This window comes from Streptomyces sp. F63, assembly GCF_018070345.1.
GTDB lineage: Bacteria > Actinomycetota > Actinomycetes > Streptomycetales > Streptomycetaceae > Streptomyces.
Genome location: NZ_JAGPXX010000004.1, coordinates 173,015 through 229,466, shown reverse-complemented (window position 1 = coordinate 229,466; position 56,452 = coordinate 173,015). Strand labels below are relative to the sequence as shown.

General features: G+C 75.6%; 50 protein-coding genes and 5 tRNA genes (2 of these 55 cut by a window edge). 33 read left to right on the top strand and 22 right to left on the bottom strand.

Features of this window, described 5'->3' with window-relative positions:
- Positions 1 to 1,498, top strand: partial view of a SpoIIE family protein phosphatase gene (locus KBZ10_RS30470; RefSeq protein ID WP_374223316.1) — the 3' portion only. It extends 146 nt beyond the left edge of the window; 1,498 of the gene's 1,644 nt are visible here — the last part of the coding sequence; its start codon lies beyond the left edge, outside the window; it ends in the stop codon at positions 1,496 to 1,498.
- 73 nt (positions 1,499 to 1,571) lie between these two features.
- Here KBZ10_RS30470 and KBZ10_RS06990 read toward each other — a convergent pair whose 3' ends face one another.
- Complete coding sequence (locus KBZ10_RS06990; protein WP_210986611.1) at positions 1,572 to 1,727, bottom strand: hypothetical protein; 156 nt, start codon at positions 1,725 to 1,727, stop codon at positions 1,572 to 1,574.
- 526 nt (positions 1,728 to 2,253) lie between these two features.
- Here KBZ10_RS06990 and KBZ10_RS06985 point away from each other — a divergent pair.
- Positions 2,254 to 3,594: a transcriptional regulator gene (locus KBZ10_RS06985; RefSeq protein WP_210986610.1), complete on the top strand. Its 1,341-nt coding sequence runs from the start codon at positions 2,254 to 2,256 to the stop codon at positions 3,592 to 3,594.
- A 57-nt stretch (positions 3,595 to 3,651) separates the two neighbouring features.
- On the top strand, positions 3,652 to 4,185 hold the full coding sequence (locus KBZ10_RS06980; protein ID WP_210986609.1) for an NUDIX hydrolase: 534 nt from the start codon (positions 3,652 to 3,654) through the stop codon (positions 4,183 to 4,185).
- A gap of 620 nt (positions 4,186 to 4,805) precedes the next feature.
- Here KBZ10_RS06980 and KBZ10_RS06975 read toward each other — a convergent pair.
- The gene (locus tag KBZ10_RS06975; protein ID WP_210986709.1) at positions 4,806 to 5,666 is read right to left on the bottom strand and encodes a 3-hydroxybutyryl-CoA dehydrogenase; all 861 of its coding nucleotides are present in this window, start codon (positions 5,664 to 5,666) and stop codon (positions 4,806 to 4,808) included.
- 187 nt (positions 5,667 to 5,853) lie between these two features.
- Here KBZ10_RS06975 and KBZ10_RS06970 point away from each other — a divergent pair, with 187 nt between their 5' ends.
- Positions 5,854 to 7,104: a glycoside hydrolase family 10 protein gene (locus KBZ10_RS06970; protein ID WP_210986708.1), complete on the top strand. Its 1,251-nt coding sequence runs from the start codon at positions 5,854 to 5,856 to the stop codon at positions 7,102 to 7,104.
- A gap of 152 nt (positions 7,105 to 7,256) precedes the next feature.
- Here KBZ10_RS06970 and KBZ10_RS29195 read toward each other — a convergent pair whose 3' ends face one another.
- Entirely contained in the window at positions 7,257 to 8,693 is a 1,437-nt protein-coding gene (locus KBZ10_RS29195; RefSeq protein WP_210986608.1) for a DUF1918 domain-containing protein, read from the bottom strand.
- Here KBZ10_RS29195 and KBZ10_RS06960 point away from each other — a divergent pair.
- The 3 genes from KBZ10_RS06960 (at position 8,692) to lepB (ending at position 13,562) form a co-directional block, all read left to right on the top strand.
- A complete protein-coding gene (locus tag KBZ10_RS06960; RefSeq protein WP_210986607.1) occupies positions 8,692 to 10,191 on the top strand; it encodes a PLP-dependent aminotransferase family protein in 1,500 nt (499 codons plus the stop codon). The two genes, KBZ10_RS29195 and KBZ10_RS06960, sit on opposite strands and share 2 nt — an antisense overlap.
- 169 nt (positions 10,192 to 10,360) lie before the next feature.
- Positions 10,361 to 12,616: a SpoIIE family protein phosphatase gene (locus tag KBZ10_RS06955; protein ID WP_210986606.1), complete on the top strand. Its 2,256-nt coding sequence runs from the start codon at positions 10,361 to 10,363 to the stop codon at positions 12,614 to 12,616.
- Between the two features lie 277 nt (positions 12,617 to 12,893).
- A complete protein-coding gene (gene lepB / locus KBZ10_RS06950; RefSeq protein ID WP_210986605.1) occupies positions 12,894 to 13,562 on the top strand; it encodes a signal peptidase I in 669 nt (222 codons plus the stop codon).
- A 66-nt stretch (positions 13,563 to 13,628) separates the two neighbouring features.
- Here lepB and KBZ10_RS06945 read toward each other — a convergent pair whose 3' ends face one another.
- From KBZ10_RS06945 to KBZ10_RS06935, 3 genes are all read right to left on the bottom strand, one after another.
- Positions 13,629 to 14,882 (bottom strand): RNA polymerase sigma factor, encoded by a 1,254-nt coding sequence (locus KBZ10_RS06945; protein ID WP_210986604.1) that lies wholly within the window; start codon positions 14,880 to 14,882, stop codon positions 13,629 to 13,631.
- A 58-nt stretch (positions 14,883 to 14,940) separates the two neighbouring features.
- A complete protein-coding gene (locus KBZ10_RS06940) occupies positions 14,941 to 15,297 on the bottom strand; it encodes a YciI family protein (RefSeq protein WP_210986603.1) in 357 nt (118 codons plus the stop codon).
- Between the two features lie 487 nt (positions 15,298 to 15,784).
- Positions 15,785 to 16,627, bottom strand: a complete 843-nt coding sequence (locus KBZ10_RS06935; protein WP_210986707.1) for a LysR substrate-binding domain-containing protein — start codon at positions 16,625 to 16,627, stop codon at positions 15,785 to 15,787.
- A gap of 72 nt (positions 16,628 to 16,699) precedes the next feature.
- On the opposite strand from KBZ10_RS06935, the gene KBZ10_RS06930 reads away from it, so the two are divergent.
- Together KBZ10_RS06930 and KBZ10_RS06925 are read left to right on the top strand one after the other, a co-directional pair.
- Positions 16,700 to 17,110: a DUF5997 family protein gene (locus KBZ10_RS06930; protein ID WP_210986602.1), complete on the top strand. Its 411-nt coding sequence runs from the start codon at positions 16,700 to 16,702 to the stop codon at positions 17,108 to 17,110.
- A 181-nt stretch (positions 17,111 to 17,291) separates the two neighbouring features.
- Entirely contained in the window at positions 17,292 to 17,804 is a 513-nt protein-coding gene (locus tag KBZ10_RS06925) for a hypothetical protein (RefSeq protein ID WP_210986601.1), read from the top strand.
- 59 nt (positions 17,805 to 17,863) lie between these two features.
- Here KBZ10_RS06925 and KBZ10_RS06920 read toward each other — a convergent pair whose 3' ends face one another.
- Positions 17,864 to 18,871 (bottom strand): helix-turn-helix transcriptional regulator, encoded by a 1,008-nt coding sequence (locus KBZ10_RS06920; RefSeq protein WP_210986600.1) that lies wholly within the window; start codon positions 18,869 to 18,871, stop codon positions 17,864 to 17,866.
- Positions 18,872 to 19,148: 277 nt separating this feature from the next.
- On the opposite strand from KBZ10_RS06920, the gene argC reads away from it, so the two are divergent.
- The 5 genes from argC (at position 19,149) to KBZ10_RS06895 (ending at position 24,099) form a co-directional block, all read left to right on the top strand.
- A complete protein-coding gene (argC, locus tag KBZ10_RS06915) occupies positions 19,149 to 20,177 on the top strand; it encodes an N-acetyl-gamma-glutamyl-phosphate reductase (protein WP_210986599.1) in 1,029 nt (342 codons plus the stop codon).
- 70 nt (positions 20,178 to 20,247) lie between these two features.
- Positions 20,248 to 21,408 carry a bifunctional glutamate N-acetyltransferase/amino-acid acetyltransferase ArgJ gene (gene argJ, locus KBZ10_RS06910; protein ID WP_210986598.1) on the top strand — a complete coding sequence of 387 codons (1,161 nt, stop codon included), beginning with the start codon at positions 20,248 to 20,250 and terminating at the stop codon, positions 21,406 to 21,408.
- Positions 21,405 to 22,310, top strand: a complete 906-nt coding sequence (argB, locus tag KBZ10_RS06905) for an acetylglutamate kinase (RefSeq protein WP_210986597.1) — start codon at positions 21,405 to 21,407, stop codon at positions 22,308 to 22,310. The genes argJ and argB overlap by 4 nt, the downstream gene beginning before the upstream one ends.
- A complete protein-coding gene (locus tag KBZ10_RS06900) occupies positions 22,307 to 23,557 on the top strand; it encodes an acetylornithine transaminase (RefSeq protein ID WP_307847244.1) in 1,251 nt (416 codons plus the stop codon). The genes argB and KBZ10_RS06900 overlap by 4 nt, the downstream gene beginning before the upstream one ends.
- Before the next feature lie 5 nt (positions 23,558 to 23,562).
- A complete protein-coding gene (locus KBZ10_RS06895; RefSeq protein WP_210986596.1) occupies positions 23,563 to 24,099 on the top strand; it encodes an arginine repressor in 537 nt (178 codons plus the stop codon).
- A gap of 60 nt (positions 24,100 to 24,159) precedes the next feature.
- On the opposite strand, the gene KBZ10_RS06890 is transcribed toward KBZ10_RS06895, so the two are convergent.
- From KBZ10_RS06890 to KBZ10_RS06870, 5 genes are all read right to left on the bottom strand, one after another.
- Positions 24,160 to 24,381 carry a DUF397 domain-containing protein gene (locus KBZ10_RS06890; protein WP_210986595.1) on the bottom strand — a complete coding sequence of 74 codons (222 nt, stop codon included), beginning with the start codon at positions 24,379 to 24,381 and terminating at the stop codon, positions 24,160 to 24,162.
- Between the two features lie 216 nt (positions 24,382 to 24,597).
- Positions 24,598 to 25,329, bottom strand: coding sequence for an FAD:protein FMN transferase (locus KBZ10_RS06885; RefSeq protein ID WP_210986705.1), 732 nt, complete (start codon positions 25,327 to 25,329; stop codon positions 24,598 to 24,600).
- A gap of 31 nt (positions 25,330 to 25,360) precedes the next feature.
- On the bottom strand, positions 25,361 to 25,963 hold the full coding sequence (locus tag KBZ10_RS06880; protein ID WP_210986594.1) for an FMN-binding protein: 603 nt from the start codon (positions 25,961 to 25,963) through the stop codon (positions 25,361 to 25,363).
- Positions 25,964 to 26,006: 43 nt separating this feature from the next.
- Entirely contained in the window at positions 26,007 to 27,407 is a 1,401-nt protein-coding gene (locus KBZ10_RS06875) for a ferric reductase-like transmembrane domain-containing protein (RefSeq protein ID WP_374223320.1), read from the bottom strand.
- Between the two features lie 324 nt (positions 27,408 to 27,731).
- Entirely contained in the window at positions 27,732 to 27,998 is a 267-nt protein-coding gene (locus tag KBZ10_RS06870) for a hypothetical protein (RefSeq protein WP_210986593.1), read from the bottom strand.
- 53 nt (positions 27,999 to 28,051) lie between these two features.
- Between KBZ10_RS06870 and KBZ10_RS06865 the strand changes: the two genes are divergently transcribed.
- The gene (locus KBZ10_RS06865; RefSeq protein ID WP_210986592.1) at positions 28,052 to 29,248 is read left to right on the top strand and encodes an argininosuccinate synthase; all 1,197 of its coding nucleotides are present in this window, start codon (positions 28,052 to 28,054) and stop codon (positions 29,246 to 29,248) included.
- Between the two features lie 185 nt (positions 29,249 to 29,433).
- On the top strand, positions 29,434 to 30,921 hold the full coding sequence (argH, locus tag KBZ10_RS06860) for an argininosuccinate lyase (RefSeq protein WP_210986591.1): 1,488 nt from the start codon (positions 29,434 to 29,436) through the stop codon (positions 30,919 to 30,921).
- 93 nt (positions 30,922 to 31,014) lie between these two features.
- Here argH and KBZ10_RS06855 read toward each other — a convergent pair whose 3' ends face one another.
- Positions 31,015 to 31,782, bottom strand: a complete 768-nt coding sequence (locus KBZ10_RS06855; protein WP_210986590.1) for a hypothetical protein — start codon at positions 31,780 to 31,782, stop codon at positions 31,015 to 31,017.
- Between the two features lie 351 nt (positions 31,783 to 32,133).
- Here KBZ10_RS06855 and KBZ10_RS06850 point away from each other — a divergent pair, with 351 nt between their 5' ends.
- Positions 32,134 to 32,475, top strand: a complete 342-nt coding sequence (locus KBZ10_RS06850; RefSeq protein ID WP_210986589.1) for a hypothetical protein — start codon at positions 32,134 to 32,136, stop codon at positions 32,473 to 32,475.
- Between the two features lie 97 nt (positions 32,476 to 32,572).
- On the opposite strand, the gene KBZ10_RS06845 is transcribed toward KBZ10_RS06850, so the two are convergent.
- Positions 32,573 to 33,241, bottom strand: coding sequence for a 1-acyl-sn-glycerol-3-phosphate acyltransferase (locus KBZ10_RS06845; RefSeq protein WP_210986588.1), 669 nt, complete (start codon positions 33,239 to 33,241; stop codon positions 32,573 to 32,575).
- A 248-nt stretch (positions 33,242 to 33,489) separates the two neighbouring features.
- Here KBZ10_RS06845 and KBZ10_RS06840 point away from each other — a divergent pair, with 248 nt between their 5' ends.
- The 3 genes from KBZ10_RS06840 (at position 33,490) to KBZ10_RS06830 (ending at position 35,994) form a co-directional block, all read left to right on the top strand.
- Positions 33,490 to 34,659, top strand: a complete 1,170-nt coding sequence (locus KBZ10_RS06840; RefSeq protein WP_210986587.1) for a glycerophosphodiester phosphodiesterase — start codon at positions 33,490 to 33,492, stop codon at positions 34,657 to 34,659.
- 162 nt (positions 34,660 to 34,821) lie between these two features.
- Positions 34,822 to 35,376 carry a sigma-70 family RNA polymerase sigma factor gene (locus KBZ10_RS06835; protein WP_210986586.1) on the top strand — a complete coding sequence of 185 codons (555 nt, stop codon included), beginning with the start codon at positions 34,822 to 34,824 and terminating at the stop codon, positions 35,374 to 35,376.
- Between the two features lie 12 nt (positions 35,377 to 35,388).
- Positions 35,389 to 35,994, top strand: a complete 606-nt coding sequence (locus KBZ10_RS06830) for a GNAT family N-acetyltransferase (protein ID WP_210986585.1) — start codon at positions 35,389 to 35,391, stop codon at positions 35,992 to 35,994.
- A gap of 80 nt (positions 35,995 to 36,074) precedes the next feature.
- Here the strand turns inward: KBZ10_RS06830 and KBZ10_RS06825 are convergent, their stop codons facing one another.
- The gene (locus tag KBZ10_RS06825; protein WP_210986703.1) at positions 36,075 to 36,461 is read right to left on the bottom strand and encodes a hypothetical protein; all 387 of its coding nucleotides are present in this window, start codon (positions 36,459 to 36,461) and stop codon (positions 36,075 to 36,077) included.
- Between the two features lie 148 nt (positions 36,462 to 36,609).
- Positions 36,610 to 36,981, bottom strand: a complete 372-nt coding sequence (locus KBZ10_RS06820) for a hypothetical protein (protein WP_210986584.1) — start codon at positions 36,979 to 36,981, stop codon at positions 36,610 to 36,612.
- Between the two features lie 584 nt (positions 36,982 to 37,565).
- On the opposite strand from KBZ10_RS06820, the gene KBZ10_RS06815 reads away from it, so the two are divergent.
- From KBZ10_RS06815 to KBZ10_RS06790, 6 genes are all read left to right on the top strand, one after another.
- Complete coding sequence (locus KBZ10_RS06815) at positions 37,566 to 38,294, top strand: MetQ/NlpA family ABC transporter substrate-binding protein (protein ID WP_210986583.1); 729 nt, start codon at positions 37,566 to 37,568, stop codon at positions 38,292 to 38,294.
- A 174-nt stretch (positions 38,295 to 38,468) separates the two neighbouring features.
- Positions 38,469 to 39,104 (top strand): GNAT family N-acetyltransferase, encoded by a 636-nt coding sequence (locus KBZ10_RS06810; protein WP_210986582.1) that lies wholly within the window; start codon positions 38,469 to 38,471, stop codon positions 39,102 to 39,104.
- Between the two features lie 138 nt (positions 39,105 to 39,242).
- Positions 39,243 to 40,472, top strand: a complete 1,230-nt coding sequence (cbiE, locus tag KBZ10_RS06805) for a precorrin-6y C5,15-methyltransferase (decarboxylating) subunit CbiE (protein WP_210986581.1) — start codon at positions 39,243 to 39,245, stop codon at positions 40,470 to 40,472.
- Between the two features lie 257 nt (positions 40,473 to 40,729).
- A complete protein-coding gene (gene cobT / locus KBZ10_RS06800; RefSeq protein WP_210986580.1) occupies positions 40,730 to 45,538 on the top strand; it encodes a nicotinate-nucleotide--dimethylbenzimidazole phosphoribosyltransferase in 4,809 nt (1,602 codons plus the stop codon).
- Positions 45,539 to 46,120: 582 nt separating this feature from the next.
- Entirely contained in the window at positions 46,121 to 47,422 is a 1,302-nt protein-coding gene (gene cobA / locus KBZ10_RS06795) for a uroporphyrinogen-III C-methyltransferase (protein ID WP_247701922.1), read from the top strand.
- Between the two features lie 231 nt (positions 47,423 to 47,653).
- Positions 47,654 to 48,472: an RNA methyltransferase gene (locus KBZ10_RS06790; RefSeq protein WP_210986579.1), complete on the top strand. Its 819-nt coding sequence runs from the start codon at positions 47,654 to 47,656 to the stop codon at positions 48,470 to 48,472.
- 25 nt (positions 48,473 to 48,497) lie between these two features.
- Here KBZ10_RS06790 and KBZ10_RS06785 read toward each other — a convergent pair whose 3' ends face one another.
- Entirely contained in the window at positions 48,498 to 49,835 is a 1,338-nt protein-coding gene (locus KBZ10_RS06785) for a serine/threonine-protein kinase (protein ID WP_210986578.1), read from the bottom strand.
- A gap of 205 nt (positions 49,836 to 50,040) precedes the next feature.
- Between KBZ10_RS06785 and KBZ10_RS06780 the strand changes: the two genes are divergently transcribed.
- The 4 genes from KBZ10_RS06780 (at position 50,041) to KBZ10_RS06765 (ending at position 52,988) form a co-directional block, all read left to right on the top strand.
- Positions 50,041 to 50,280 carry a hypothetical protein gene (locus KBZ10_RS06780; protein ID WP_030542042.1) on the top strand — a complete coding sequence of 80 codons (240 nt, stop codon included), beginning with the start codon at positions 50,041 to 50,043 and terminating at the stop codon, positions 50,278 to 50,280.
- A 224-nt stretch (positions 50,281 to 50,504) separates the two neighbouring features.
- A complete protein-coding gene (locus KBZ10_RS06775; protein WP_210986577.1) occupies positions 50,505 to 50,738 on the top strand; it encodes a hypothetical protein in 234 nt (77 codons plus the stop codon).
- A gap of 777 nt (positions 50,739 to 51,515) precedes the next feature.
- Positions 51,516 to 52,631 carry a phosphotransferase family protein gene (locus tag KBZ10_RS06770; protein WP_210986576.1) on the top strand — a complete coding sequence of 372 codons (1,116 nt, stop codon included), beginning with the start codon at positions 51,516 to 51,518 and terminating at the stop codon, positions 52,629 to 52,631.
- Between the two features lie 63 nt (positions 52,632 to 52,694).
- Positions 52,695 to 52,988 (top strand): zf-TFIIB domain-containing protein, encoded by a 294-nt coding sequence (locus tag KBZ10_RS06765; protein WP_210986575.1) that lies wholly within the window; start codon positions 52,695 to 52,697, stop codon positions 52,986 to 52,988.
- A 135-nt stretch (positions 52,989 to 53,123) separates the two neighbouring features.
- Here KBZ10_RS06765 and KBZ10_RS06760 read toward each other — a convergent pair.
- The 5 genes from KBZ10_RS06760 to KBZ10_RS06740 all read right to left on the bottom strand — a co-directional run bounded on the left by KBZ10_RS06760 (position 53,124) and on the right by KBZ10_RS06740 (position 53,593).
- A tRNA-Val gene (locus KBZ10_RS06760) sits at positions 53,124 to 53,195 on the bottom strand.
- 11 nt (positions 53,196 to 53,206) lie between these two features.
- Positions 53,207 to 53,278, bottom strand: a tRNA-Val gene (locus tag KBZ10_RS06755).
- A 65-nt stretch (positions 53,279 to 53,343) separates the two neighbouring features.
- A tRNA-Val gene (locus KBZ10_RS06750) sits at positions 53,344 to 53,418 on the bottom strand.
- Between the two features lies 1 nt (position 53,419).
- Positions 53,420 to 53,490 (bottom strand) — tRNA-Cys (locus KBZ10_RS06745).
- A 30-nt stretch (positions 53,491 to 53,520) separates the two neighbouring features.
- Positions 53,521 to 53,593: transfer RNA gene (locus KBZ10_RS06740), tRNA-Gly, on the bottom strand.
- A gap of 175 nt (positions 53,594 to 53,768) precedes the next feature.
- Here KBZ10_RS06740 and KBZ10_RS06735 point away from each other — a divergent pair.
- The 3 genes from KBZ10_RS06735 to KBZ10_RS06725 form a co-directional block, all read left to right on the top strand.
- Entirely contained in the window at positions 53,769 to 54,878 is a 1,110-nt protein-coding gene (locus tag KBZ10_RS06735; protein WP_210986574.1) for a chorismate-binding protein, read from the top strand.
- Positions 54,875 to 55,699, top strand: a complete 825-nt coding sequence (locus KBZ10_RS06730; protein ID WP_210986573.1) for an aminotransferase class IV — start codon at positions 54,875 to 54,877, stop codon at positions 55,697 to 55,699. The genes KBZ10_RS06735 and KBZ10_RS06730 overlap by 4 nt, the downstream gene beginning before the upstream one ends.
- Before the next feature lie 420 nt (positions 55,700 to 56,119).
- Positions 56,120 to 56,452: the beginning of a GNAT family N-acetyltransferase gene (locus tag KBZ10_RS06725; protein WP_210986572.1), read on the top strand. 507 nt of this gene lie beyond the right edge of the window; the window shows 333 of its 840 coding nt (coding positions 1–333); its start codon is at positions 56,120 to 56,122; the stop codon falls past the right edge of the window.

The following is a 56,452-nucleotide window of genomic DNA, read 5'->3' as shown; positions in this document are numbered from 1 at the left end:
GCTCGCGGCGGCGCCCGCTCTCGCCTGTGCGGGCAGCGGCCGCCGGTGCTGCGTCCTCGTCAGCGGGGCCGGGGCCCTGCTCGTTCTCCTGCTGCTCGGCATTCCGGGCGGCGGTCCGGCGGCGGGTCTCCGTACCGGCGTCTCCTGCGCCGTCGTCACGGCGCTCGTGGCCGCCTGCCTGTCGACGGGCCGCGGGCAGCGGCTGCTCCGGGAGCTGGAGCGCACCCGCGCGGTCGCCGTCGCCGCCCAGCAGGTGCTGCTCCGCCCGCTGCCCGCCGCGGTCGGGGGTTTCACCACCGCGGTGCGGCATCTCTCCGCGACCCGCGGCGCCTCGGTCGGCGGTGATCTGTACGAGGCACTGGACACCCCGTACGGCCTGCGGATCGTCGTGGGCGATGTCCGCGGCCACGGCCTGGCCGCGATCGGCACCGTCGCCGCCGTCCTCGGCTGCTTCCGGGAGGCGGCCCACGAGGAGCGGGATCTGGCCGGAGTGCTGCGCCGGCTGGAGCGCGCCCTGGGCCGGCATCTGGGGGAGGGGCCGGGCGAGGAGGGCCGGGAACCGCCCGGGCGGGACCCGTTCGCCGAGGAGTTCGTCACTGTCCTGCTGCTGGAACTGCGTCCGGGCGAGGAACTGTCGGTCCTCAACTGCGGCCATCCCTGGCCCTACCGGTTGCGGACGGCGGCCGCGTGCGGTGACGGACCCGGTGCCGCGGGGGAGGGGGACAACGGGACCGGCGAGGGTCCCGAGCCGGATGCGTGCCCCGAAGGAGCCGAAACGGGGTGCAGTAACAAGCCCATGGCTCCCACCGGGACGGAGCGAGCCGCAACCGCTGCCCCCGCGGAAGGGGCCCGCTCCCCGGTGCCCGACGGGGATCCCGGCCGCCCGCTGCCCACGGGGAAGCGCGCGGGCCCGGACGCCGGGCCGGAACCGGGGTCCCCGGACGGCCCGGCGTCCGCCCGGAAGCCCGGAGGCCCGTTCCGCGCGGGGACATCCGCACCCGTGGCGGCCGCCGGGGAACCCGGGGGCGCGGACGCGGACGCGGATGCGTCCCGGCCCGGCCCTTCTGCGTCCCGGCCGGAGGGCTTCGCGTCCCGGCCGGGTGAGTCCCGGGTGCAGCCGCTCAGCGACGCCGACCCCCTGCCGCCGCTCGGCGCCTTCCCGTTGCCCGAGCGGCTCCCGGTGCGCCTGCTGCCACCGCTCGGGACGGAGGAGCTGCTGCTGCTGCACACCGACGGGACGGAGGAGGCCCGCGACGCCGCGGGGCGTTTCTTCCCGCTGGCGGGCGCCCTGGAGGCCGCCGTGACGACCGGTGCGGTCGGCACACCGGAAGAACTCGTCGACCGCGTGCAGACGGCGCTGCTGGGGCACACCGGCGGCCGGCTGGCGGACGATGTGGCGCTGCTCGCGGTACGGCCCGGCATGCCGCACGTCCCGGCCGGCCGGACCGCACCGGCGACGACCGGCGGCACCGTCTCCCCTCCGTCCCCGGCCGGCTGACGAGTGGGGGTATCGCCGGGATACGGGCCGAAGGGGCCAGGAGTTGCTCTTGAAGCTTTGACGGGCGCCGGGATCACTCGGCGCTGCCGGTGTCCTCGGCGAGGATGCGGTAGACGGTGGCGACCGAGGGGCGCTTGCCCGGGTTCTCGCCCGGGGCGATGACGAGTCTGCGGGCGGTCTCGGGGACGGGGACGCCGTTGGCTCGCAGGCTGCGGGCGTAGGCGGCCATGTCGTCGTCGACGACCTCGGGGCGTCCGTCGATCCCCGGCCCCGTCTCCCCCGCGCGGCCGGGGCCGCGGTCGGCGGCGTTCTTCGCCTCCAGCTCGGCGCGGAGCCGGGGGACGGGCGTGAAGCGCGGGTGTGGTACTTGAGGGCGACCTTGCCGCCGCGGGCGCGGCCGGTGCTTCCGGCCGGCACCTCACACATGGGGCAGTCGAACTGTTCGACTGCGGCGCGGACCGGGGCCGGGGCCCGACCGCGGCCGCGGGGGCCGGCACCCGGCCCCGTCCCGAACCGGTTCCCGGGCTGTCCGTGCAGGATCGTGTGCGCGGGGGACCGCCCGCCCCGCCCCCGCCGTTCCGCCCCGGCCGGGTACCGGCGGGGACCGGCGGGGACCGCCGGGGACCGGCGGGGACCGCCGGGGACCTCCGGTACGGGAGCCCGGCCCGGCGCCCGTACCGGAGGTGGCCGGTTCCCGCCCGGCCCTGTCGCCGCTCCTCTACGCTGTGTTCACCCCGAGCGCACCGGGAGGGGCGATGGAGCCCAACACCCTGCTCGACGCCGTCCTCGGCGAGGCGGGCATTTCGCATGCCGGGCTGGCCGCGCACGTCAACGAGGCCGGGCGGGCCCGGGGCCTGACGCTGCGTTACGAGCACACCGCCGTCGCCCGCTGGCTGAAGGGCCAGCGCCCGCGCGGCCAGGTGCCGGACCTCATCTGCGAGGTGCTGGGCGAGCGGGTGCGGCGTGCGCTCACCCTCGACGACATCGGCTTCGGCCCGCCCGGTGCCGGCCACGCGCCGCACGGCACGCCGCTCGCCGGCTTCGTCGACCGGGCCACGGCCCTGTGGCGGTCCGACGAGCAGCAGCGCCCGCATGTGGTGGGCGCCCCGGCGGTGACCGGGACCCCCGCCGTGATGCCCGTCTGGGAGTGGGAGAACCCGCCCGAGGACGCGGACGTCTCACGCCACGGGCCGGTGCGGGTGGGGCTCGCGGACATCGAGATGCTGCGCACCGCCCGCGCCCACTACGAGCAGATGTACCGCAGGGCGGGCGGGGTGGCGACGAGATCCCGGATCGTGGGCTTCCTCAACGCCGAGACGGCGCCGCTGCTGCGCGGCGGCTACACCGACGCCACCGGCCGGCTGCTGCACCGTGCCGTCGGCGGGCTGGTGGCCGTGGCGGGTATCTGCGCGTACGACTCGGACGCGTACGGGCTGGCGCAGCGCTACTTCCACCAGGCGCTGCGGCTGGCCAAGGCCAGCGGTGACCGGGGGCTGGGTGCCTACACGATCGCGCTGCTCGTCAACCAGTCCCTGCACACGGGGGAGTTCCGGCAGGCGGTGGCCTTCGCCGAGACGGCGCTGCGCGCGGCGGGGCCGCACATCACGCCGGCGCTCTCCGCGGACCTGTACGCGATGCAGGCCAAGGCGTACGCGAAGCTGGGGGACGGGCGGTCGGCCCTGGCCTGCATCCGGCGGGCGGAGCGGGCGGCGGAGAGCATCCGGCGGGGGCAGGAACCGGCCGAGACCGGCTATGTGCAGCCGGGGCTGGTCAATGTGCAGGTGGCCGAGGCGCTGCTGAGCCTCGGTGACCTGGGGGCCGCGTACGAGCACGCGGTGGCGGCGGTCGGCAGTCCCGCGCACGACCGCGGGCGGGTGCACCGGCTGGCGCTGTTCACGCAGATCGAGCTGTGCCGGGGTGACGCCGATCGGGCCGCGGCCACGGTGGTGGAAATGACCGAGCGGGTGCGGGGCATGGAGTCGCGGCGGCTCCGGGACCGGCTCCGCGCCGTACGGGAAGACCTCGTGGCGAGCAGGTGTGCCGCGAGCGCCGAGGCCGCCGAACTGATCGACCGGACTCTGCGCGTACCGCTCTGAGGCCCCGGGGGAGGGGTCCGCTGTGTCGGCTGGACGGGGGCGGAAGGTGGCGGATTCGTGCGATGGAAGAACGCCGGCGAACGCACCGTGTACGAGAACCGCTGGTTCCGGGTGAACCTCGCCGATGTCGAACTCCCCGACGGGCGCCGTCTCGACCATTACGTGATCCGGCTCCGGCCGGTCGCCGCCGCCACCGTCGTCAATGAGGCCAATGAGGTGCTGCTGCTGTGGCGGCACCGTTTCATCACCGGGACGTACGGCTGGGAGCTGGCGGCCGGTGTCGTCGAGGACCGTGAGGACTGCGCGCTCGCGGCGGCCCGGGAGATGGAGGAGGAGACGGGGTGGCGGCCCGGCCGGCTGCGGCATCTGCTGTCGGTGGAGCCGTCCAACGGGCTGACGGACGCCCGGCATCACATCTACTGGACGGACGAGGCCGAGTACGTCGGGCAGCCGGCCGACGCCTTCGAGTCGGACCGGAGGGAGTGGGTGCCGCTGAAGCTGGTGCCGGACATGGTGGCGCGCGGCGAGGTGCCCGCGGCGAACATGGCGGCGGCTCTGCTGATGCTCCATCACCTCCGGTGCGGTGGGTGAGCTCCGTCCGCGCGGCCGGCCCGGTGGTGCCGGTAGTGGCCCTCGGCACCGTCCTCCCGGGATACGGAGGCGTGCGGACGGACTGGCGGCCGGACTGGCGGACGGGCGGGCCGGCGGACGGCCGGAACGGGGGCCGGAGGACGGCGTGCGGCCGGAGGGCCCCCGGGACCGCCGGGGCAGCCGCGCAGGGGGAGCGTCCGTGCGCCGGGTGTGCACCGCGGGTCCGCCGGTGCGGGAGGGGCCGGTCCGGGCGGCTGTGGACCGTGGTGCGGGGGCGCACACCCCGTGTGAAGCGCGCACCCTCACCGCGCCCGCGCACACGCTCCCCGGCGCGGCGTGCACCGTGATGGAGTCGGGGGTGTGTCCGGAGCCACCCGGTTACCGGGACGCGGGGCTTCCCCCCTGTTCCCGCGTCCCGCCGCCGCCCCGTTCGCCCGTCCCGGCGAGCGGGGCGGCGGGCTGTCCGGGGTGCGGGGCGGCCGGCCGGGGCGGGTGGTGCGTGGCCGCGGCGGGTCTCCGCCCCGGTGCCCTGGGCCGCGGTCCCCGCGCGTGCGCGGCGGGGCCGGGCGCGGGGGCCCCGGGGCGGCGCCTTCCCCGGCGGGCGGGTCCTGCTGCCCCGCTCACGCGTAGTCGTAGAACCCGGAGGCCGTCTTGCGGCCGAGGCGGCCGGCGTCGACCATGCGCTGGAGCAGCGGGGGAGCGGCGTAGAGCGGCTCCTTGTACTCCTCGTACATCGAGTACGCGACCGAGGCGACGGTGTCCAGGCCGATGAGGTCGGCCAGTTTCAGCGGGCCCATGGGGTGGGCGCAGCCCATTTCCATGCCGTTGTCGATGTCCTCGCGGCTGGCGATGCCCGACTCGAACATCCGGATCGCGGAGAGCAGATACGGGATCAGCAGGGCGTTGACGACGAAGCCGGAGCGGTCCTGGGCGCGGATGGCGTGCTTGCCGAGGACGGCGGTGACGATCTCCTCGGTGCGCTTGATCGTCTCGTCGCCGGTGGTCAGCGCGGGGATCAGCTCGACGAGGCGCTGCACCGGGGCCGGGTTGAAGAAGTGGATGCCGATGACCTGGTCGGGGCGGGAGGTGGCGACGGCCAGTTTGACCAGGGGGATGGAGGAGGTGTTGGAGGCGAGGATCGCGTCCGGCCGGGTCACGACCTGGTCGAGGACCTGGAAGATCTCGGTCTTGACCTGCTCGTTCTCCACGACGGCCTCGACGACGAGGTCGCGGTCGGCGAATGCGCCGAGGTCGGTGGTGAAGCTCAGCCGGTCCAGCGTGGCGTCCCGCTCCTCCTGGGTGATCTTGCCGCGGCCGGCGGCCCGGTCCAGGGAGGTGGTGAGCCGGGTGCGGCCCAGTTCCAGGGCTTCCCCGGTGGTCTCGGCGACCATGACGTCCAGGCCGGCGCGGGCGCAGACCTCCGCGATCCCCGCGCCCATCTGCCCGCAGCCCACCACTCCGACGCGTTCGATGTCGGTCACATCGTGCCTTTCGCTGATCTTCATCGGACGGCCGGCCTCCGGGGTCTCCGGCGGCGGGCCCGGCCCAGACGTTACCCGCCGTCCCGGTGTGGCGTGGGCGCCGGGGCGGAATGCTGGCCCCGGACCCCGTGCTGACACCGGGGCGGAGCCGGAGAGAGGACACGCACAGGTGCGAGGCCGGGAACGGATGAGCCGGCGGCGCTTCGCCGCCGTGGCGGCGGGCAGCCTGTCCCTGCTGGTGTCGGGTGACGCCCTGGGCACGGAGGCCCGGTGGCGCGCGGAGGGCGCCGGGGGAAGCGGGGGCCGGGCCGTGCCGGAGACCAGGGGGATGTGGGTGGCGTCCGTGTCCAACCGGGACTGGCCGTCGCGGCCGGGGCTGCCGGCCGCCGAGCAGCGGGCCGAGCTGGCCGCGGTGCTCGACCTGGCCGTGCGGCGGCGGCTCAACACCGTCATCCTGCAGGTCCGGCCGACCGCCGACGCGCTGTGGCCGTCCCGGTACGAGCCGTGGTCGGAGTATCTCACCGGTGTGCAGGGCCGGGACCCGGGCTGGGACCCGCTGGCCTTCGCGGTGCGCGAGGCCCACCGCCGGGGGCTGGCGCTGCACGCCTGGTTCAACCCGTACCGGATCGCCAACCACGCCGAGCCGGAGCGGCTGGCGGAGAGCCATCCGGCCCGCCGGAACCCGGGGTGGGTGGTGCCCTACGGCGGCAAGCTGTACTACAACCCGGGGCTGCCGGAAGTGCGCCGCTTCGTGCAGGACGCGATGCTGGACGCCGTGCGGCGCTACGCCGTCGACGCCGTGCACTGGGACGACTACTTCTATCCGTATCCGGTCGCCGGGGAGCACTTCGACGACGACGCCGCCTACGCGGCGCACGGCGGCGGCTTCCCCGACCGGGCGGCCTGGCGGCGGGACAACACCGACCGGCTGGTGCGGGAGACGGCGGCCCGGATCGAGCGGCTCCGGCCGGGGACGCGGTTCGGCATCAGTCCGTTCGGAGTCTGGCGCAACCGCTCCTCGGACCCGGCCGGCTCCGACACGAACGCCGGGGTGCAGACCTACGACGACCTGTACGCCGACACCCGCAGGTGGGTCCGGGAACGCTGGATCGACCACGTCGTCCCCCAGGTGTACTGGCATCTGGGCTTCGAGGCGGCCGACTACGCCACGCTGGTGCGGTGGTGGGCGGAGACGGTCCGGGGGACGGGCGTCGCGCTGCACGTCGGCGAGGCGCTCTACAAGGCCGGGGACCCGGCGCAGCCCGCGGCGTGGCAGGATCCGGCGGAGCTCTCCCGGCATCTGGCCTTCGCCCGGGACATTCCGGAGGTGGCCGGGCATGTGTTCCTCTCCGCCCGGGAGGTCGCGGCCGACCGCATCGGCGCGATGGACCGGGTCGTCGACGACCACTATCCGGCGGCGGAGCCGCTGTGGCGCTGAGCCTCGTAAACGCGCCCCGTCCGGGCGGAGGGCGGGGGCACGGCCGTGCCCCGGTACGCGGCCCGGCGGGTGAGCCGTCCGCGTAGCCGGGGCACCGGCGCCGGCACGCAGCCGCCGCGCCGGACCGGCGCGGGGCGGTCCCGGTCACCGCATCAGGCGGGTTCGGTGCCGCGCCGTTCGTGCTGGACGACGCTGTCCGGGCCGGGCGACATCAGTGCCTCGTGCCCGTCGTCGAACCGCACCCGGTACGGGGGTTCGCCGTGCGTTCCCAGGACTTCGATGATCTGTGCGGTCCTGTCGTGCTGGCCGACGCTTCTGCCGTGCATCACCAGCGTGTCGCCCACTTTGGCTTCCATCTCGGGTCCTCCCGGTTCGCGAGGGCGATGGCGCCGCGGTGTCCGCGGGTCGTCTTCGAGTCTAGGACCGGACGGGGCCGATGGCCCCTGCACGGACAGGCTCCCCGCGGACCCCCGCCGGCCCGCCCGCCGTCCCGCCCGCTGGGTGACGGCGATGCAGGCGAGGACGGCGGTCGCGGTGAGCGGCGCCGCGGGCTCCGGCTCCTCGCCGAGGAACAGCACCGCCCACAGGAGGGTCAGCAGCGGCTGCGCGAGCTGGAGCTGCCCGGCGCGGGCGACGCCGATGGCCGCCATCGCGCGATACCAGACGACCATCCCCAGGAACTGGGAGCAGGCGAGCCAGAGGAGGCCGCCGATCGCGGGCCCGGCCGGCGCGAAGGGCTCCCGTGCCAGCGCGGCCGCGAGCCCCGGCAGGGCGAGGGGCAGGCAGGCGACGAGCGCCCAGGCGATCACCTGCCAGCCGGGCATCAGCCGCGCCAGCCGCCCGCCCTCCGTGTAGCCGGCGGCGCACACCAGCAGGGAGGCGCCGAGCAGGAGGTCCCCGGAGCCGGGCCCGCCGCCGCCGCGGGTCAGGGCGAAGGCGGTGACGGCCGTCGCCCCGGCCAGTGCCGCGCCCCAGAAGGCCGGGGAGTGCCGGGTCCGGGTTCGTACGGCCGCGAACACGGCGGTGGTGAGCGGCAGCAGACCGATGACCACGGCGGCGTGCGAGGCCGTCGACGTCCGCAGCGCCAGTGTGGTGAGCAGGGGGAAGCCGATGACGACTCCGGCGGCGACGGTGAGCAGCCCCGGCCAGTGGCGGCGTTCGGGCACGGGGACGCGCAGGGCCAGCAGGCAGCCGCCCGCGGTCAGGGCCGCGAGGAGGGCGCGGGCGGCGGTGACGGTCCACGGGCCCATGCCCTCCAGGGCCCAGAGGGTGGCCGGAAAGGTGAACGAGAAGGCGGCGACGCCGAGCGCGGCGAGGGCGGTCCCGGCGTGAGCGGAGGAGGGACGTCCGGCCCGGTGCCCGGCGCCGGCGCCGACTCCGGATCCGTCCCTGCGGCCGGGGCCGTCCGCGGGGCCCGGCGCGGGGCTCGTCACCGGGCGGGAGCGCGGTGGCGGGCCGGTGCTCCCGCCGCTGTCCGGGGTGCGGTCGCGGGAGGCGGGTCCGGAGGGGGGTCCGGAGGCGGGTCCGGAGGGGGGACCGGGCCGCAGCGCTATCCCCTGGCCGTCAGTAGCGCTATCGTTGTCTCTCATGTATGAGCGTAGCAGTGTCGGCGAACTCGCGGATACGCTCCGATCCGAGATTCAGCGCTACTCGCCCGGAGAGAAACTGCCGTCCAGCCGGGCCCTGGTCGAGCGCTACCGGGTGAGTCCGGTGACGGTGTCGCGGGCCCTGTCCGCGCTCGCCGCCGAGGGACTGGTCGTCACCCGTCCCGGTGCCGGCGCCTTCCGGGCCCGGCCCACCCCTCCCGCGTCCCGGCCCGCCGACACCTCCTGGCAGGAGGTCGCCCTGAGCGCCGAACCGGCCGGCACCGCCCCCGGCGAGCCGCTGCCGCGCGCGGTGGACGCCTCCGGGCTGCTGGCCACCCTGGCCGCGCCCCCGTCCGGCGTCGTCGAGTTCAACGGCGGCTATCCGCACCCCTCGCTCCAGCCCGAACGCGCGCTCGCCGCCGCCCTCTCCCGCGCCGGCCGGCGCCCCGGTGCCTGGGGGCGGCCGCCGATGGAGGGGCTGCCCGAGCTGCGCGCGTGGTTCGCCCGGGACATCGGCGGGCCCGGCGGGGCGCTCGCCCCGTCCGACGTCCTGATCACCGCGGGCGGGCAGAGCGCCCTGACCACCGCGCTCCGCGCGCTCGCGCCCCCCGGCGCCGCCGTCCTCGTGGAGTCGCCCACCTACCCGGGGCTGCTGGCGGTCGCCCGGGCGGCGGGGCTGCGGCCCGTCCCGGTGCCGGCCGACACCGGCGGCGTCCGTACGGAACTGCTGACCGATGCCTTCCGGGCCACCGGCGCCCGGGTCTTCGTCTGCCAGCCGCTCTTCCAGAATCCGACCGGCGCGGTGCTCGCCCCCGACCGCCGTGCCGGGGTGCTGCGGGCGGCCCGGGAGGCCGGGGCGTTCGTCGTCGAGGACGACTACGCCCGCGGGCTCGCCCACGAGGACGCCGGTCCGCTGCCGCCGCCGCTGGCCGCCGACGACCCGGACGGCGTCGTCGTCCACATCCGCTCCCTCACCAAGACCGCCTCGCCCAGCCTGCGGGTGGCCGCCCTGGCGGCCCGGGGCCCGGTGATGCGGCGGCTGCGCGCCATCCAGGTCGTCGACAGCTTCTTCGTGCCGCGCCCGCTCCAGGAGGCGGCGCTGGAACTCGTCGGATCGCCCGCCTGGCGCCGCCACCTCCGCGGTATCGCGGCAGCGCTCCGGAGCCGGCGGGAGGCGCTCGCCACCGCTCTGGCCCGGGAGCTGCCGGAGGCCCGGCCGGTGCTCCTCCCCTCGGGAGGCGGCCATCTCTGGCTGCGGCTGGAGCCGGGCCTGGACGACGAGACGGTGGCCGCGGAGGCGTTCCGGGCCGGTGTCGCCGTGGCCCCGGGGCGGCCGTACTTCGCCGCCGAACCGCCCGCGGCGCACCTCCGGGTCGCCTACGCCGCGGTGGCGGGCACCGGCGAGATCGCCGAGGGGGCGCGACGGCTGCGTGCGGCCTTCGCGAGCGTGCGGGCGGCGGGCGGTGCCGATGCCCCTGCCGCCGCCGCGCTCTCCGGCTGACCCGCCGCCCGGACCCCCGCTCCGGCGCGGATCCGGCGGCCACGGGGTGCCGGACCGGCGCGCCGGCCACCCGCCCGCGAAAACCGGGGCCGTCCTTGATGCGGTTCCGGCCATTGTGGCGGACCATGGGCTCAGGGACCGGGGTGCGACGGAAGGCAAGGGGGCGCATGTGACGGTGGAGCCGGAACTGGTGCCCTCACCGGTCGACCCCTCCTGGGCCGACGTGGTGATCGGCCTGCTGAGCCGCACCAGCGCGTCCGGCCTGCTCACCCTGGCCAAGGAGGCCGCCCTCGCCGCCGTCGGCTCACGGGCCGGCGCCGTCTACATCCGGCAGGACGACGGGCGGCTGCGGCTGGCCACCACCACCGGATACGGCGAGTACATCGTGGAGCGGTACGGCTCCGTCGACCCCGAGGCCGATCTGCCGGTCGCCGAGGCCGCCCGGGAATGCCGTCTGGTGTGGCGGCCCACCCGCGAGTACAGCGGGCTGGGCGCCGACGCGGCCCGTTTCCCGAGCCCCAGCGCCTATGCCTCGGTGCCGCTGATGATCGAGGACCGGTGCCTGGCCGTCCTCTCCCTTCAGCTCGATCGCGGCGAACCGCTCTCGCAGAGCGAGGAACGCACCCTCAGCCTCATCGCCGCCGTCGCCGCGCAGCGCCTGGAGTACCTCCTCTCCCGGGAGAGCAAGGTGCTCACGGCGGGCGTCCCCCGTCTCGACCAGGCCGTGCGGCTGGTGGAGAGCCGCACCCGGGCCGCGCGCCTGGAGCTGGCCATGGCCAGCGCGGACATCGGCGCCTTCGACTGGGACTTCGCCTCCGGCCGGCTGGTGTGGGACGAACGGACGTGCCGGCTCTTCGGCGTGGAGCCCGACGCCTTCGACGAGCGGATCGACACCTTCTACGCCCACATCCACCCCGAGGACCGGGCCGCCGTCCACGCCGCGGCCCGCACCAGCATGCGGACCGGCTTCTACTCCGCTCTCTACCGGATCGTCCGGCCGGACGGGGCGGTCCGCTGGATCGACGCCAAGGCGAGCGTCGTCCGGGACCCGGAGGGCAAGCCGCAGGGCATGGTGGGGGTCGCCCAGGACCGCACCGAGGAGCGGGAGCACGAGGAACGGCGCCACGCGCGCCGCGAGTTCGTCCTCACCCTGACGGCCGCCTTCGGCACGGCGCTCTCCACCCAGGACGTGGTGGACACCATGACCGGCACGGTGCTGCCCGCTCTCGACGCGAACGCGCTGGCCATCCACCTCGTCCGGGCCGGCGACGTGGTGCTGGCCGGGGCCGCGGGCTACCCGGACGACGTGCTGCGGCGGCTGCGCGAGAGCAGCATGGGGCAGCCCGACAGCCCGATGTCCGCCGCCCTGCGCGCCGGGACCCCCCTCTTCTTCGAGACGCGGGAGGACTTCCGGGCGGCGTTCCCGGACGAGAGCTTCCGCCCCGCCCCCCGCCACCACGCCTGGGCGCTGCTGCCCCTCACCACCGCCGACGGCACGGTCGGCAGCTGCATCCTCTCCTACGCCGAGCCCCGGGTCTTCACGGCCGACGACCAGATCGTGACCACCGCCATCGCCGGCATCCTGGCGCAGTCCCTGGCCCGCGCCCGCCTGTACGACCAGCGCCGGCAGGCGATGACGGAACTCCAGCGGGTGATGCTGCCCCGCGGTCTCCCGCGGCTGCCGGGCGTGGAGGTGGCCGTCCGCTACCGGCCCGGCTCCGAGGGGCTGGACGTCGGCGGCGACTGGTACGACGTCGTCCGGCTCCCCGGCGGCAAGGTCGGGCTGATGATCGGTGACGTCCAGGGCCACAGCGCGCAGGCCGCCGCCGTGATGGGCCAGCTCCGCACGGCGCTGCTCGCCTACGCCGACGACGGCCACGGCCCGGCCGACCTGATGGCCTGCGGCAACCGCATGCTCTGCGGACTGGACACCGACCTCTTCGCGACCTGCTGCATCGTGGAGCTCGACCCGGCCACCGGAACCCTGCGGATGGCGCGCGCCGGGCACCCGTACCCCCTGCTGCTGGAGGCGGACGGCACGGTGCGGGAGCTCGACTGCCCGGGTGGCCTGCCGCTGGCCTGCCAGCTGGACGACGAATACCCCGTGGTGACCGACCACCTGGCGCCGGGCGCGACCCTGCTGCTGTACACCGACGGTCTCGTGGAGAGCCGGGAGCACAGCTACGACGAGGGAGTGGCCGAACTGGTGCGCGCCCTGTCCAGCTGGCAGGACGGCGGCCCGGCCGGCGGCGGGGCCGCGCGGGGCGTCCGCGCCGCGCGGAACGGCGGCTCCCCGCGGGGTGCTCCGGCCGCGGCCCGGGGCCGGTCCGGTCTGGACGCCCTGGCCGACCGGATAACTGCCCCGTCCGCGGGCCGCACCGCCCAGGACGACATCGCCGTCCTCCTCGTCCGCCGCAGGGACTGACCCGCGGACCGGCCCGGGACCGGCCCGGGACCGGCCCGGGACCGGCCCGGGACCGGCCCGGGACCGGCCCGGGACCGGCCCGGGACCGAAGCGGAAAGGGGAGCGGCGACCGGGCGGCGGACCCGCCGGAAGGCCCGCCGGAGCCGGTGCCTAGTCTCATCGGCACACGGCACACGGCACACGGCACACGGCACACGGCACACGGCATGTACACGGCGGCAGCTGCGCGGCGGCCCGTACACGGCACACGGCACACGACACAACGGAGAACAGCACTGTGCGCGACGCGGACGGAAGACCCGGCCGGAGACTGGCGATCGCCGCTCTGGCCCTGATCGTGGCCGGCCTGGGCACCTTGGCGGCGGGGGTGGCCTGGCTCCGCGCCGACTACATCACCACCATCATCTCCAGCGACCACATGGCGCCGACCCACCGGCGCGGCGACCTCATCGTGGCGGAGCGCACCGACGGGTCCGGGGTGCGCGCCGGCGACGTCGTCCTCTTCCAGGACAAGAAGTGGGCCCCCGGCGGGCAGCTGGTGATGGAACGGGTCATCGGCACCGGCGGCGACCGGGTGTCCTGCTGCGAGGGGGGCCAGGTCTCGGTCAACGGCGAGCCGCTCGCGGAGCCGTACGTCCTGGAGGACGACCCCGTCGGCGCGCCGGGCAAGACCTACGACGTGAAGGTCCCCGAGGGCCGGCTGTTCGTGCTCGGCGACTACCGCGCCAACGCGGCGGACTCCCGCTACCACCTCGACGACGGCCGGCAGGGCACGGTCGCGGCGAGCACGGTGCGCGGCCGGGTCCTGGACGACGGCCCGTCGGCGCTGCTGTTGCCGGGCGCCGTCGCGATCCTCGGCGCTCTGCTGACGTCCACCGGTCTGGTCCTCGGCATGGCCGCGTGGATCGTGCGGCGCCGCGCCAGGATGGTGCCGCGGCAGCGGTGAGCCGGGGAGGCCGGTGGGTGCGGGGAGCCCGGCGCACGCGGCGGTCCCCGCCGCCGTTCCGCCGGTTCAGCCGTCCTGCGCGGGGCGCGCGGCGCGCGCCAGCAGCAGGTCCCGCTCCCGGGCGTTGCGGGTCAGGGAAGCCGCGCGCCCGAACTCCGCTCGGGCCTCCTCGTCCCGGCCCAGGCGCTGCAGCAGATCCCCGCGGACGCTCGGCAGCAAGTGGTAGTCCCTGAGGGCGGGTTCGGCTGTCAGGGCGTCGACGAGGCGCAGCCCGGCCGCCGGGCCCTCCGCCATCGAGACGGCGACGGCCCGGTTCAGCCCGACCACCGGGGAGGGCATCAGCTCCAGCAGCCGCCCGTACAGCGCGGCGATCGCCGCCCAGTCGGTGTCCTCGTAGCGGACCGCCCGCGCGTGGCAGGCCGCGATCGCGGCCTGGACGGCGTACGGGCCGCGGCCCGCGCGGAGCAGGGCCTCGGCGCCGCGGAGGATGAGCAGCCGGTTCCACCGCGAGCGGTCCTGGTCGGCGAGCAGCACCGGCTCCCCGTCCGGCCCCGTGCGGGCCGGTATGCGGGAGGCCTGGAACTCCAGCAGCGCCAGCAGGCCCTGCACCTCGGGCTCCGCGGGCATCAGGTTGGCCAGGACGCGGGCGAGGCGGAGCGCGTCCTCACACAGCGCGGGCCGGCACAGGTCGTCGCCGGCCGTCGCCGCGTACCCCTCGTTGAAGACCAGGTAGATGACCTCCAGCACCGAGGAGAGACGGGCCTCCCGGTCGGCGCCGCGGGGGACCTCGAAGGGGACGCCGGCCTTGGCGAGCGTGCGTTTGGCGCGCACCACGCGCTGGGCGACCGTCGGCTCGGGGACGAGGAAGGCGCGGGCGATCTCGCCGGTCGTCAGGCCCCCGAGCAGACGCAGCGTGAGGGCGGCCCGGGCCTCCCGGGACAGCATGGGATGGCAGGCGGTGAAGATGAGGCGCAGCAGGTCGTCGTCGATGGTGTCCGGGTCGCCGAGGTTCTCCGGGCCGGGCGGCGGCACGTCCTCCAGGGTCCGCCCCACCTCCGCGAGTTTGCGCGCGTAGGTTTCCCTTCGGCGCACGAGGTCGATGGCGCGGTGCCGGGCAGTGGCCATGAGCCAGGCGCCCGGCTTGTCCGGGATGCCCGACTCCGGCCACTGCTCCAGCGCCGCGACCAGCGCGTCCTGCGCGAGTTCCTCGGCGATGCCCACGTCCCGCACCACGCGGGTGACGGCGGCTGTGATCCGCGCGGACTCGATCCGGAACACCGCTTCGACCGTCTCGGCCGCATCCCCTGCCGTCACGGCCACCCATCAGAGCAGCCGCGGCCCGGCGGGGGCAAGCCGCGCCGGACCATCGCCGGGAGGGTCAGCCCTCGGCGATCTGGCGGACCTCGGCGGTGATGGTCCAGTACTCCTCGTGGGTCCGCAGGAACCGCGTGGCCCACTCCAGGGCCTCGGCCTTGTCCTTGGCCTGGATGAGGGAGTAGCCGCCGATGACCTCCTTGCTCTCGGTGAACGGCCCGTCGGTGCAGCTGATCTTCCCGCCGGACCAGGTCACCCGGGTGCCCTCGGAGGTCGGAGTGAGCCCGGCCGTGTCGAGCATGACCCCGGCCTTGGTGATCTCCTCGAACAGGGCGCCCATGCGCTCCTGCAGTTCGGGGCTGGGGCCCTCGGCGGGGGCGTTCTTCTCGTCGATGCGGATCAGTGTCAGGAAACGCGGCACGGTGGCTGCTCCTCGGTCGGACGGACGGGGCCCTTCCCCGCCTCTCACCGGTACGTCGAACGGGAGACGGCCGGATCGACACCCAGGGCGGGATTTTCTCCGGAGTTTTTTCCGCCGCGCGGTCGGGACGGTCCGGACGGGCCCGCGCGGGGCCGGGTCCGGCGGAGCCGGGGGCCGGGGGTGGGTGGGACAAGGCGGGGCCGGGTCCCGCCGACCGTCGATCCCGCGGCCGTGCGCGGTGCGGCCGTACGGCTCGCGCACCCGGCCGGCCGGGTGCGCGGCGGTGCGCCGCAGCGGCGGTGCGGCGGCGCGGCGGTGCGGTGGCGTGGTGGCGCGGCGGTGCGGTGGCGTGGTGGCGCGGCGGTGCGGTGGCGTGGTGGCGCGGCGGTGCGGTGGCGTGGCGGTGCGGTGGCGTGGCGGTGCGGTGGCGCCCGGACGACGGTCCGGCGCCGGCTGCCGCACGCCGCGGCCACCTTGCCGGCCCGGGCTACGAGCGGCGGCGGGGCCGGCCGCGCTTGCCGCCCCTGGTGCCGCCGGAACCGCCCCGCGGGTTCTTCCCGGCGGTCTTTCCGGCGGCCCTCCCGGCCGTCTTCCCCGTCGTTGTCCGGGCCGGTTTGCCGGCCTGCTTGCCGGCCGCCGGCGCCCGCCGTGTGCCGCCCTTGGCGTCGCCGCGCTTGTCCTTCGCCGGGGCCGGGGCCGGGGCCGGGGCCGGCCGGCCCCGTGTGCTGTTGACCGTCCGCCCGCGGACGATGCCGATGAACTGTTCGACCAGGTCGGTGGTGGCGTCCTCGCGCCACGACAGCGCGACGCGCGACTGCGGGGCGTCCGTGAGCGGCCGGTAGGTGAGGTCCCGGCGGTGGTGGAGCCGGGCGAGGGACTGCGGGACGACGAGCAGACCCACCCCGGCGGCCACCAGTTCGACGGCGTCGGCCGTGGTGGCGGGGCGCTCCTTCGCGGGCTGCCCCGGGAGGCCCTCCCAGGCGAGGGTGTCGTCGAGAGGGTGCAGCACGATCTCGTCGGCGAGATCTCCGGGCGCCACCTCGTCGGCCGCCGTCACGACGTGGTCCTTCGGGACCACCACCACGGTGGTCTCGGTGTAGAGGGGGATCGCGTGGAGGTCCGTGCGGTCGGCCGGCAGCCGCAGGAAGCCGGCGTCGGCGCCGCCGTCCCGCAGGACGTCCGCCGCGCCGGCGGCGGGCACCGGGACGAGGTCCAGCGGCACCGCGGGCAGCCGCTCCCGCCAGATCCGCACCCACTTCGCCGGCGTCACGCCCGGGACATACGCGAGCCGGAACGAAGGGGGATCCTCAGGGTCTTCCGCGCCTGTCACCGAGCCTGTCACGCGGGCCAGGCTACCGGGCCGTGGTCGGGGCCATCGCACGCGCTCGTTACCCTTGACGGCATGACGTCGCACCAGAACACCCAGACGATGAAGCCCGCGACCGCGGCGAAGAAGCTGGGTGTGTACCTCCGGGCCACCCCCGCCGAGTTCCAGGAGGGCGTGGTCTCGCGCGGCGAGCTGAACGCGCTGCGGGCCGACCCGCCGGAGTGGCTGCGGGAACTGCGGCGCGATGGCCCGCACCCCCGGCCGGTGGTCGCGGCGAAGCTGGGCGTCTCGATCTCGGGTCTCGCCCGCGGCGGCGTCACGGAAGCCCTGACGACGGAGCAGATCGAGGCGCTGAAGCGGGACGCACCCGAGTGGCTGCGGCAGGAACGTGCCACGCAGGCCGAGGTCCGGAGGGAAGCGGCACGCCTCCGGGAGAAGAAGGAGCACGCGGCCCGGGACGCCGAGCCCGGCCGGCCGCGTCCCTGACGGCGTCCGGCACCGTCCGGCACCGTCCGGCAGGGGAGCAGGAGGGATGTGGTCCGGAGACCCGCCCGATCCGGAACCGCGGCCTGTGTTTGCGTATCCGTCGAATGTTCCGCCCGCGGGGCGGGGGACCTCCACGATGAGTTCCGCACGGTTCACCGTCCGACATCACGGAGGAACTCAGATGCAGACACGTCGAAAGGCGGCGGGGCTCGTCGCGGCAGTGGGGCTGGCCACCGGCACGCTGCTGGCCGCGGCACCGGCGCAGGCGTCGGGGGCCGCTCCGGCCGCCGGCCCCGCCGAGCGGCCGGGGGCCGGCCGGGTGCAGACGGCACCGCCGGCCCCGGTGGGCCCGCGGGCGGACGCCGGTGCGATGGCGTCGTCGCCGCAGGTCTCGCCGGCCGCCGAACGCATCCGCTATGTCTCGTCGGGCAACGACTACACCTGCTCCTACGGCCGCCTGTGCACCCGCGTGTGGGACCCGGTCGTCGGCAGGTGGAAGGTGTTCGACCTGTACGTGTGCCGTACCTACTCGCTGTCCTACTGGAACGGGTACGGCGGCTACGTCAACAACCAGACCACCGGCACGAGGGCGTACTTCTACAACTCCAGCGGCGGGGTCATCAAGACGTCGATCGCCCTGGACGGCAGCACCTCGTACAACTGGACCCCGGTCTGGAAGATCAAGAACTGCTGATGCGCGACGCACGGTGAAGCGCCTGCCCCGGGAGGACGAGGCCGTCCGGGGCAGGCGCCTCACCGTGTGCTGTCGTCCCCGTACAGGCCCTTGAGGAGGGCCTCTCCCAGCGCCGTCCGCCGGTGCAGCACGCTGTGCCCGTGGCGGAAGGAGCTGATCAGTCCGGCTTCGCGCAGCACCGCGGCGTGCCGGCTCGCACTGGCGGGAGAGAGCCGGAGCGTGGCGGCGATCCCGCTGGTGGACATCGGCCGGCCGAGTGACTCCAGTGCCCTGGCCCGGTTGAGCCCGAGAAGCCGGTGCAGCCGGTCGGCGGAGCCGGGCTCCCGGCCGGCGTCCGTCACCCAGCCGGGCGCCGGCGGAAGCGGATGGACGAGCACCGGTGGAAGTTCCGGGTCGGCCAGGGTGATGGGCCGGCGGGTGCAGAAGAACGACGGGACCAGCGTCAGCGGGCGGCCGTTCAGCTCCAGCGTCCGGCTGAAGGGGTAGCCGCACTCGATCCGGCCGTCCCGCCAGGTGAGCTCCGGCTGGTAGCCGGTCAGCAGTCCCTCTGCGCCGGAGGCGAGGGCGGAGTCGGCGCGCGCCGAGCGGTCCTCGTCGACGGCGCGGTCGATGGCCGCCTTGTAGGGCGCCACGGCCACCGCGTGATAGCGGCGCACCGCCGTCCCCAGCCGGTGCAGCACCTCGCGCCCGCCCTCGGCGAGCCGGCGGGCGCCCGGGGGCACCGGCCGGTTCCCGTAGAGCCGGGTGAGTTCCTGCCGCAGACGCCGTGCGGGGGTGGAGAGGACGGCGTCCAGCCCGGTGTTCGGATCGGCTGTGCCGCGTCCGGGGGTGAGGAAGTCCGGGAAGTAGGGGGCGCACGGGCACAGCTCCATCAGGGCCCGGGTCGTCCGGGTCAGCCCCGCCCGTGCCAGCGCCTCGCGGACCTGCTTCCGCCAGGGGTCGAAGGCCAGGGCGGCGTGCCGGTTCTGCAGCAGTTGCAGGCTGAGGACCACGTCCCACATGAAGTCACCGGTCCCCGCCACCCGGAGCCGGTTGAGGTCGTCCGTGCCGAAGCCGATCCGCAGCATGTCACCCACCCCCGTGGTCCGTCCCCCCTGACGTACCGCTGTGACAGACGGACCGGCACCGGTGGGAGGTTCCGGCGCGTGGGGGAGATGTCCGAAAACGCCGCTGGGCTGTGCCGGATCCCGATGGGCGCGGCCCCGGAGGCTCCCCGTCGCCCTCGGATCTCCGGCCTTCGGCCCTCCGGCCGCCGCCCCGGCCTCCGTGGTCCAGGGGGTGTCCGGCGTTGTTGCATAAAGCTGCGGCCATTCGTATAGTCATGCCATCGAGTGGAGGAGTGACATGGCGACGCGGGTGGCAGTGGCGGGAGCAAGCGGATACGCGGGCGGCGAGGTGCTGCGCCTGCTGCTCGGGCACCCGGAGGCGGAGATCGGGGCCCTCACCGCGAACTCCAGTGCGGGCCGGCGGCTCGGCGAGCTCCAGCCGCATCTGCTGCCGCTCGCCGACCGGGTGCTGGAGCCGACCACCACCGAGGCCCTGGCCGGGCACGACGTGGTGTTCCTCGCCCTGCCGCACGGCCAGTCCGCCGCCGTCGCCGAGGAGCTGGGCGACGAGGTGCTCGTCGTCGACTGCGGCGCGGACTTCCGGCTGCGGGAGGCCGCCGCCTGGGAGACGTTCTACGGCACCCCGCACGCCGGCACCTGGCCCTACGGCCTCCCCGAACTCCCCGGCGCCCGCGACGCGCTGCGCGGCACCCGGCGGATCGCCGTCCCCGGCTGCTATCCGACGGCCGTGTCCCTCGCCCTCGCCCCGGCCTACGCCGCCGGGCTCGCCGAGCCCGAGGCCGTGGTCGTCGCCGCGAGCGGCACCTCCGGCGCCGGCAAGGCGCTCAAGCCGCATCTGCTCGGCAGCGAGGTCATGGGCTCGATGAGCCCCTACGGTGTCGGCGGCGTGCACCGGCACACCCCGGAGATGGTGCAGAACCTCTCCGCCGCGGCCGGGGAGCCGGTCACGGTCTCCTTCACCCCGACCCTCGCCCCCATGCCGCGCGGCATCCTCGCCACCTGCACGGCGAAGGCGCGGCCCGGCGTCACGGCGGACGCGTTGCGCGAGGCGTACGAGAAGGCCACCGCCGGTGAGCCCTTCTGCCGTCTGCTGCCCGAGGGGCGGTGGCCGTCCACCGCCGCCGTCCTCGGTTCCAACGCCGTGCAGCTCCAGACCGCCCTGGACGAGGCCGCCGGCCGCATCGTCGTCATCGCCGCCGTCGACAACCTCACCAAGGGCACCGCCGGCGGCGCGGTGCAGAGCATGAACATCGCCCTCGGCCTCCCCGAGGAGACGGGCCTGTCCGCGGTCGGGATCGCCCCGTGAGCGGGGCGCACGCCACCGCGGCAGCGGCGGCGGCCGGCGCGGACACCACCACGGAAGAGACGGAGACGCAGTGAGCGTGACGGCAGCCAAGGGCTTCACGGCGGCGGGGGTCGCCGCCGGCATCAAGGAGAGCGGTGACCCGGACCTGGCACTGGTCGTCAACCACGGGCCGCGCCTGGCGGCCGCGGGGGTCTTCACCGCCAACCGCGTCAAGGCCGCCCCCGTCATCTGGTCGGAGCAGGTCGTCAAGGGCGGTCAGGTCTCCGCCGTGATCCTCAACTCCGGCGGCGCCAACGCCTGCACCGGCCCGCTCGGCTTCCAGGACACCCACCTGACGGCCGAGAAGACCGCCGAGGCGCTGGGCGAGGAGTTCAGCCCCGGCGAGGTGGCCGTCTGCTCCACCGGGCTCATCGGCATCCGCCTCCCGATGGACAAGCTGCTGCCGGGCATCGGCACGGCCGTCGCGCAGCTCTCCGCGCACGGCGGGGAGAAGGCCGCCCTCGCCATCAAGACCACCGACTCCGTGCACAAGACCGCCGTCGTGGAGAGCCCGGACGGCTGGACCGTCGGCGGCATGGCCAAGGGCGCGGGCATGCTGGCCCCCGGCCTGGCCACCATGCTCGTCGTCCTCACCACCGACGCCGACGTGGCGCAGCCCGAGCTCGACAAGGCGCTGCGGGCCGCCACCCGCACCACGTTCGACCGGATCGACTCCGACGGCTGCATGTCCACCAACGACACCGTGCTGCTGCTGGCCTCCGGAGCCTCCGGCGCGGCCCCCGGCTACGAGGAGTTCGCCGAGGCCGTCCGCGCCGTCTGCGCCGACCTGGCCCGGCAGCTCATCGGCGACGCGGAGGGCGCCTCCAAGGACATCCGCATCGAGGTGGTGAACGCCGCGAGCGAGGACGACGCCGTCGAGGTCGGCCGCTCCATCGCCCGGAACAACCTCCTCAAGTGCGCCGTGCACGGCGAGGACCCCAACTGGGGCCGGGTGCTCTCCGCGATCGGCACCACCTCCGCCGTTTTCGAGCCGGACCGCCTCAACGTCGCCATCAACGGCGTCTGGGTCTGCCGGGACGGCTCCGTGGGCGAGGACCGCGAGCTGGTCGACATGCGCTACCGCGAGGTCCGCATCACCGCCGACCTGGCCGCGGGCGCCGAGTCGGCCGTCATCTGGACCAACGACCTGACCGCCGACTACGTCCACGAGAACAGCGCCTACTCCTCATGAGCACCACGCGGAAGCACACCGCCCTCCCCAAAGCGCAGACCCTCATCGAGGCGCTGCCCTGGCTCACCCGTCACCACGGCAAGACCGTCGTCATCAAGTTCGGCGGGAACGCCATGGTCGACGAGGAGCTGAAGGCCGCCTTCGCCCAGGACGTGGTCTTCCTCCGGCACGCCGGCCTCAAGCCGGTCGTCGTGCACGGCGGCGGCCCGCAGATCACCGCGCACCTCGACAAGCTCGGCCTGGTCTCGGAGTTCAAGGCCGGGCTGCGCGTCACCACCCCCGAGGCGATGGACGTCGTCCGGATGGTCCTCGCCGGGCAGGTGCAGCGCGAGCTGGTCGGGCTGCTCAACCGGCACGGTCCGCTGGCCGTCGGCATGACCGGCGAGGACGCCCACACCATGACGGCCGTCAAGCGCTACGCCGAGGTCGACGGCGAGAGCGTGGACATCGGCCGGGTGGGCGACATCACCGGGATCGAGGCGGGTGCCATCCGGGCGCTGCTGGACGACGGGCGCATCCCCGTCATCTCCTCCATCGCCCGCAGCGCCGACGACCAGCACGTCTACAACGTCAACGCCGACACCGCCGCGGCCGCGCTCGCCGCCGCGCTCGGCGCCGAGACGCTGATGGTGCTCACCGACGTCGAGGGCCTCTACGAGGACTGGCCGGACAGCGACGAGGTGATCAGCAGGCTCACCGCCACGGAACTGGAGAAGCTGCTGCCGGACCTGGCCAGCGGCATGGTCCCCAAGATGGAGGGCTGCCTGCACGCCGTGCGGAACGGTGTCAACACCGCGCGCGTCATCGACGGCCGGGTGCAGCACTCGATCCTGCTGGAGATCTTCACGGACGAAGGCATCGGCACGATGGTCGTGCCCGACGCGGAGGGGAAGACGGCGTGAACGGCACGAGCGACGCGACCGGCGCGAGCGACGCGAGCCGCGGGGGCGGCAACCGGGAGCTCACCCGGCGCTGGCAGCAGGCGCTGATGGACAACTACGGCACCCCCCGCCTGCCCCTGGTGCGCGGGGAGGGGGCCCGGGTGTGGGACGCCGACGGCCGCGAGTACCTCGACTTCGTCAGCGGTATCGCCGTCAACGCCCTCGGCCACGCCCACCCCGCCGTCGTCCGCGCCGTCTCCGGCCAGGTCGCCGCCCTCGGCCATGTCTCCAACCTCTTCGTCGCCGAGCCGCCGGTCGAACTCGCCGAGCGGCTGCTCCAGTTGCTCGGCCGCCCCGGCAGGGTCTACTTCTGCAACTCCGGCGCGGAGGCCGTCGAGGCCGCCTTCAAGATCGGGCGGCGGACCGGCCGGAACCACATGGTCGCCACCGAGGGCGGCTTCCACGGCCGCACCCTGGGCGCCCTCGCCCTCACCGGGCAGCCCGCCAAGCGCGAGCCCTTCCTGCCCCTGCCCGGCGAGGTGACGCATGTGCCGTACGGGGACGCGGACGCGCTCCGGGCCGCGGTCACCACCGACACGGCCCTCGTGATCGTCGAACCGGTCCAGGGCGAGAACGGCGCCGTCGTGCCGCCCGCCGGATACCTCGCCGCGGCACGGGAGATCACCCGGGCCACCGGCACCCTGCTCGTGGTCGACGAGGTGCAGACCGGCATCGGCCGCACCGGGCACTGGTTCGAACACCAGGCGCAGGGCGTCGAGCCCGATGTCGTCACCCTCGCCAAGGGGCTCGGCGGCGGGCTGCCCATCGGCGCCACCGTCGCCTTCGGCGAGGCGGCGGAACTGCTGGCGCCCGGCCACCACGGCTCGACCTTCGGCGGCAACCCCGTCTCCTGCGCCGCCGCGCTCGCCGTCCTCGACACCATCGCCGCCGACGGCATCCTGGACCGGGTCAAGCGCACGGGGGAGCGGCTGCGCGACGGCATCGACGGCCTGGGACACCCGCTGGTCGCACAGGTGCGCGGGGCCGGGCTGCTGCTCGGTATCGTGCTCACCGAACCCGTGGCCCCCCGCGTCCAGCAGGCGGCGCAGGAGGCCGGGCTCCTCGTGAACGCGGCCGCCCCCGACGTCGTCCGGCTCGTCCCCCCGCTGATCATCGGCGACGACGCGGTGGACGCGCTGCTCGGAGCCCTGCCGGCGGTCCTGGACGGGGCCGCGGGCGGCGGGGAAGACCGACGATCCGGAGACTGACCACCATGAGCCAGGCGCAGGACACCGAGCACGGCGGGCCGGCCGTACCGCACACCCGTACGGCCCGCCACCGGCGGATCGTCGACATCCTCAACCGCCGGCCGGTGCGCTCCCAGAGCCAGCTCGCCCGGCTTCTCGCCGACGACGGGCTGAGCGTCACCCAGGCGACGCTCTCCCGCGATCTCGACGAACTCGGCGCGGTGAAGATCCGCAGCGCGAACGGGGAGCTGATCTACGCGGTGCCGTCGGAGGGCGGATTCCGCACCCCGCAGGCGCCGCTGGGGGAGTCGGTGAAGGAGGAGCGGATGGCGCGGCTGGCCGGGGAACTCCTCATCTCCGCCGAGGCGTCGGCGAATCTGGTCGTCCTGCGCACCCCGCCGGGCGCCGCGCAGTTCCTGGCCTCGGCCATCGACCAGGCCGAGGTGCACGACATCCTCGGCACCATCGCGGGCGACGACACCCTGCTGCTGATCAGCCGCGATCCGGTGGGCGGCCAGGCCCTCGCGGACCACCTCCTGCGGCTGGCCCAGCGGGAGGGCTAAGGGCCTGCCGCCCCGCCGTCAACGCGCCCGGGCCGCAGGGTTGCCGCGGTTCGGGTGCCGTCAGAGCAGGTCGAACTCGCCCGCCCGGATGTCGGCGATGAACGCGGCCCATTCGTCGGCCCGCAGCAGCAGGGCGGGCCCGGAGGGGTCCTCCGAGTCCCGCACGGCCACGGTCTCCCCCTCGAACCGGGCGACTTCGACGCAGTTGTCCGTTCCGCCGCTGTAGGAGGAGACGGTCCAGCGCAGGGGCAGAGCCGAGGCATCGGGGACGTACGTGCTCATAGGCGTGTGGTGCCCGCTTCCCTGGCCATGGCGGGGAATCCGCGCGGTGACACGGCCCACGGCCGGATCCGGTCGCAGGGTCCGCCCGCGCGGACCCCTCGCGCTCGCTGTCCCCTGGAGGCTACCCGCGGCCCGGGCCCACCAGAACGCCCCGGCCCGCACGCGTTTCCATGCCTGTGCCACCGGCCGGCCGGACCGGTCCGCGGGGGCTGTGCGTCAGGAGGCCGTGAACTTCGCGAAGCCCGTCGTGCTCCAGGTGCCGCCGTCCGCCGTCACCGCGAACGCTTCCACGTCCGGCAGCGACTCCAGCCAGTCCCGCGCCGCGCGGCCCCGCGCGAAGGCCGCCGTCGCCCAGGCGTCCGCCGCCGTGAGGCCCTCCGCGAGCACCGTGACGGAGAGCAGTCCGTGCCGGGGAGGGGAGCCGGTGTGCGGGTTCAGGACGTGGCAGCCGCGTTCGGCCGTGCCGCTGGTGGCCACGGCCAGCCGGCCCTCGCCCTCCACGACGGCGGCCAGCCGGTCCGGCCGCAGCGGGTCGCTGATCCCGGTGCGCCAGGGCCGCCCCGGACCGGCGCGGCCGCTCAGCTGGATGTCGCCGCCGCCGTTCACGCAGGTGTCGGCCGCCCCGGCCTCGGCCAGCCGCTGGGAGGCCCGCTCCACCGCCCAGCCCTTGACCAGCCCGGTCGGGTCCAGACCGCCCGCGTAGCGGGGGCTGAACCAGCCGTCGCTCATCTCCTCCGCGCCCTCGCAGAGCAGCAGGACCTCCGCGATGAGCGGATCGCAGTCACCGGCGGACAGCTCGCCGCGCGCCAGCCGGCTGAGCTCGCTCTCCTCCCGGTACGGGGAGAACAGCTCGTCCACCCGGTGCAGCCAGGCCACCGCGTCCTCGACCGCGGGCCCGGCGTCGTGCGCGCGCGGGCCCCGGACGTCGAACGAGAAGACCGTGCCCATGGCCTCCTCGACCCGGCGGAACCGGGGAGCCTCAGCCACCGGCCTTGTCCAGCGCGCTCTGCAGGGACTTCTTGTAGCCCTCGCTGGTGAAGGTGGCGCCCGAGACGGTGTCGATCTCCGCGCTCTGCGCCTGCACGGCCTTCTTGCCGAGCTCCGGCACGGCCCGGGCGGTGATCGACTCCGTCTGCGGGTTGCCGGACGGGGCCTGGGCGGCGTCGGCCGCGGTGATCTTCCCGCCGGTGAGGGTGATGCGGGCCTGGACGGGCCCGTACTCGGTCGTGACCAGGTCGCCGGTGACGGTACGGGGCGCCTCCTGGGCCGGCGCCCCGCCCCCGCCCCCGCCCGCGCCCTGCCCGCCGCCCGGGGCCGCGGCCTCGCCGCCGCCGGCCGGGTCACCGCCCGCCGGACCCCCGCCCGCCGGACCCCCGCCCGCAGGGTCGCCGGCCGGCGCGCCCGGCGAGGCGGCGCCGCCCGCCCCGGGCGCCGCCGGCGCCCCGGCGGCCGGCGGCTGTGCGGCGGAGGTCCGCTCGGCCTCCCACGGTGCGTACGGCATCTTGAGGGCCAGCAGCAGCACGACACCGGAGACGGTGGCGGCGCTGCCCAGGACGATGCGGCGTATCGGGTGCTTCCTCATGGATTCCGCTCCGGCTTGCTCTGGCTGTGGCTCACAGTGTGGCTCACAGCTCGAAGGACTCGTGGTGGATGCGGCGGGCCGGCACCCCGGCCTCGCGCAGGATGGCATGGAATTCCTCGGCGAGGCCGGGAGGTCCGCACAGGTAGACATCGTGTTTGGCGATGTCGGGCAGGACGCGGGCCATGCCCTCGGCGGTGATCTGCGGCCGGGTGCCGTCGGGTTCGTTGACGGCCGAGAACAGCTTCGCCTGCCGCCGCGCGGCGATGACGCGCAGCTCGTCCCAGAGCACCAGGTCCTCCTTGCGGCGGGCCCGGTACAGCAGCGTCAGGTCCCCCGGTGCGGCGGGGATGGTCTCGAACAGCGCCCGCATCGGGGTGATCCCGGCCCCGCCCGCGATCAGCAGCACCTTGGTGCCGCGCCGCCGCTCCTCGCCGCGGGGCCGCTGCCGGCGGGCGGCGGTGAGCGCGCCGTACGGGCCCTCGGCCCACACCCGGGTGCCGGCGGGGAGCGCGGCCAGGGCGGCGCTGTGGTCGCCCGCGGCCTTGACGGTGATGCGCAGCCGGTCGTCGCGCGGTGTGGCCGACAGGGAGTACGGGTTGGAGGTCCAGCGGAGCCCCGGGGCCAGGAACCGCCAGCGGAAGAACTGCCCCGCCTCGGCATCCAGCCCGTCCAGGTCCCGCCCCGACATGATGACGGAGGTGACGCCCGCCGCCTCCTCCACCACCGACTCCACCCGCAGTTGGTGCCGCAGGTTGAGCCGGACGGGGGTGATGATCCGGTACCAGACCATGAGCGCGGTCACCGTGCCGTACAGCGCGTACCAGGCCGTCTGCGCCGCCGGGACGGCGATGAACTCGGTGCCGGTCGAGAGCTGGTGCCAGAAGGCGAGGAACACCGCGGCGTACGTGAGCAGATGCAGGTAGTACCACAGCTCGTACGGCAGCTTCCGCCGCGCGGCGCCCGCCGAGACGAGACCGATCACCACCAGCAGCACGGTGCCGATGGCGGCCTCGATCATGTCGGGGAAGTCGAGGACGACGGTGAGGAACTGGTCCACCGGGCCGGTGCCGGCCTGCTCCGCGTAGCCCCAGACGATCAGCGCGGTGTGGGCCACGATCAGGCTGATGGTGTAGCGGCCCGCCACCGCGTGCCAGCGGGCCACCCGGTCCGAGCCGATCCGCCGCTCCAGGACGGGCACCCGGGCCATGAGCAGCACCACCGCGGCCGTGGAGTAGCCGGCGAGCAGCCCGGTGATCCGGCCGGCTCCGGTGATCCAGTCGGTGGTCGCGGAGACGACCGGGGTGTTGTACCACCACAGGCCCAGCACGGCGAGGGCTCCCGCCCACAGCACGCCCAGCACGGGCAGGGCCCCGGAACTGCGCGGCCGCATCCGGGCCTCGGCCCGCCGCCGCGCGGCACGCCCGAAGTCCGCGATCGTCCGGATCGTCGTCTGAGGCGCCGGCGCACCGGCCGCCGCGGGCGGTGCGCCGGGCCCCGTCGCCGACCGCGGTTCCGCCGTCGGCTCCCGCGTCGATGTCTCAGTGGTGATGCTCACGGTCCTGCCTCCCCGCTGCGCCCGGCTACCGGCAGTAGCCCCCGGCCTTCTCACAGCAGTACGGAGGAAAACCCGCGGACGCTCAGCGCGGAGGGCAATCCGCCCGACGCGCGGCCGCGCATCGCCGCCGGCGGCCGGCCCAGGGTGGTGTCGCCCCATTGGGGCGGGCGCCTCGCCGCCCTGCGGCGGGACGCTCGGTGGCCACGGTGAGCCTCAGCCCTTCACCCGCTTCGTGGCGCGCCGAGCGCTGCCGGCGTGCTTCGACCTGCGGGCGGCGCGGTCCGGCCCGAGGAGTTGCGACACCCGCTGGAAGGACACCCCCATGACCCGGCCGGCGTCTCGCTGGCTCAGATCCCGGGTGAGGATCTCCGCCGCGCGGCGCATGGCACGGCGCTCCGCCTCTGCGGCCTCCGCGGTGGTCGCGAGCCGCCCGGCGACGACCGCGCCGCGCCCTCCCCACGGAGCGCGTTGACGAAACATACGGCCCAGTGCATACTTATACCTGTCAGCGCATGCATCGTAAGGAGAATCCCGTGACCGAGCGCGTCGTACTCGCCTACTCGGGCGGCCTGGACACCTCCGTCGCCATCGGCTGGATCGCCGAGGAGACGGGCGCCGAGGTCATCGCCGTCGCCGTGGACGTCGGCCAGGGCGGTGAGGACCTGGACGTCATCCGCAAGCGTGCGCTGGCGTGCGGCGCCGTCGAGGCGGAGGTCGCGGACGCCAAGGAGGAGTTCGCCGACGAGTACTGCCTCCCGGCGATCAGGGCCAACGCCCTCTACATGGACCGCTACCCGCTGGTCTCCGCCCTCTCCCGGCCCACCATCGTCAAGCACCTGGTCGCCGCCGCGAAGAAGCACGGCGCCGGCATCGTCGCCCACGGCTGCACCGGCAAGGGCAACGACCAGGTCCGCTTCGAGGCCGGCATCTCCTCCCTCGCCCCGGAGCTCACCTGCATCGCCCCGGTCCGGGACTACGCCATGACGCGGGACAAGGCCATCGCCTTCTGCGAGGACAAGAACCTCCCGATCGCCACCACCAAGAAGTCGCCGTACTCCATCGACCAGAACGTCTTCGGGCGGGCCGTCGAGACCGGTTTCCTGGAGGACATCTGGAACGCGCCGATCGAGGACGTCTACGAGTACACCTCCAACCCGGCCGGCCCCCGCGAGGCCGACGAGGTGATCATCACCTTCCAGCAGGGCGTCCCGGTCGCCATCGACGGCAAGCCCGTCACCGTCCTCCAGGCGATCCAGCAGCTCAACGAGCGCGCCGGCGCCCAGGGCGTCGGCCGGATCGACATGGTCGAGGACCGGCTGGTGGGCATCAAGTCCCGGGAGATCTACGAGGCCCCCGGCGCCATCGCGCTGATCACGGCCCACCAGGAGCTGGAGAACGTCACCGTCGAGCGCGAACTGGCCCGCTACAAGCGGCAGGTCGAGCAGCGCTGGAGCGAGCTGGTCTACGACGGCCTGTGGTTCTCCCCGCTCAAGCGCGCCCTGGACGGCTTCATCAACGAGGCCAACGAGCATGTCTCCGGCGACATCCGGATGACCCTGCACGGCGGCCGGGCCGTGGTCACGGGCCGGCGCTCGCAGTCCTCCCTCTACGACTTCAACCTCGCCACCTACGACACCGGCGACACCTTCGACCAGTCGCTGTCCAAGGGCTTCATCGAGCTCTTCGGAATGAGCTCGAAGATCGCCGCCAAGCGGGACCTCGCCCAGTAGGCGGCACCCCGGCCCCCGTCAGTACCGTACGGACGGGGCCGGCCGGGCGGCACCACCGCAGCAGGACACCACCGCCTCCGCGCCCCCGCCGGGTCGCGGAGGCGGCCCGTATCACCGGCGGGACGGGCCACCGCCCGGCCGGCACCGAACCGGCACACCAGCCTGAGCGCGCAGGAGGAGCACCGATGACCAACGGCCAGCAGGACCCGACCCCGGACGGCGGCGACGTCCGGCTGTGGGGCGGCCGCTTCGCCTCCGGACCGGCGGAGGCCCTGGCCCAGCTGTCGGCGTCCGTCCACTTCGACTGGCGGCTCGCCCCGTACGACATCGCGGGTTCCCGCGCCCACGCCCGCGTGCTGCGCTCGGCCGGTCTGCTCACCGACGAGGAACTGGCCCGGATGCTGGAAGGGCTCGACCGGCTGGAGGCGGACGTCACGGACGGCTCGTTCACGGGCACCGTGGCCGACGAGGACGTGCACACCGCGCTGGAGCGCGGGCTGCTGGAGCGGCTCGGCCCGGAGCTGGGCGGCAAGCTGCGGGCCGGCCGGTCCCGCAACGACCAGATCGCGACGCTCTTCCGGATGTACCTGCGGGACCACGCCCGCATCATCGGCGGCCTGCTCGCCGAGCTCCAGGAGGCCCTCGTCTCCCTGGCCGAGGCGCATCCCGGCGTGGCCATGCCCGGCCGCACCCACCTCCAGCACGCCCAGCCGGTCCTCTTCGCGCACCACGTCCTCGCCCACGTCCAGGCACTCTCGCGGGACGCCGAGCGGCTGCGCCAGTGGGACGACCGCACGGCCGTCTCGCCGTACGGATCGGGGGCGCTGGCCGGGTCCTCGCTCGGGCTCGATCCGGAGGCGGTCGCCGCCGACCTGGGCTTCGAGCACGGCTCCTCGGCCAACTCCATCGACGGCACGGCCTCCCGCGACTTCGTCGCCGAGTTCGCCTTCATCACGGCGATGATCGGCATCGACCTCTCGCGGATCGCGGAGGAGGTCATCATCTGGAACACGAAGGAGTTCTCCTTCGTGACCCTGCACGACGCCTTCTCCACCGGCTCCTCGATCATGCCGCAGAAGAAGAACCCGGACATCGCCGAGCTGGCGCGGGGCAAGTCCGGCCGGCTGATCGGCAACCTCACCGGGCTGCTCGCCACCCTCAAGGCGCTGCCGCTCGCGTACAACCGGGATCTGCAGGAGGACAAGGAGCCGGTCTTCGACTCCTGCGACACCCTGGAGGTCCTGCTCCCCGCCTTCACCGGCATGATGGCGACCCTCACCGTCAACCGGGAGCGGATGGAGGAGCTGGCCCCGGCCGGTTTCTCGCTGGCCACCGACATCGCCGAGTGGCTCGTCAAACGGGGTGTGCCGTTCCGGGTGGCGCACGAGGTGGCGGGCGAGTGCGTCCAGGAGTGCGAGCGGAACGGCATCGAGCTGGACCAGCTCACGGACGAGCAGTTCGCCAAGATCTCCCCGCACCTCACCCCCGCGGTGCGGAGCGTGCTCCATGTGCCGGGCGCCCTGGCGGCCCGCAACGGCCGCGGCGGTACGGCGCCGGAGGCGGTGGCCGTCCAGCTCGCCGGGGTGAAGGCCGACCTGGCCGTTCAGCAGCAGTGGGCCACGGCGAGGGCGACGGCCGAGGCCATGGCCGAGGCGAGCTCCAAGGACGGCTGACCCCGGGGGGCTGCCCCCGGGGCTGCCCCGGACCCGGCGGGCCGTCCCGGGCGTGCGGGGACGGGCCTCCCGGGGCCGCCGGTGGGCCGTCCGTCAGCCGTTGCGGTCCGCCTGCCGGGAGCAGAGCAGGAGCGTGTCCGCGAAGGGGATGCGGAGGCCGCCCGGCTGCTCGGGGGGCGCGGTGCCGCCGGCCTTCCCGGGGGCCGGGGCTCCGCTCGTGACCAGCGCCTGGACGACCCAGCCGGGGACGTCCCGGTCGCCCGTGCAGTCGGTGAACCGCTCGGACCAGGAAGAGGGTTCGGGGGTGTGCTCCACGAAGGCGTCCAGCACCTGCCGCCCGTCGCGCCACACCGCGACCCGGCCCTGGGTCTCACCGCGCTCTTCGAAGACGTGCTCGACGGTGCCGGTGAGGCGGTGCGCCGCGTCGTAGTGGACGGCGATGCCGCTGGGTGGGACGGCCGTCCCCGTGTAGGCGACGCGTGCGACGCGCGCGCCGTCGTCCCGGGCCCGCCAGACCGTCATCGGCGGGAGTTCGGGGACGTGCGCGCCCCGGGGCAGGTGCGTGGCGATCCCCCCGGTCTCGAGGGCCGCCCGGGTGCGGGCGGCGATCCGGCGGGCGGCGGGGGAGCCGTCCTTCCGGTAGCGCTCCCGGAAGGAGCCGTCGGAGTCCAGCAGCCACCGGACGGTGCGCGGGAGGACGGCCGTGCGGGCCGCGGAGTGCTCCGGCGGCCGGTGCCGCGTCTGTGGTGACGCCCCCGCCGGGGCCGGGGGCCGCGGATCCTCCGCGGCGGCCGGGTGCGCGGCGGGCAGACCGGTCGCCGTGACGGCGGCCAGCGTGGTGACGAGGGCGGCGAGGCGCATCGGACTTCCTCTCGGCCGGGGCCGCGGGGGCCCGGGCCCGTGGGGGAGGGCCGGCGGACCGGACCGGTGTACGGGACAGGACGCTAGTCACGCCCGGGCCCGGGCGCTTCCCCGGCTGCTCCGATCCGGCGACCCTCCGCCCGGCGCCCTCCCGGCCCCGCGCGCTCTCCGCTCCGAAGCGTTCCCCGCCCTCCCCGTGCGGCGGCCACGGCCGCGCCAGGGTGTCCGCGTGTCGAACCGCTGCCCGGGGACCGCTGCCCGGTCGGGTGGTTTCTCCGGCGAACCCCCCTGCGGGGCCCCGTCCCCGGCGCACAGTCGTGACGGCCGCAACCGAGACAAGGGAGTCATGTCATGAGGAAGCAGCTCATCGCGCTGGCCGCACTCGCGCTCCTCGCGGTGCCCGTGAACGGCACCGCCTCCGCCGCCCCGGCCGGCGGGGACGCCCCCTGCTACAACTGGTCCGTCAAGTCCCGGGAGGGCTACGCCAACGGGCAGCGCTGCGGATCCCGGGTCCACGGCACGGTCAAGGACACCCGCGCCGACGGCCGCTGCCCCTATGTGCGGGTGAGGACGCAGAAGGGCTGGTACTTCGACGGTCCCTGGGTCGGCCCCAAGGGCAGGAGCAAGAAGTTCACCATCGACACCCGGGGCGACTTCGCCACCCATTTCTTCCTGCGGTACATCCACTGCTGACGGCCGGCGGCCGGGGCGTACCCGGTCACGGACAACGGCGGCCCCCGGCGGGCACTTCCGCCGGGGGCCGCCGTCCGTCGCGCGCCGGCCGGGCCGGTCAGGCCGCCTTCGCCTTGGTGGCGTACATGTCCACGTACTCCTGGCCGGAGAGCCGCATGACCTCGCTCATCACCTCGTCGGTCACCGCCCGCAGCACGTAGCGGTCGCGGTCCATCCCGTCGTAGCGCGAGAAGTCCAGGGGAGCCCCGAAGCGGACGGTCACCGGGGCGATCCGGGGCATGCCCTTGCCGCCCGGCTGCACCTTGTCGGTGCCGATCATCGCGAACGGGACCACGGGCGCCCCGGTCATCAGCGTGAGCCGGGAGACGCCGGTCCGGCCCCGGTACAGCCGGCCGTCGGGCGAGCGGGTGCCCTCCGGGTAGATCCCGAACGCCTTGCCCTCCTCCAGCAGCCGGCGGCCGGTCATCAGCGCGGCCACGCCGCCGTGCCCGCCGTCGCGGTCGACGGGGATCATGCCGGACATCCCGAAGAACCAGGCCATCAGCCGGCCCTTGATCCCCTTGCCGGTGACGTACTCGTCCTTGCCGATGAAGAAGACCTGGCGCTTCATGACGAGCGCGAGGAACAGCGAGTCGATGAAGGTGACGTGGTTCCCGGCCAGGATGACCGGCCCGGTGGCGGGGACGTGCTCCGCACCCTCGACGCGGGGGCGGAACAGGACGCGCACGAGCAATCCGAGAAGCGCCTTGAGCGCAATACGGGACAACGGGCCCTCCGGTCTGGTCCTGGTCGTCGGCCGAGGCAGCGCGCGGAATGTTTCCGCATCGCGGGAGTCTGCAGGTGAGTACGGTACTCGCGAGATCGCCGGAGACGCACATCGGTCCGGCTCGCGGACGCCGCGAGTCCGCGTGTGTTCGCCCCGTGTTCGGTTTGCGGCCTCCCCCGGGACAGGTGCAGCCGCCTACGATCACCCCCGGTCGTCCGGCAGATTCACCACAGGAGGCAGGGGTTCTCATGGAGCAGTCGCAGGAGCACGGGCCGGGCCGTCGGGCACTGCTGGGGGCCGCGGCCCTCGGCGCGGGCGCGGCCGTCCTGGGCGCGGCGGGCACGGCGGCCGCGGCGGGTACGGCACAGGCCGCCGCCGGCAAGGGCGGCCGGGACGCGTACCGGGGGCTGCCGGTGCCCGCCGTCGTCGCCCACCGGGGCGCCAGCGGCTACCGTCCCGAACACACCCTCGGCGCCTATCAGTTGGCGCTGGACCTGGGCGCGGACGTCATCGAGCAGGACCTGGTGCCCACCCGCGACGGCCATCTGGTCTGCCGCCACGAGAACGACATCACCGGCACCACCGACGTCGCCGACCACCCCGAGTTCGCCGCGCGGAAGACCACCAAGACCGTCGACGGCACGGAGATCACCGGCTGGTTCACCGAGGACTTCACCCTGGCGGAGCTGAAGACCCTGCGCGCGAAGGAGCGCATCCCCGCCGTCCGCCCGCACAACACCCTCTACAACGGCCGCTGGGAGGTCCCCTCCTTCGAGGAGGTGCTCCAGTGGGCGGACCGCGAGGGCCGCCGCCGGGGCCGCCCGGTGTGGCTGCACGTCGAGACCAAGCACCCCAGCTACTTCCGGGGGATCGGCCTCGGCCTGGAGGAGCGGCTGGCGAAGCTGCTGCGCCGGTACGGGCGGCACCGGAGGAACGCGCCCGTCTTCCTGCAGTCCTTCGAGCCGACCAGCATGGAGCGGATGAGCCGGCTGGTCTCCACGCCGCGGGTGGTGCTGCTGTGGACCGCCGACGACCGTCCCTGGGACTTCCGGGAGGCGGGCGACCCGCGGACGGTGGCCGATCTCGTCACCCCGGAGGGCCTGGCGTGGATCGCGGGCTTCGCGCAGGGTATCGGCCCCCTGCTCGACCTGGTGATCCCCAAGGGCGCCGACGGGAAGCTGGGCACCCCCACCGGGCTCGTCGAGGACGCGCACCGGGCCGGGCTGGTCCTGCACCCGTACACGATGCGGAACGAGAACACCTTCCTGCCCGCCGAATTCCGGCGCGGCGGTGACCCGGCCGCGTACGGGGACGCCTTCGGCGCGTACCGCGCCTACTTCGCCACCGGCATCGACGGGATCTTCACCGACAACTGCGACACGGCCCTGCTGGCACGGGAGGACTTCCTGCGGGACTGAGCCCCGGAGCGGGCCCCGGGCCAAGGGCCCGCGTCAAGGGCCCGCGTCAAGGCTGGCCCCGGGTCAAGGCCCCGGGTCAAGGGCCGCGCGGCCGGCGGCCCGGACGGGTGAGTTCGCAGGGTTGGCGAAACCATCCTGCATCGTCCGGGTGTCCCGGACGGCATGACACTCAGTGACCTGTTCCTCCGGCTGCGTCCGCTGCTCGCCGCCGAGGCGGCGGCCGAGGCCCACGGCACCGCCGCGGAGGCCGCCGACCTCGAACAGGGAGCCTGGCTGCGGCTGCTGGAACACCGCCGCGAGTCCGGTCCGCTGCCGGAGCGGGCCGTGGCCGAATGGCTGCGGGCCGCCGTCCGCAGCGAGGGGCGCGGGGCCCGGCTCCGCGCCCGCCGGGAGGTGCCGTACGCGATGGTGGACGGCGGGGAGCCGGGCCCCGCCGTCCGGACCCGCACGGCCGGACCGCCCGGCGTGGAGGAGCGGGTGCTGGCGGCCGAGGAGCGGCGCGAACTGCGGAGCGCGGTACGCCGGCTGCCGGGCCGGTGCCCCGGTCTGCTGGCCGCCATGCTGTCCCCGTACGACCCGACGTACCGGGAAATCGCAGGCGCGTTGGGAATCTCACAGGGAAGTCTTGGGCCGATTCGTTCCCGGTGCCTGGGATGTCTGCGCAGAATGCTCACGGCGGAGGTTGCGGCTCCCGGACTTCGGGGAAGGGAGCGTTAGCCGACCGGAGCCATGGACGCGGCGAATCCGTTTGCCGTTCCGGTCAGGGCATCCGGCCCGGGCGCCCCACCCTCAGCTCGCGCCCGGGCGACTCGAAAGGGGAGGCGTGCGCGTATGGGCATGAGCGTGACCATCTCTGCGGCGGCCGATGAGGACGCCGAGCAGATCCTCAAACTCCAGTACCTCTGCTACCAGCGCGAGGCGGAGCTGTACGGCGACTACGGCATCGAACCGCTGACCCAGTCCCTGGACGACCTCCGTGCCGAACTGGGCCGGAGCCTGGTGCTCGTGGCCCGGCTCGGCCCCGAGGTCGTCGGCTCCGTCCGCGGGACGGTGGACGCCGACGGCACCGCCGGCATCGCCAAACTCATCGTCCATCCGCGCATGCAGCGGCACGGTCTCGGCGGGCGGCTGCTCGCCGCGATCGAGACGCGGCTGGCCGAGGAGGCGGAGGCCAAGCGCTACCGCCTCCTCACCGGCCACCGCAGCGAGGGCAATCTGCGGCTCTACCGGCGCTGCGGCTACGCGCCGGTCGGCACCGAGCAGATCTCGCGCGGGCTGAGCCTGGTGACCTTGGAGAAGGGCGCCACGGTCGGCAGTCTGGTCGCCAGCGCCTGACCCGGAAGCGGCTCTCCACCGCGGGGCCGGCCGCCCCGGTACACGCCGTGGCGGCCGGCCCGCCGCCTGCGCGGCCGCGGTCAGGCGCGGCGCGCGCCGCGCAGCCAGAACAGGGCCGCCACGGGCAGCACCAGCGGCAGGAAGAGATAACCCATGCCGTAGTCGGACCAGACGGTGGCGTCGGGGAAGGCCGCGGGATCCACCAGGGTCCAGGTGCCCACGGCCAGCACACCCGTCAGTTCCAGTCCGCAGCAGATCTGCCCGAGGCGCCGGGCGCCCTCGCCGCCCCGTACGAGCGAGAAGAGGATGACGGCGTAGACGCAGGCCGCGGCCGCGGAGAGGACGTAGGCGAGCGGCGCCTCGTCGAACTTCATCAGCATCTGGGCGATGGAGCGCGAGGCGGCGCCGACGGTGAAGACGCCGTAGAGCAGGACGAGCAGCCGGCCCGGGCCGGTGCCCAGCCGCAGGCGGTCCCCGGCGGGGGCGTCCGGGGGAGCGGCGGGCCGCGCCGCGGCGTCGGGCGCCCTCGTCTCCGCGCCCGCCGTCTCCGCGGCGGCGGTGTCCGGAGCCGGGGTGTCCGGAGCCGGGGTGTCCGGGGCCGGGGGCGGGGTCGCCTCAGGCACCGGGACCGCCTCCCCAGATGTCGTGGAGCCGCACTTCCAGGACGGCCAGCACCAGCGCCCCGGCCGCCACCGTCACCGAACCCCAGCGGGTCCGCTCGGCCAGGGACAGGAAACCGGCGGCGGGTACGGCCGCCGCCGCGCCCAGCAGATAGGCGAGGAAGATCCCGGTGCCGCCCTCCGGCCGGTCGCCGCCCGCCAGCCGGACGATGCCGACAGCCAGTTGGGCCAGGGCGAGCACGCTCACCACGGCCATGCCGATGAAGTGCCAGTCCTTGGTGGGCTGGTCGCGGTAGGCCGCGAAGCCGCACCAGGCGGCGAGCGCGAGAGCGGCCGCGGAGACCGCGAGCGTCAGTGCGGTGATCACCGGTACCGCCTCCGGCGCTGGCGCGGGGCGCTCTGCGGGCGGCCGGTCCGAGGGAGAGGCATGGGACGACTTTAGTGCGCCCGCCCCGGGCCGCCGCGCCCGCCCCCGGGGCCCGGCCGCGGCGTGGCATCGGCCACGGCCGGTCCCGTTGCCCGGGCGGCCGGCGAACGGTCCCCCTGTGCGCATGCGGGGGTTTCCGCCGGCCCGGCCGCTGCGGACGGTCCGCCCCGTGTCCACCGTCCAGTCACCGTTGTCCATCATGTGGATACGGGGGATCCTTCGGCGCCGGCGTCTGTTTCACTGGGGCGCATGACCACGACGAGCAGCCGCATCACCGCGACCGGGGCGCTTCCGACGCCCGGTGCTCGCCGCATGTGTCGAATGTGCCGCCGCTGAGGGCCCCTCTCCAGTTCCTCGCGCCCCGAAGCGAGCTCCGCGCCGCCGTGCCGTCCGGCCCGCCGGACCCATGGTGACACCGCCCCGCCCCGCGTCATGACCGCCCCGTCCGGCCGCGCCCGGACGCCGCGGCGCCGTGACCGGCCCGGGCCCGCCGTGGCCGCGGCCCACCCCGTACTCGCACGTCCGTGCGGCGCCCCCGTGCGTCCGCACGCCACGGCGACATCCTGAACCACGTCAAGGAGAACCTGGCCGCCGACGCCGGACTCGCCCTGGAGATCAGGGAGTTCGACGACTACGTCCTCCCCAACACGGCCACCGAGAGCGGCGAGGTCGACGCCAACTTCTTCCAGCACAAGCCCTACCTCGACGACTTCAACGAGCAGAAGGGCACCCACATCGTGCCCGTCGTCGACGTCGAGATCGAGCCGCTGGGCCTGTACTCCGAGCAGCTCGACGGGATCGGGGACCTGACGGCCGGCCACACCGTCGCCCTGCCCGACGACGCCACCAACGAGGGCCGCGCCCTCAAGCTCCTCGCCGACCACGGCGCCATCGAGCTCAAGGACGGCACCGGCAGCGACGCCACCCTCGGCGACATCGCCGACGACAAGGGCCTGGAGTTCGAGGAGCTGGAGGCCGCCCAGATCCCCACCCGGCTCGGTGACGTCGACGCCGCCGTCATCAACGGCAACTTCGCCATCGGCGCCGGACTCAAGCCCGCGAAGGACGCCCTGGTCCTGGAGAAGGCCGAGGGCAACCCGTACGCGAACTTCCTCGCGGTGAAGAAGGGCAACGAGGACGACCCGCGCGTCGGGAAACTCGCCCGGCTCCTCACCTCCGACGAGGTGGCGGCCTTCGTCAACCAGCGGTTCGAGGGCTCCGTCCTCCCCGCCTTCGGAGCCGCGGCCTCCTGACCCGGGCCGCGCCCCCGGCCTCCCGCGGGACCGCCCACCGGGCCGCGGGCCCCGACATCGCGCGCGGGGCCCGCGGCCGTCCCTCCCGCCCCCTCCGCCCCACCCGGCGCTGCGCCGCACCGTGCCGATGCTGCATGCTGGGCTGTCCAGCAGACCCCGGACCCGGAGCGGCCCATGACCCCCACTTTCCCGGACATCACGATCAGCACCGACCGCCTGGTGCTGCGCCCGTTCGAGGAGGGTGACGTGCCCGCCCTCGCGGACATGATGAACGACGAACTCGTCACGGCCTGGACCTCCGCCCCCCACCCGTACACCCTGGACGACGCCCGCGACTGGGCCGGCCGCGCCGCCCCCGCCGAGCGCGCCGAGGGCCGCGGCATCGTCTTCGCCGTCGCCGAGTTCCTCACCCAGCGGCTGGTCGGCACCGTCCATCTGCGCAACACCAACTGGCGCTGCCGCTCCGCCGAGATCGGCTACGTCACCGCGCCCTGGGCCCGCGGCGAGGGCTACGCCAGCGAGGCCGTGCGCGCCGTCGCCCAGTGGCTCTTCCGCCACCAGGGCTTCGAACGGCTCGAACTGCGCACCGCGGCGGACAACACCGCCTCCCAGCAGGTCGCCCAGAAGACCGGCTGCATCAGCGAGGGCGTGCTGCGCAACGCCTGGATAGCCCGCACCCGCACCGAGGACGGCGGCTGGACGGACATCCGCACCGACCTGATCGTCTGGAGCCTGCTCCCCGAGGACCTGGACGACCTCGACGAGGAGGCGGCGCGGGGAGACCGGGCCGCGTACGCCGACTGGAACTGACGCCCCCCGCCGGCGGCGCACCCGCCGCCCGGACCGGCGCCCCTGCGCGCGGTACGCCCGGGCCGGCGGGGTACCCTCACCGTGCCCGCCCCACCCCCGCGGGCACCCGTGCGCGACTTTCCCAGGAGACTGACGACGATGGCCGACCGGGTCACGGTGATCGGATGGGACGGCTCGCCGCTGACCGCCGCCGCCCGCTCCGCCCTCGGAGCCGCCACCCTCGTCGCCGGCGCGCCCCACCACCTGGCCCTCCCCGAAGTGCCGCCCGCCGCCGAGCGGATCAGGCTCGGCAGCCTCGACCTCGCGGCCCGCCGTATCGTCGCCCACCGCGGCACCGCCGTCGTGCTCGCCGACGGCGACCCCGGATTCTTCGGGGTCGTCCGCACCCTCCGCGCCCCCGAGCACGGGCTGGAGGTCGAGGTGGTGCCCGCCGTCTCGTCCGTCGCCGCCGCCTTCGCCCGCGCGGGCATGGCCTGGGACGACGCCCGGATCGTCACCGCCCACAGCCGCGATCTGCGCCGGGCCGTCAACGTCTGCCGCGCCCACAGCAAGGTGGCCGTCCTCACGGCGCCCGGCGCCGGCCCGGCCGAACTCGCCCTGCTGTTGGGCCCGGTGCACCGCACCTTCGTCATCTGTGAGGAACTGGGCACCGAGCGGGAGCGGGTCACCGTCCTCACCTCCGACAAGGTCGCCGACCACACCTGGCGCGACCCCAACGTCGTGCTGTCCATCGGCGGTTTCACCTCCCCGGGGGCCCAGCAGGGTACCTGGCTGGCCGGCGGCGACACCGCCCTGGCCGCCGGGCCCCGCGGCTGGGCCCTGCCGGCCCAGAGCTACGGCGGAGTGCTCTCCGAGGCCGAGACCGCGCAGCTCCGCGCCGCCCAACTCGCCCGGCTGGGCCCGCGCGTGGGGGACCTCGTCTGGGACATCGGCTGCGGCAGCGGCGCGGCGGCGGTCGAGGCGGCCCGGCTCGGCGCCGCCGTCATCGCCGTCGACCGGGACCCGGGGGCCCTGGTCGTCGCCGGGGACAACGCCCGCCGCTACGGGGTGCAGATCCAGACGGTGCACGGCACGGCGCCGCACATCCTGGAGGATCTGCCCGAACCGGACACGATCCGGGTCGGCGGCGGGGGTGCCCCGGTCGTCGCGGCGTGCGCCGCCCGGCGGCCCGAGCGCCTCGTCACGCATGCCAGGACGCGCGACGAGGCGGAGGCCGTCGGCCGTGCTCTGACCGACGGCGGATACGGCGTCGAATGCGCGTTGATCCAGACTGTGGAGTTGGACACGTCGCAGGAGTCGGGATGGGCGGAACGCCAGCGTGACGTGGGCTTTTTCCTGTGCGGTCACAGGATCGGCCGGCCGCTCTGAGCTTGTCCACCCGTGCCGTGCGGGACCTCCGCGGCAGGTAGGCTGGCGGACTGTTGTGACGCAGCGGCGTTCGGCACTTCGTTCGTCAATTCCCGAAACGCACCGTGCGTTTCGAGCGCTCGGTACGGAACTCGGGGGACGTGGGACGTACCGACCGGCGCGGACGCTCGTTCCATCCCATGAGCGGCCTTCGCGTCGCGGTCGGGCGCGCCGGGCGGGCGGGTCGATGGAGCACTATCGATGGGCGAGGGGTACGCATGACTGACACCGGCCGGATCCCGGACGAGGGGCTGCCGGAGAACGCCGCCGGCGAGCAGGGGGCGCCCCAGCAGGCGGCTCCCGCCGCCCCCGGAGGCGACCCTTCGCTCCACCAGGACCCTCCCTTCCCGCAGGACCCCTCCGCCGGGTACCCCTACCCCGGCCCCGCGGAGCCGGCGGCCCCCGCCGCGGACGACGACCTGCTGCTGATGCCCGGAACCCAGGGCGCCTGGAGCGAGCAGCCCGCGTACGACCCGCTGACCGACCCGCTGCCCGACCCCCTGACGGGACCGCTGCCCCAGCCGACGGTCGGACCGGCCGCCCCGTACGGGTCCGCGCCCCACGAGCAGCAGCCCTACGAGCAGCAGCACGAACAGCCGCAGCCCTATGAGCAGCCGCAGCCCTACGAGCCGCAGCCCTACGGGCAGCCGCACGAGCAGCCGCAGCTCTATGAGCAGCCGCGGGAGCAGCAGCCGTACATCCCGCGTCCCGCCGGCGGACAGCCGTTCAGCGGGCCGTCCCCGTCGGGACCGGCCGCTCCCGCGCCCCAGCGGACGGCCCCCGTTCGGCGGCCGCTCCACTCGGGCCCGCCGGTGCCCGAGCCGGGCGGTTCCACGGGCGGAGTCGTCCGCTCCCTCGCCGACCGCGGTCCGGCGGGCGCCCCCGCCCGGCAGTTCCCCGGGGCGGCGCCCGCCCCGGCGCGGGCCCATGTACCGCAGCAGCAGCCGCCCGTGACGATCCCGGCCTACGCGCAGCAGCCGTCCGCCGCGCTGCCGGGCCCGCAGCTCGGCGAGATCCCGGCGCAGCACGGGCCCCGGTCGGGTCAGCCGGCCGACCAGGACGGCGAGCGCGGGCCGGTCACCGCGGTCACCGTTCCCGGGCCGGCGGAGACCGGCTCCACCGGTGCGTGGACCGGAGGTGCCGCCGCCCCGCTGCTCCCCGGAACGGGGCACTCCCCCTCCGTCCCCGGGCCGGTCGCGGAGCCCGGTCCGGGGCAGCCCGGCGCGGACGGCGGACGGGACGAGCCCGCCGAGGCGCGGACGGAGGCGGCGACGGAGGCGGCGACGGAGCCGGCGTCCCCGTCCCGGGAGGCCGGTGCGGCCGACGGCACGGACCCGACGGCGCCGCCCGGCGAGCTGTCGTCCCCGGCCGCGGTGGCCGGCCCCGCCGCCGAGCCGGAAACCCCCGCCGGCGGCACCGGGCAGCCCGCTCCCGGGCCGGCCGCGGCCGAACTCGCCCTGCCCGCCGACCCGGTGGCGGACGACGCCCCGGAAACCGTGCCGGAGACCCCGGAGACACCCGAGTCCGCCGCCGGGGCGGTACCGGACGCGGTGGCGGCCGGCACGGACCCGGCGCCCGCCGCCGCCGAGGAGACCCCCGCGCCGGCCGCGGGCAGGAGCCGGCGCGGCCGGCGCCGTGCGGCACCCGCGACGGCACCCGCGGACGCGGAGAACGTTCCCGCCGCACCCGCCGATGCCAGCCGTGCAGCGGACGCCACCGGTGCCGGACCGGATGCCGCCGCGGCTGTCGCCGGCCGGCCGGGTACCGGGGAGGCCCCGGTACCGGAGGAGCCCGGGGCCGGGGGGAAGGAGCAGCCCGTGAGCGTCGCCGCCGGAACGGGCCGACGGCGCCGGGCGGCCCGCCCCGCCACCGGCGAAACGGCCCCCGGACCCCGGGAGGACGGCGTCACGGAGGCCGCACCGGCCGCTGCGGAGGCGGAGGGGACTCCTGCCCCGGAGGCCGAACCGGCCGCTGCTCCGGAGGCCGCTCCGGAGACAACGGAGAACACGGGGATTCCGGAGGGCACGGACGGCACCGCCGCCGGCGACCCGGCCGCCGGGCCGGCGGCGGCCGGGTCCTCGGCCACCCGGAACGAGGCACCGGTGGTGATCGCCGCGCAGGAAGCGCAGGAAGCGACGGACGCGCGGGTCACCCCGCCCGGCACCGGCGCGGCCGGCGGGGAGCCCTCGGAGGCCCAGCCGGCGGACGACGCCTCCGCCCCCGCCGGGGACGACCCCGCCACCGGGCCGTCCGCCACCGGGCCGTCCGCCGCCGGGTCCGTACCGCCCGCGGGCGGTACCGCCGTCCTGCCCGCCGGACAGCCGCCCGCCGGACAGCCGGGGGCCGACGAAGCCGTCTCTCCCGACGAGACAGCCGCCGGACCCGACACCCCGGCCGGGACGGAGCCCGGCGCCGGAACGGATCCCGCCCCGGCCGCTCAGGACGACGGCCCGGACACGGCACCACCCGCGCCCGGCGCCGGTGTTTCCGCGCCCGGGACGGAGAGCGTCCCCCCGGACGCAGCGGTGCGGGAAGCGGCTCAGCCGGATACCGCAGGCCCGGAGACGGCCGAACCGGACGCAGGCGGGGCCCGGGCGGACGAACCCCGCTCTGCCGGAGACGGGTCCGAGCCGACCGAACCGACCGTGCCGGAGGCCGCCGCCCAGCCTGTCGGCACGGCGACCGCCGAGGCCGCCGAGACGCCCGCCGCCGAGCGGTCCGCGGGCCGCCCGCCGGCGGCCGAGCCGGAACCGGCGGGGCCCGCGACCGACGGGCAGGCGGCTGCCGCCGACCGGACCGTAACCGCCGAACAGCCGGTCACCGAGCCGGAAACCGCCCCGGCGGGTCCCTCAGCGGGGCAGCCGGTCACCGAGTCCGCGCCGGAGGACGGCACGCCCGCCAGGGAAACCGTCCCCGCCGCCGCATCCCCCACCGGAGCCACTCCCATTAGCGACACCGACACCGACACCGACACCGGCACGGACACCGGCACCGGCACGGACACCGGCACGGACACCGGCACGGGCACGGACACCGGCACCGGCACCGGCACGGACACCGGCAAGGCCGCGGACACCGACACCGGCACGGACACGGACACCGGCACCGGCAAGGCCGCGGACACCGGCACCGCACCGGACCCCGGTATCGCCCTCGCGGACCGGCTCCTCTCCGCCCGGTCCGCCCCGCGAGCCGGTACTCCCGCCTCCGCGCCGGACACCGTACGGGCCCATGCCGCCGAGCCGGAGCCGAGCGCGGTCCCCTCCGGACAGCAGCCGGCGCCTCCCTCCGGACCCCCGGCCCCCGGCTTCGGCGACGCCGAGCGGGAGGCCGTGCTCCGCGTCATGCGGGAACGCCGCGACATCCGCAACGGGTTCCGCAAGGACCCCGTGCCGCACGACGTCCTGCTGCGGGTCCTGGAGGCGGCCCACCACGCGCCCAGCGTCGGCCACTCCCAGCCCTGGGACTTCGTGGTCATCCGTTCCGCCGAGACCCGCCGGGCCATGCACGAACTGGCCGTCCGCCAGCGCGAGGCGTACGCCAGGTCGCTGCCCAAGGCCCGGGCGAAGCAGTTCAAGGAACTCAAGATCGAGGCGATCCTCGACACCCCCGTCAACATCGTCGTCACCGCGGATCCCACCCGTGGCGGCCGGCACACCCTCGGCCGGCACACCCAGCCGCAGATGGCCCCGTACTCCTCGGCGCTCGCCGTCGAGAACCTCTGGCTCGCGGCGCGCGCCGAGGGCCTCGGTGTCGGCTGGGTGAGCTTCTTCGACGAGCGGGAGATGGTCCGGGCCCTCGGCCTGCCCGAGCACCTGGAGGTCGTGGCGTACCTCTGCGTCGGCTACGTCGACGAGTTCCCGGCCGAACCCGAACTGGCGCAGGCGGGCTGGTCCAAGCGGCGCCCGCTGTCGTGGGTGGTCCACGAGGAGACGTACGGCCGCCGCGCGCTGCCCGGCGAGGAGCCGCACGACCTGCTGGCGGAGACCCTTCAGGGCATCCGCCCGCTGGACGCCAAAGCGCTCGGCGAGGCGTGGGAGCGGCAGAAGCGGATGACGAAGCCCGCCGGCGCCCTCGGCATGCTGGAGATCATCTCGGCCCAGCTCAGCGGGCTGTCCCGGAAGTGCCCGCCGCCGGTCCCGGAACCCGCCGTCGTGGCGATCTTCGCCGGGGACCACGGGGTCCACGCCCAGGGCGTCACCCCGTGGCCGCAGGAGGTGACGGCCCAGATGGTCGCCAACTTCCTCGGTGGCGGCGCCGTGTGCAACGCCTTCGCCCGCCAGATCGGCGCCGAGGTCTGCGTGGTCGACGTGGGGGTCACCGGTGACCTGCCGAGCACGCCCGGTCTCCTCCCGCGGAAGATCCGGGCCGGCACCGCCGACTTCACCGCCGGCCCCGCCCTGGAGCGCGAGGAGGTGCTGCGCGCGATCGAGGTGGGCATCGAGACCGCCCGGGACCTGGTCGCCGCGGGCAACAAGGCCCTCCTCACCGGGGAGATGGGCATCGCCAACACCACCGTCTCCGCCGCGCTGATCTCCGTCTTCACGGAGAAGGACCCGGCCGAGGTCACCGGCCGCGGCACCGGCATCAGCGACGAGACGCACGCCCGCAAGGTGGAGGTCGTACGGCGCGGACTGGAGCTGCACCGGCCGGACCCGGAGGACCCGGTCGGTGTGCTCGCCGCCGTCGGCGGCCTGGAGCACGCCGCGCTGGTGGGCCTGATCCTCGGCGGTGCCTCGCTGCGCACCCCGGTGATCCTCGACGGGGTGAGCGCCGGAGCGGCCGCGCTGGCCGCCCGGGCGATCGCCCCCGAGTCGCTCGCCGCCTGCATCGCGGGGCATCGCAGCGCCGAACCCGGCCATGTCGCGGCCCTCACCAAACTGGGGCTGCGGCCGCTGGTCGACCTCGATCTGCGGCTCGGCGAGGGCACGGGTGCCCTGCTGGCGCTGCCGGTGGTGCAGAGCGCGGCCCGCGCGATGCACGAGGTCGCGACGTTCGACTCGGCCGGCGTCACGGAGAAGTCCTAGCCGCCCCGCCACGGGACCGGCTTCCGGCGCACCCCCGGGTACGGCCACGCGGCCGTACCCGGGGGTGCGGCCGGGCCCGGGACCGCCCGTGGCCGGAGACCGGTACGGTACGCCGCGGACCGCGGCCCTCCCTCCCGGACAGGCCGGCCGGAACCGCCGGGGCGGACCGCCCGGTGCCCGGACCGCCCGATCCGGCCGCGACCGCCGGCACCGGGCCCGGAACGGCCCGCCCGGGAACGCCTGTCCGCAACCGCTCCGGATTCCGGACCCGCCCGCGCCCACGATGCGAGAGCCACCGGACTGGAAGGAGCTCCGACCGCCCGCACCCCACCGCCCAGCACCCCACCGCCCAGCACCCCACCGCCCTGCGCCGCACCGGACCGTGTGACACATCACCCCGTCGCGTCGGGTCCGCCCGGAGTGAGCCGCGAAACAGCCCGGTAATCCGCCGCACTCTAGGCTGGAGCGCGGCGGACCGGCCGCCGGACGCACGGCCGGATCCCCGCCCCGCACCTACCCCGCCCGCCGCTCCAGCGCAGTAGCGGCCCGCAGCCCCCTGCCGCCCCGAGGAGCCGCCCCGCCATGACCCGAAACGACGACGCCCGGCCGGAACCCGCGCACACCCCCGCGCCGCGATCCGCGCCGGAGACCCTGCCGGAATCCGCGCCGTCCGCCGCCTACCCCGTCGGCCTGCGCCTCGCCGGCCGCCGCGTGGTCGTGCTCGGCGGGGGACAGGTCGCCCAGCGCCGGCTGCCCGGACTGGTCGCCGCCGGCGCGGACGTGCTGCTGATCTCACCGTCCGCCACCCCCTCCGTGGAGGCCATGGCCACGGCCGGCGAGGTCCGCTGGGAACGCCGCCGCTACCGGCAGGGCGACCTCGACGGCGCCTGGTACGCGCTCATCTCCACCGATGACCCCGAGGCCAACGCCGCCGCCTCGGCCGAGGCCGAGTCCCGCCGCGTGTGGTGCGTACGCAGCGACGACGCCGGGGCCGCCACCGCCTGGACCCCCGCGACCGGCCGCAGCGAGGGCGTGACCGTGGCCGTGCTCACCGGCCGGGACCCGCGCCGCTCCGCCGCCGTGCGCGACGCCATCGTCGAGGGTCTGCGGGACGGCACCCTCGCCGCGCCCCGCCACCGCGCCCGCACCCCCGGCGTCGCGCTGGTCGGCGGCGGCCCCGGCGACCCGGATCTGATCACCGTCCGCGGCCGCCGGCTCCTGGCCGAGGCGGACGTCGTCATCGCCGACCGGCTCGGCCCCCGCGACCTCCTCGACGAACTCCCGCCACACGTCGAGGTGATCGACGCGGCGAAGATCCCGTACGGCCGGTTCATGGCGCAGGAGGCCATCAACAACGCGCTGATCGAACACGCCAAGGCGGGCAAGGCGGTCGTCCGCCTCAAGGGCGGCGACCCGTACGTCTTCGGGCGCGGCATGGAGGAGGCCGAGGCGCTCGCCGAAGCCGGCATCCCCTGCACGGTCGTGCCCGGCATCTCCAGCTCCATCAGCGTGCCCGCGGCCGCCGGCATCCCCGTCACCCACCGCGGTGTCGCCCATGAGTTCACCGTGGTCAGCGGGCATGTCGCCCCCGACGACCCGCGCTCGCTGGTGGACTGGGCGGCGCTCGCCCGGCTGCACGGCACGCTGGTGCTGCTCATGGCCGTCGACAAGATCGGCCCTATCTCGGAGGCGCTGATCGCGCACGGCCGGACGCCGGAGACCCCGGTCGCCGTCGTCCAGGAGGGCACCACGGCCGCCCAGCGCCGGGTGGACGCGACCCTGGCCACGGTGGCGCGGCGCGTGACCGACGAGGGCGTACGGCCCCCCGCGGTGATCGTCATCGGAGAGGTCGTGACGGTCGGGCGGCGGACCGGCGAGGGATGACCGCGCGACCCGCCGGCGGGGCCGCCGCCCCGTCCCCCGAAGGGAGGCCCGCGCCCCGCGAGCCGTACTCCGCTTCCGGCGGGGTGTCCCGGCTCCGCGAGCCGGGCCCCGCTCTCGCCCCTGGACGCAGTCAGCGCCCCGCGAACGGCGCCCCGCAGGCCGGGCCGCCCTCCCCCCGCCGCCCCGGCGGACGGGCCGCCGGCGCGAACCCCGACAAGGCGGTATCACCCCGTGGCTGAACCCATCACCGTCGACGACCCCGGCGATCCCCGGCTGCGCGACTACACCGACCTGACCGATGTCGAACTGCGCCGCCGCAGGGAGCCCGCCGAGGGCCTGTTCATCGCGGAGGGCGAGAAGGTGATCCGGCGGGCGCTCTCCGCCGGCTACCCGATGCGCTCCCTGCTGCTCTCCGCCAAGTGGGCCGGGACGATGCGCGACGTCATCGAGGCCGCGACCGCCCCGGTGTACGTGGTCGACCCCGGTCTCGCCGAACGCGTGACGGGCTATCACGTCCACCGCGGCGCCCTCGCCTCCCTGCACCGCACCCCGCTGCCCACGGCGGGCGAACTGCTGGCGGACGCCCGCCGGGTCGCCGTCATGGAGGCCGTCAACGACCACACCAACATCGGGGCGGTCTTCCGCAGCGCGGCGGCCCTCGGCATGGACGCCGTGCTGCTCTCCCCGGACTGCGCCGATCCGCTCTACCGGCGCTCGGTGAAGGTCTCCATGGGCGCCGTCTTCGCGGTGCCCTACGCGCGGCTGGACGCCTGGCCGCGCGGACTGGAGGCGGTGCGTGCCGCCGGGTTCGACCTGCTCGCGCTGACCCCCGACGAGCGGGCCGTGACCCTCGACGAGGCGGCACCGCACCGGCTGGAGCGGGTCGCGCTGATGCTGGGCGCGGAGGGCACCGGACTGTCCCGGCAGGCGCTCGCGGCCGCCGGGACATGGGTACGCATCCCCATGGCGCACGGGGTGGACTCGCTGAATGTGGGCGCCGCCGCCGCCGTGGCGTTCTACGCGGTGGCCGCCGGCCGGCCCGCCGGCTGACGGTTCGCCGGGACACCCGGCCCGCTCAGCCGGCCGTCCGCTCCGCCCCCGCCGCCCCCGCCGGGCCCCCGGCCGCCGGGCCGCGGTCCGCGCCGAACGGCGCCGCCGGCCCCGGCAGGCCCCGGGCCGGTCCCTCACAGCCCTGCGCCGCGGCGATGCCCAGCGCGACGAGCACCGTCACCGTGACGAACACCACCAGTCGCTGCCGCAGCAGCCGCCGGTCCGGCCCGGGCGCCAGCCGGCGCCCCGTACCGTTCGTCCGGGACGGGGGACGGCTGCCCGTACCGCGTCCCGTGCGCGAGGAGGGCACACGCGCGCCCGGCGCACGCCTGCCCGTCGGGCGCGCCCCCGAACGCCCGCCGCCGCGCGACGGGCCCGGGGCGGATCCGCGGGTCCGCGGGGGGCCCGGCGCCGCGCCCCCCGGTCCCCGTTCCGTGCGCTGCGGTGCCTGATCGGCGCCGGGCCGCTCCCCGGGCTGCCGCCCGCCGGGCCGGTCGGCCGCGAGCCGGGACGGCGCCGGCCGCGCGTCGGGCGGTGTCCCGTGCGTCTCCCGGGCGGCGATCTCCTTCAGCCGCAGGGAGAGCTGCAGGGTCGTCGGCCGCTCCTTGGGGTCCTTGGCCAGGCAGGCCCGGACCAGCGGCGCGAGCGCGTCGTGCACGCCGTGCAGCTGCGGCTCCTCGTGCACCACCCGGTAGAGCATGACCTCGGAACTGCCCTGCCCGAACGGCGAGTCGGCGGTCGCGCAGTAGGCGAGCGTGGCGCCCAGCGCGAAGACGTCGGTGGCGGGCGTGACCGCCGCGCCGCGCACCTGCTCGGGCGCCAGGAAGCCGGGGGAGCCGACCGCCGTCCCGACATGCGTCAGGGTGCTGGCACCGGTCGCCCAGGCGATGCCGAAGTCGATGATCCGCGGGCCCTTGGGCGAGAGCAGGATGTTCGACGGCTTGAGGTCGCGGTGCACGACCCCCGCCTCGTGGACGGCCAGCAGCCCTTCGGCGAGGGCCGCCCCGATCGCGGCGGTACGGGCCGCCGGCAGCGGGCCCTCCTCCACCACCTTGTCGTGCAGCGACGGCCCCGGGACGTACTGGGTGGCGAACCACGGGCGCTCCGCCTCCAGATCGGCCGCCACCAGCCGGGCCGTGCAGCCGCCGCGGATCCGGCGGGCCGCCGACACCTCGCGCGCGAAGCGGGACCGGAACTCCTGGTCCTCCGCCAGGTCCGGCCGGATCACCTTGAGCGCCACCCGCTGGCCGCGCTTGTCCGAGCCCAGGTACACCACGCCCATACCGCCGGCGCCCAGCCGCCGGTGGAGTCTGAACGAGCCGACGACACGCGGGTCCTCGCGCCGGAGCCGCATCATCGCCATGTTCAAATCCCCGCTGCCCGGTCGGTCTGACGAGGCACAGCTTACGGACCGCCGGGCCGGAGCGCGCAGAGGCCGCGCATGCGCCGCCCCGGGGAATTGTCAGTGCCGGGTGGGATCCTGAAGGAGTGGGGGAGCCGCGCGAACCGCGGTGCCCCGGCACGGATGCGGGGCCTCAACGGTCCGTCGCAGAAGGGGGTTTGATCCGGTGAAGGGTGACCGCGTGGAGATAGTCGTGGACGCGGGGGACACGACGCGGACGTACGAGATGACGGCCGGCCGGGCCGGCCGCAGGGTGGAGACGGCGGTGCGCCGGGGCGTGGTGGAGGTGAGTGAAGTCACCCGCAACGGCACGCCGGTGCGCACCGCCCGCTTCATGGCCAACCGGGTTCTCGCCCTGGTCGAGCACCCGGCCCCGAGGATCGACGAGTCGGAGCGGGGCGAGTGAGGGGGCGTCCCCTCCGGGAACACCCGCAGGACGGGCGGCGGATGTCCACCCACAGGAGTAGCCGGAGGGCCCGGCAGTCATCCTGCGGGAGGCCGGAAGTCGATACGACGGGCTGACGCCCCGGCCGGGCCGGCGCCCTACGGTTGAAGTCAAGCGGCGGGCGGACGCACTCGTCCCCCGAGGTCACACGCCCGCCGCTGCCGGACATGACAGGAGACGGGGCGATGGCGGGCACAGTCGGGCGAGCGGTGAGCCGGGCACACGGGCGCAGAGCGCTCGGTGCGGTGGGGGTCCTCCTCAGGACCCCCACCGCGGGCACCGCGGCCTCCGGCACTCGTCATCCGCTCGTCGCCGCGGCGATGGTGCTGCCCCTGGCGGTGCTCCTCACCGTGGTCTTCGGCGGCTGGGAGGCCGTCATGACACAGGCGTCGTCCGTGGCCGGACTGCTGGGGCGCTGACGGCGCACCGGACCCCGGGAGAGCGGCCCGGGACGGGGAACTCCGGCCGGCATCACCCCGTGGGGACGGGGGTACGGCGGACGGCACGAACGCCCGGACAGCGAGCGCTGTCCGGGCGTTGTGTTGTGCGGAGCCCGCGTGGCCGGGAGCGGCTGCCCCGGAGACGGCGCGGCCGCCGGGCCCGGCCGGGGACCCGGCCGCCGCCGGGGGAGAGGCCCGCCGCGTGGATGGCGGCCGCCGCCCCCACCGCCCGCGGCGAGGCCGCCCGGCACCCCCGTGCCCCGCAGCCGCCCGGGCTCCGGAGGGAGACGCCGATCGCTTTGTCGCACTGGTCCTCGGCGACGAGCCGGCGCACCCCGGCCTCGCGGCCGGACAGTCCCGGTAGCCGCCGCCCGGGTGGCCGGGCGCCCGGCGGCCGGCGGTGCGTCCGGGCCGCGGCCGCGCCGACGGACACGGCACCGGGGCGGCCGGGGATGTCCCGGTATGGGTGCGGGTGCCGGTGACGGCGTACCCCTGGACGCCGCCGGCGAGGGCGTTGCGGACGGCGCCGATGTCGCCGGCGGCGGAGAGGACGAGGCCGTCGGGCCGGCCGGCATGCCGGGCACCGGAAGGGGCGGGCCGCGTGCCCCGGCCGGTGGGGGCCGGAAGCGGAAGGCGCCGGGGAGCCGCCGCCGTCACGCGGGCCCGCGCGACGGAGTACGGTGCGCGCGGGGCGGCCCGGTACGGAACAGGGGCCGCGAGCACGCGGACCGCCACCGGGCCGCAAGGGGGAGAGGCATGACCGGGCCAGTCGTCGGCGAACTCGCCGCCATCGCCGCACGGGCCACGGCCGCTCCACCGGAAAGGGCCGTTCCGCGTCCGCGCAGCGGCAGCGCGTGCGGAACCGGCAGCTCCGGCGGCACGGGGACCACGAAGGACGCCGGGGCCACCGAGAACACCGGCGAGGCCGGCCGGCCCGTCGTCCTCGCCGACCGCCCCGACGGCACCGTGGTCCGGTACGGCCCCGTCGTCTGCAAGGCCCACCCCGCCGACAGCGACCGCTCGGCCCTGGCCGTGCGCCTCGGCATCGCGGCGCATCCCCTGCTCGGCGGTGTCCTCCTCGCCCCGCTGCCGCTCTCCGCGCCCCCGCCGGACCCCGGACGGCCGTCGGCCCCCGCCCCGGGCCCACCGGCCGCCCTCCTGACGCGGCTGCGCGACGGCCGCCCCGCCACCCTCTGGCCCCACGGCCGCCCGGTGTCGCCGGACGACCCCGGCGCCGCGCCCTGGGCGGAGGCCGCGGCCCTGCTCGCCCGGCTGCACGCGGTGCCGCCGCGCCCGCTCCCCGGCCCCGTACCGCCGCTGCGCGGCCCCGCCAAGGTCGCGAAGGCGCTGCTGCGGCTGCGGGACGTGCCGCCGTCCCCGGGGGCCGACGCCGTCCTGCGGGCGGCCGGGCTGCTGCCGTCCTGGGCGCGCGGGGAGGCGCCGGCGCCCGGCCGTGCCCTCTGCCACGGCGACTTCCATCTCGGTCAGCTCGTCCGGGGCCCCGCCCCCGGCGGCCCCTGGCTGCTGATCGACGTGGACGACCTGGGCCTCGGCCCGCCGGCCTGGGACCTCGCACGCCCCGCCGCCTGGTACGCCACGGGCCTGCTCGACCCGGAGGACTGGACCCGCTTCCTCGCCGCGTACCGCTCCGCGGCGGGCCCAGCCCTGCCCGCCGGAGGGGACCCCTGGCCGTATCTCGACGTGCCGGCCCGGGCGTTGACCGTCCAGTCGGCGGCCCAGGCACTGGCGAGGGCCGCGGCCGGGCGCCGGGCGCTCGACGAGCCGGAGCAGGCGCTGGTCGATGCCTGTGCCCGGATGGCCCGGGTTCCGGTGGAACCCCCGACCGTGGCCCCGGCGTCCGTCATAGGGTGAACACACTCATCGACGGGGGCGGCCCCGGCGGTGCCGACGGACGCGCGAGGAGCTGAGCCGATCATGCAGTGTCCCAAGTGCCATGCGCCGATGCACACGTACAACCGCAACGGTGTGCAGATCGAGCAGTGCAGCGGTTGCCGGGGGATCTTCCTCGACTACGGGGAGCTGGAGTCGCTGACCCGGCTGGAGTCGCAGTGGTCGCAGCAGGCTCCGCCGCCCGGTCCCGCCCCGCAGGGCTATCCGGCCGGTCCGGCCCCGGCCGCTCCCGCCTGGGGCGCCCAGCACCACGGGGGGCACGGCCACTACGGGCACCACCGCCACAAGAGCTTCGGCCGGATGCTCTTCTCCTCCTGAGCGTCCTCTTGGGCGCCCTCCCGAGCCCTCCGGAGGACGGCCCGCGGCGGCGCCCGTGGCGCGGAAACCGTCGCGCGGGAACGCGGAAACGGCCGGGGGCCGGAGCTTCTCGCTCCGGCCCCCGGCCGTTCGGTGTGGACGATACTGGGATTGAACCAGTGACCTCTTCCGTGTCAGGGAAGCGCTCTCCCGCTGAGCTAATCGTCCGCGTTGCGGCGTGCGCGATACTGGGATTGAACCAGTGACCTCTTCCGTGTCAGGGAAGCGCTCTCCCGCTGAGCTAATCGCGCGGGGTGGCCCGGCACCGTCCGCGGACGGCGGCCGAGCCGCAGGTGGTGCGAGGTCCCGAGGGACCTGGTGGACGATACTGGGATTGAACCAGTGACCTCTTCCGTGTCAGGGAAGCGCTCTCCCGCTGAGCTAATCGTCCGAGGTGGAGACGGGATTTGAACCCGTGTAGACGGCTTTGCAGGCCGTTGCCTCGCCTCTCGGCCACTCCACCAGGCAGGGACCAGGGACGATCCCCACTTCGAGCGGACGACGAGATTCGAACTCGCGACCCTCACCTTGGCAAGGTGATGCTCTACCAACTGAGCCACGTCCGCACGGTTTCCCCGGATCGCTCCGGGTGCCACCCTGTCCCCGGTCCGCTTGCGCGTCCCGGCGACGTGTCGAACTCTAGCGGATTCCCGGGCCAGCTCAAATTCCGTTTGCCCAGCGTGCTGCGCCCATCACCGACGGGGGAGGGGCGGGCGGCCCGCGGGCCATAGAATCGCACCCGTGTCCGACCTCGTCCCTCTGGCCCGCTTCGGCGGACTCGTCGCCGCTGACCTGCGCGACGTCACCAGCGACCCCGCGGCCCTGGACTCCAGCGGCTTCTGGGCCGTGGTGGCCGGCTTCGAGGGGCGGCTGGTCTGCGCCCGCTTCGGCGACGTGCGGCCCGCGCGCCCCCCGGCGCCCGCTCCGGGAGCCTGGCGCGGCCCCGCGCCCGGGGAGTGGACCTCCTCCCTGGACCGGGACGGCTATCTCGCCGGCGTCCACCGGATCCGGCAGCACATCGCCGCGGGCGACGTCTACCAGGCCAATCTCTGCCGGGTGCTCTCCGCTCCGCTGCCCGACCCCGCCACGGCCGACATCGACGCCCTGACGGCCCTGCTGGCCCGCGGCAACCCCGCCCCGTACGCCGGCACCGTCCGGCTGCCCGCGCACGGTGTGGAGATCGCCACCGCCTCGCCCGAGCTCTTCCTGCGCCGGAACGGCCGCACCGTGGAGTCGGGGCCGATCAAGGGCACCGGCCGCACCGCCGCCGACCTGCTGGAGAAGGACCACGCCGAGAACGTCATGATCGTGGACCTGGTCCGCAACGACCTCGGCCGGGTCTGCGCCACCGGTTCGGTGACCGTGCCCGCGCTGTGCGCCGTCGAGGCGCACCCGGGCCTGGTGCACCTGGTCTCCACGGTGTGCGGCGAACTGGCCGACGGCGCGGGCTGGCCCGAACTCCTCGACGGCACCTTCCCGCCGGGCTCCGTCACCGGGGCGCCCAAGTCCAGCGCGCTGCGGATCATCGAGGCCCTGGAGACCGCGCCCCGCGGCCCGTACTGCGGGGGCATCGGCTGGGTCGACGCGGACCGCGGCACCGGCGAACTCGCCGTCGGCATCCGCACCTTCTGGATCGACCGGGAGGCCCCCGGCGGCCCACTGCTGCGCTTCGGCACCGGCGCGGGCATCACCTGGGGCTCCGACCCCGCGCGCGAGTGGGCCGAGACCGAACTCAAGGCGTCCCGGCTGCTCGCGATAGCGTCGGAGGGACCGGGGCAACCGGAGAAGGCGGGGCAGCCGCAGGCCGCGGAGCACACCGCGGCCCGGGGAACGCGAGGAGAGACACCGTGAAGATCTGGCTGGGCGGGAAACTGCGGGACGCGGACGACGCGCACGTCTCCGTGCTCGACCACGGACTCACCGTCGGCGACGGTGTGTTCGAGACCCTCAAGGCCCAGAACGGCCGGGCCTTCGCCGTCAGCCGGCACCTCGACCGGCTGGCCCTCTCCGCCCGCGGCCTCGGCCTGCCGGAGCCCGACCGCGACGAGATCCGGCACGCCTGCGAGGCCGTGCTGGCCGCCAACCCGCTGCCCTACGGCCGGCTGCGCATCACCTACACCGGCGGGCTCTCCCCGCTCGGCTCCGACCGCGGCACCGCCCGGCCGACGCTGGTCGTCGCCCTCGGCGAGGCCAGTCCCGCGCCGGACAGCACGGCCGTGATCACCGTGGACTGGGTCCGCAACGAGCGCGGCGCCCTCACCGGCCTCAAGACCACCTCGTACGCGGAGAACGTCCTGGCGCTGGCCCGCGCCCGCGAACAGGGCGCATCGGAGGCCCTGTTCGCCAACACCGTGGGGCAGCTCTGCGAGGGCACCGGCTCCAACGTCTTCGTCGTCCTCGACGGCGTCCCGCACACCCCGCCGCTCACCTCCGGCTGCCTCGCCGGGATCACCCGCGCGCTGACCGCCGAGTGGACCGGCGCGCGGGAGACCGAGCTGCCCATGGACGTCCTGGACCGGGCCGAGGAGATCTTCCTGACCTCCACGCTGCGCGACGTCCAGGCCGTGCACCGGGTCGGCGACCGGATGCTGCCGGGCGCCCCGGGGCCGGTCACGGCCAAGGCGATGCGGGTCTTCGCGGAACGCTCGGCGGCCGACCCGGACCCGGCCTGACCCGGACCCGGCCTGCCCCGGACCCGGCCTGACCCGGACCCGGACCCGGCCCGACTGACCGGGTCCGGACTCACTCCGGCCGGGCGTGGGTCCACCACACCCGCGCTCGTCCCGCCCCGGTTCCGGCTCGGCCGCACCCGGCCCGGCCCCGTCCGGCCTCCGCTCCGCCCGGGCCCGGCGGAGTCCGGCCGGGACCCGGCGTCGTTCCCGCCCGGCTTCGGCCCGGCCCGGTTCCGGTCTCGCCGCGCCCGGGCGTGGTCCGACCACATCCGCGCTCGGCCCGCCCCGGCCGGACAGGACGCGGCGCCGCTCCCGCCCGGCCCCGTCCCGGGCCCGCCAGGGCTCTGTGGCGGGTCCGGGGGAGAACTCCGCTCCGCACGACGGGTGACGCCGGGCCTCCGCGCCGGGTACAACGTCGTGATGACGACAACGCTGCGGCCCACCGGGCCGGAACGGCGCGACCGCGACGGCTCGCGGGCCCGCGGCTACGAGGTCTGCGTCAACAGCCGCCCCGTGGGCACCGTCGGCCTCAGCGCGGACGCCCGCTCCGGCCCCGCCGTGGGCCGTATCGAAGGGCTGCGGATCGCCGTGCCCGACCGGCGGCGCGGGCGCGGCACCGTGGCCGCCCTGGCCGCCGAGGAAGTGCTGCGCGGCTGGGGCTGCGCCCGGGTGGAGATCGCCGTGCCGGAGGCGTCGGGCGCGGCGCTGCGCATGGCGGAGGCGCTGGGCTACACGGAGTTCGCCCGGAATCTG

Coding starts and splice junctions, on each gene's coding strand:
- KBZ10_RS06920 (WP_210986600.1), bottom strand. CDS start 18,871: ATGCTGCGGATCGGCTTCGGCACGGACGACCTCAACCGGCTCCGGGTG.
- KBZ10_RS06960 (WP_210986607.1), top strand. CDS start 8,692: ATGTATGAGCGTAGCAGTGTCGGCGAACTCGCGGATACGCTCCGATCC.
- KBZ10_RS06930 (WP_210986602.1), top strand. CDS start 16,700: ATGACGTCGCACCAGAACACCCAGACGATGAAGCCCGCGACCGCGGCG.
- KBZ10_RS06830 (WP_210986585.1), top strand. CDS start 35,389: ATGGACGCGGCGAATCCGTTTGCCGTTCCGGTCAGGGCATCCGGCCCG.
- KBZ10_RS06775 (WP_210986577.1), top strand. CDS start 50,505: ATGGCGGGCACAGTCGGGCGAGCGGTGAGCCGGGCACACGGGCGCAGA.
- argH (WP_210986591.1), top strand. CDS start 29,434: ATGACCAACGGCCAGCAGGACCCGACCCCGGACGGCGGCGACGTCCGG.
- KBZ10_RS06925 (WP_210986601.1), top strand. CDS start 17,292: ATGCAGACACGTCGAAAGGCGGCGGGGCTCGTCGCGGCAGTGGGGCTG.
- KBZ10_RS06840 (WP_210986587.1), top strand. CDS start 33,490: ATGGAGCAGTCGCAGGAGCACGGGCCGGGCCGTCGGGCACTGCTGGGG.
- cbiE (WP_210986581.1), top strand. CDS start 39,243: ATGGCCGACCGGGTCACGGTGATCGGATGGGACGGCTCGCCGCTGACC.
- KBZ10_RS06835 (WP_210986586.1), top strand. CDS start 34,822: ATGACACTCAGTGACCTGTTCCTCCGGCTGCGTCCGCTGCTCGCCGCC.
- KBZ10_RS06850 (WP_210986589.1), top strand. CDS start 32,134: ATGAGGAAGCAGCTCATCGCGCTGGCCGCACTCGCGCTCCTCGCGGTG.
- argC (WP_210986599.1), top strand. CDS start 19,149: ATGGCGACGCGGGTGGCAGTGGCGGGAGCAAGCGGATACGCGGGCGGC.
- KBZ10_RS06990 (WP_210986611.1), bottom strand. CDS start 1,727: ATGGCCGCCTACGCCCGCAGCCTGCGAGCCAACGGCGTCCCCGTCCCC.
- cobT (WP_210986580.1), top strand. CDS start 40,730: ATGACTGACACCGGCCGGATCCCGGACGAGGGGCTGCCGGAGAACGCC.
- KBZ10_RS06810 (WP_210986582.1), top strand. CDS start 38,469: ATGACCCCCACTTTCCCGGACATCACGATCAGCACCGACCGCCTGGTG.
- KBZ10_RS06895 (WP_210986596.1), top strand. CDS start 23,563: ATGAGCCAGGCGCAGGACACCGAGCACGGCGGGCCGGCCGTACCGCAC.
- cobA (WP_247701922.1), top strand. CDS start 46,121: ATGACCCGAAACGACGACGCCCGGCCGGAACCCGCGCACACCCCCGCG.
- KBZ10_RS29195 (WP_210986608.1), bottom strand. CDS start 8,693: ATGAGAGACAACGATAGCGCTACTGACGGCCAGGGGATAGCGCTGCGG.
- KBZ10_RS06880 (WP_210986594.1), bottom strand. CDS start 25,963: ATGAGGAAGCACCCGATACGCCGCATCGTCCTGGGCAGCGCCGCCACC.
- KBZ10_RS06855 (WP_210986590.1), bottom strand. CDS start 31,782: ATGCGCCTCGCCGCCCTCGTCACCACGCTGGCCGCCGTCACGGCGACC.
- KBZ10_RS06985 (WP_210986610.1), top strand. CDS start 2,254: ATGGAGCCCAACACCCTGCTCGACGCCGTCCTCGGCGAGGCGGGCATT.
- KBZ10_RS06765 (WP_210986575.1), top strand. CDS start 52,695: ATGCAGTGTCCCAAGTGCCATGCGCCGATGCACACGTACAACCGCAAC.
- KBZ10_RS06970 (WP_210986708.1), top strand. CDS start 5,854: ATGAGCCGGCGGCGCTTCGCCGCCGTGGCGGCGGGCAGCCTGTCCCTG.
- argB (WP_210986597.1), top strand. CDS start 21,405: ATGAGCACCACGCGGAAGCACACCGCCCTCCCCAAAGCGCAGACCCTC.
- KBZ10_RS06885 (WP_210986705.1), bottom strand. CDS start 25,329: ATGGGCACGGTCTTCTCGTTCGACGTCCGGGGCCCGCGCGCGCACGAC.
- KBZ10_RS06870 (WP_210986593.1), bottom strand. CDS start 27,998: ATGTTTCGTCAACGCGCTCCGTGGGGAGGGCGCGGCGCGGTCGTCGCC.
- KBZ10_RS06785 (WP_210986578.1), bottom strand. CDS start 49,835: ATGGCGATGATGCGGCTCCGGCGCGAGGACCCGCGTGTCGTCGGCTCG.
- KBZ10_RS06770 (WP_210986576.1), top strand. CDS start 51,516: ATGACCGGGCCAGTCGTCGGCGAACTCGCCGCCATCGCCGCACGGGCC.
- KBZ10_RS06890 (WP_210986595.1), bottom strand. CDS start 24,381: ATGAGCACGTACGTCCCCGATGCCTCGGCTCTGCCCCTGCGCTGGACC.